Raw genomic sequence first — 57,443 nt, 5'->3', positions numbered from 1 at the left:
TTCACCTATTACCATTGAATCAATGTCTTTTCTAATACTTTTCAACCACTCTGCTACTTGTTCTATATCGTATTCTTTATCACGAGTGCTAATTTTATAAAACGGTAATCCTTCTTTTTCCATAACACTCAATGTATTTTTATCTAAATTAAAATGTTCCATAATTTGTTTCTGTGTTACTCTTATTTTCATTTTCAACAATCCTCAACCCGCTTTATTATTTATTTGATTTATTACCGTATCTTAACACATAATTCATCAAAGATATTCCTACTCAAAACCTATAAGGAATAAACATTCCGAATCTTCCTTATAAATAAAGAGCTGGCACTATCTTTTGCTCTTTTATTTTGATTAAATAGATAGCCCCTTTCCCCTTATATTGCACATAAAAAACACCTTAAAAGTCTAACAAAGATTATTTCTATATTATTAACCTAGCAAGAAAAAACAGGGCTTAGAAACCCTGATATATTAAGTTTTCTAAGCCTATATTATGGAATTATCGGGAGAGAAACGAACAGTTTTTATCTTTTTCATTTGGTATAATACCAAAAATACAAAAAGAAAACCCTGCTGATTAATTATTAGCAGGGTTTTCTACGTATAAAGATAATAAATGACTTTCGATGTATTCCATGTAAATTTCAATTATAAGTGGTACGTATTTCACAGAGTATTAAACTAGAGATTAAAATGTACTTAGATTGATTATCATAAATTTCTTTTCATTCATGGCAATCTATTTAAAACATCTTTTAAAGAAATCACATAAATATCAGTACTTCTTACACCAATTATACCTAGCCTATGTGTAGATGCATGATACAATCTCCTACTTTCTATAACGGGTGCCAAAGTGTACGAATTACTTGAAATTTGTGACGATACATTAGTGTCCCATACAATTAATAAATCAATTTGATTAGGGTCTTTGTTCGTCTGCCCCTTTAACTCATAAAGTAAACCACCAACATTTAATTTAAACTCAGCACATATTTGAGGAAATACAGTATTATAGGCGTAGTGTATGGTATGATCATATTCCTTAAATCCTTGCGATTTCAAATCATCAGCAGAGATACTCCCAAAACCTAATGGATCATCAGGCTCAACGCTATTATTTAAATCTAAATTATAAGAAAAAGCTGCATCATATACCTTTTCTGAGCCTGCTTGATAAAATGTATTATAACCTTTAATTATCCCGGCTGATAATAAAGAGTAAAATAATGCGACTACCTCTTGTTCTGAATGTGGTATTGCTAATAAAGGGGAATATCTCTTAATTTTTGAAACTGTTATAGGATCATCTCGTAAATCTTTTTCTATATTCTTTTCTGCAGTTTTAATATCACGCTGAAAATCTGATAAGCCAAAACCTACCCCTGGAGGCTTTATTTTTCCAATATCTAAATCTCTAGTAGCATAATGTCCAAATGTATCACTTCCTCCTTTACGTAAGTTGTTAATTAACTCCACTACTTCATCATCAATTAATCCTGCATAGTGATCAGTAATGCCTTTTCTTCCAGAATCAAGGGTATTACTTATATCTAGTTTACAATCAACAACTACATAATACCTCTTGTATTCTCCACCTTTCTTCCCCCATGCATCTAATCTAATTCCAGTTGGCATACCATCAATAGACAAAAATATACCACATGTAATTTTTGCATTTGACTGTTTTAATTTATCTAGCCCTAACTCTCTTTCCACATTTCCTAAACGAGTAGAGCTAATTGCAGCAAGGTGTATATCACATTTTATTGGTTGTTTCTTTCCCACTATATGGGATGATTTTGTATGTGATAACCCTCTAAACCCTCTAATAAAATCCGCTGAATTCATTTGAGTTACATAATTTGCAAACTCATATGAATTCACAGAAATTTCCTTATGATTTATTGGATGATAATAAGAATACTCAATTTCTTTTTCTACTTCTTGTTCGTTTGGAAATTTCACAACTAATTTAATATCAATTGGAACAATAGGTGGTTTAGAAAATAAAGATTTTGTATTTCCTATTGCTGTTTTTGTTCTTAAAATATACTCAAATCTCTTTAGATCATCTTCAGTTTTTAGTATTTTCTTAGAGAAGTCTAATGCTGCAACCGCATCAAATTTTTGGTAATAGTCATCTTCTAACCTTACTGTTATTTTAGTATTCCATTCTTGCAAATCTTGATCATCTGAACTTGAGGGTGCTTCAGGAAAACCTGGGAATGGATTAGAATCAGAGTATACCCAATCAAAGATATTATTTATTTCGTATTCAAAGCAATTTAAATCAGTAAAATATCTACTTTTAGCAGAAAACTTTCTACTCACAAATGCAACAAATGTTAGTCCGTAACCTTTAAAACCATAATCCTTCCTCATTTTTTTCCCTGAAGACTTCGGAAGCAAAAAATTCATTAAGTTTTCTTTTTCTATGCCTACACCATTGTCAAGAACCGTTATAGTGTTATCTGTTGTATCTACTCGGATTTCAATTTTCCCTCTATAATTTCCATCATTAAAATTAGGATTATTAGTATTGAAATCCTTATACATGTAATAATTTGTATCATTTAACAATCTATATCTTCTGTTAATTGCATCAACAGAGTTTTGTAACAGCTCAGCATACACATCCCAAAAATTGCGATAATCCCTTAAAATCCCTCTCACTTCTTCTTTCAATGAGGTATCCGGGTCAATTTTGGTAAGTTGAGTATACATCTCTAAGAAACTATTTGTAGATGTACTAAGATTCATAATCCCATTCCTCCCGTATTTAATTCCAGTTATTTTCAAACAATTAAATAATTTCTGTTCCTCATCATAAATCCCCTTCTTCAATCAATTCTAATATTAAATAATTTTCTTCAACATAGACTAATTTCCTGATTATTTATATAATAAGGATAGTTCTATCATTTCCGAAAACAGAGGTGCATTTATGCTAGGAATCACAATAAGATGTAACAAATGTCATCGTATTATAGCAGAAGTAGAAGATATAAAAGAACTTGAAAACGTAGAATCAGAAACTTGTAAAAAACTAAACAAAGACTTAAATAAAGCGACAGCTGGCGTTTTTGGTGGTTATACTCAAGTATCAACACTTGAACATTTCGCATTAATTTCAAGAATACCCATTTGTTGTAGTTTGAGTTGCGAGGATGAAACATTACTTGCTAATCTCAAAGAGAAATTGCACGAAGTAACATCAAAGTGGAAGAAAAAGTGATATTTTTATATTCTTTCAATTACATAAAAAAGTGGGCTCCTATTATTGGGAGCTCACTTTTAATTTGCCTTCACATATGTCGGACTTGCTGTAATATTGTATTTTTATCCAAGTGAAATTATGCTCTTTGTATTGTGACGAACAGTGTACATATACTTCCTCATCAATTGTGAACTCCAAGCCTATAATACCCGTAGTATATTTAGCCTCTCAATATGGTAAATCATAGAAAATTTGTATTGTACGGATACTTTGTGTTTGAATACTGAGTTTAAATTTAATGAATTTGTCGATGTGAAATAATGCAATATTTACAGTTGTTACATAAAATTGGTATGATTTACTTATTACTTCCCTAGAAAACTCCAAAGAGAAGAGATTTAATACTATGAGTTATAAATTTCGTATAGGTTTCGAAGTAGCATCAGGCGTTAGGGTAAATGTAGATCCTAAGGCAAACATATTAACTCTAAACAAAGTAAAAGATGCCCTAGAAATACTTCCTGAATATCGCATATCTACAATTTACCCAGCACCTACAAGACCAGGTGGAACAGAAGTTGGTGTCGGCACTTACAAAATTGATTTCGAAAAGATGTCTAAAACTTATGATGCTATTAATGTTTCAAGAGAGGTAGCACGTGCAGATATTCGTCATACTGAAAGATATTCACCATTTGCCGGCTGGGGAATATCTTCAACTTTGTGGTTTAATACAGATCATTTAGAGTTAGAAAGCGAATTATCTACAAAAGAACTAAAAGAATTACTTATGAATGCTTGATATAAACGGGAGGCATCTCTATGAAGGTTGTACGCTCTATATTTAAAAGTTTTCGTTTAATAGGTTTAATTGTAAAACCAATACTTAAAGCATTATCTAAAAGTAAATTCTAAATATCTAAACAATAAAAAAGCCGAATCCTCAATTGGACTCGGCTTTTTTATTTTATGGTACCTCTACATATATTAAATTAGCTGTAATATAGAAGATACTGCTTTTTGAGTTTTTCACTTTATATTGCGGTGAACCATTCACCGATACCTTATCAATAATTGTAAACCCTAATCCTTCATCAACGGTACCTACAACATCTTTATCCTGCCAAGATGGAGATTCATAGAAACGTAAATTGTTTACTTTAGAAATAACCCGTTTACCAGCTACGTCAGAAGCTTCCGTCCCATCGTAACGAATGTATGAGGAATCGTAATAAATCCATTGGTTACCACCAAGATTTAACCAGCTTCCTAATTTACCCCATACTTTATAAGCCTCTCCTTTTTGTAGTTTACGAATAACACTATTATCTGTTGATGGTCCAGAACGAAGATTTACATTGTACCCCTCAATATACGCAACACCATTCACCTGTACTGTGCCAGGTATTTCATTTGGTTTCTGTGGTTTTGCATCCACTGTAACAGAGTTCCCGTTATAAGCCTTTAACACGTCTGCTCGAAATTTAGCCTCCGATACACCATGACTACGAAGATAATCAAGTGGGTCTTCATGGTCTGTACCACCTAATTTATAAGTAATATCCTTATGTGTCCACAACCCTTTTGAAGGATGAATATTTCGTTCACGCAAGATTTCTCCTATTAACTCTACATATCGTTCGTAAGAACGTTTGAATTTCATCGGATCACTTGTTTCACACAATTCAACGTGAACAAATCTAGCATTAGCTGCTGGGCCTGCACCCCATGCACGATATTTAGTAGATGCAATTTGAATCTTTTCATCCCAATCAACTGCGTAGTGAACAAAAGCTGAGCGCCATGTACGAGACTCATATTTTTGAATATTAATAGCTGGAGCTTCTGGAGTAGCTGTAGAATGCGCTACAACACCTTCATAAGCACCAACACCATTACGGTATGGTTGTTTAGGCAAATCAGGAATAATTAAAACCCTATCAGCAAATACGTTTGTTCCAATTGATAATACTAAAATCATAGCAACAACTATAGATGAAATATGTCTCCACTTCTTTTTCATTTTACATCGGCATCCTTTTTTATAATTTTTGTGTGGTCAAATAATCCACTTGCTGACAGTCCAATAATGATTCCTTGAAATATATTTGTTTTGATATCTTGAGACAAAAATAAAACGCCTAGCATTATGCCAAGCGTTAAATTTAGTAACGGAACATATTTTGTTTGCATCCCAACTGTTTTTGCAATTTGTGATAATCCTACAACAACACCAATCATTACCGTAATTTCAAACATTACATACCACCTCCTTTCAAAAAGAAGGTCAGAGCCGCTCCAATAAGCCCACCAACAATAAGGCGTAAGATCCAAGTTGTATTAGCGCTAATCTTATCTAATTGCTTATTGATATTGATAATGTCTTTCTCGTTACCTGTTGTCCGCATTTCTAAACTTTTAATCTCTAAGCGAATGTCCTTAATATCTTGCTTTATTTCTTGAACATCACTTCTTACTTCTTGTAACCCTTCCACTTTGATCACCCCTTTTTAGGCAATAAAAAAAGACCAGCTTATGGCTGCTCTGGTTTCTTATCAATTAATTGTTGAAGTAATAATTCTTCTAGACGTGCAATTCTGTCCTCTTGACTGGCTACTTGTGATTTTAGATATTCAATTTCATTATCCTGACTAGCAACTTTCGATTTAAGATTACTTAGTTCTTTCTCATGAACATCTTGTATAAACTTAATCTTTTGAGTAGCATCTAAATGGAGGGTTACAAGAGTGTACAGGTTGATTCCATCCCCCAAATCAGCATGGAAAGTTTCATCTGTATCCTCTAGGATAAGACCATACTGTAGAGGAATATCTCTTGTAGTGTGTAGCTTTCCTGTTCCCTCAGCTTCCTGTCTCATTTTGTAGAGTTTCTCTACATCACTTTTGAAATTATATTGCTTTACTTTCAAGCTCATAATTTTTTCTAAGGCATTAATCTCTAAATCACGAATATTGGACTTAATCTTACGAGATGAACGGTTTGTAAGACTTGTGTAACTTATATTCCCTGCTTGTAATCCTGCTGTTGGTGTATTTTCACCTACTGGGATAAGCTGTAATGCGCTCTGGTATCCTGAAACGTGCGAGCCTCTGATACGTATATATGCTAGGCGTAGATCAGCATTGTTGTTGTCATCTTGTAAAAGCATATTGTTACCTGAAGTTTTGTTCTTATTTTCAAAGTAGAAGTTACCATTCCCATTTCTAAAAGTATGATTTGTCCTTACAGTTGATAGGTGGTATCCGTTACCTTGCAGGTAAATGTTATTACCTGCTATAACTTCAAAATCTAGCGACGGCTGAATTTTAATAGAAGTATTTTGAGCTACCGTATCAGTCTTGATTACTATATCACCTTGACGAGAAGCTGAGATAGTTACAGTGTCCTTACCATATAAATGGACTTTCCCTCCCCAAGTCTGTTCTAATCCTGAACCATATAGTAATAAATTGGAATTACTATTATAGGATTCTACTACTCCTAGAGTTGAATAAGATTCTCGAAAGTTATCGTTTCCATTCCCATCAATGGGAGTTCTATGGTAGAGCGCTGTTGCCCCTTCAATACCACCTGATTTAGAACGCCCCATCACAAGAGCAGGCGTTATAGCTGTTCCATCTTGACTGTTAAAGAATTTCAATTCAGCTCTAGAAATATTTTTATCATAAAGCTCTAAGAACTGTTTATTGAGTTTAACGAAACGCTGTTCACTGTTAGGGGCAGTTTTAATAGTAACTCCAACTAGTTCTTGAGCTTTCAAGTGCTTCGCTTCAATGTATCCGTCAAGCATAATCTTACTAGCTTGAATCAATACGGATTGAGCTGTTTGGTTAATTGTTGATGCAAGATCACCTTTTTTGACTCGCAAGTTAATCTCATTACTCATTACAGATAACTGAGAAGTATGCGAATCTACAATAGTTTTACTTCCAAAGCGTCCATCGGAATCTGTTTTTGAGTAAACCTCTTTTTTTTCTGCCTTTAAGTCAATTCGGCTGGATTGCTGATTTATGCTTGTCTCAAGGGTTGATACCTTAGAGTTAAAGTCTGTGGTAGCTACTTTCTTAGCAATTTCTCCTACAAGTTGATCATAGTTAGCATAGTCTTTCGGGTTTTCCATAAATGCCGAAGGTGTAGCACCTTGTTGGAATTGTGGTTGAGATACCCAGATAAGTCCGTTTCTACGTATCCATATATAAGCCTCTACATGAGTAACAGCTTTTGAAGGAACCTCAGCAGTAACAGAAACAAGTGTCCATGCACCGTTATTCAACTTATCTTTTAGGTCTACACTACTAGTTGTAACTGTAGTTGAACCATTTAGGAACTTAATCTCCAAAGCTCCACCTTGATCTAAACCGTCCTTGTTATATGTAAAAAACCATGCAGATAATACTAGTTTTCCTGAGCTAGATGTAACAGGGAATAATTGACTAATACCTGTCCAAGCATTTACAGTTAGCCCCGTTGCTTGAATCTGAGCCGAATTATATCCATCATGTTGCCTTGCTGTTGTAGGCGTAACGGCTGATCCTGCTACAGTAGCTACTACTTTCCATTTGCTAAGACTCGGGGTTCTGGAAGTAACAATACCAGAGCTAGGGTTGATTGTCCTATCTTCAAAAGCGGAATTTATATATAAGTTTGTACTTCCCAGCCCCCCTACATAATCTTGCATTTGGGTATCAGAGACTTTAGAGCTGATCTGATTGTTCAATTGCGTAATCTCACTCGTATTCTTTTGAATTTGTGTAGTATGCTTTCCTTGCGTTGTACTAAGAGAAGCAATTGTAGCTTGATTGCTATCCACAGTTTGTTTAATCGCGTTAGTTTTCACTGTCAGATCATTAAGTCCATGCTGAGTAGAGAAGTCACTGGTAGATAAGTTCCACCCTGTAACACGGTCTCCTAATTCCACCTGAGGCATTCTATAGTATATGTCCCCATTATGGAATAAAGCTAAACGGAATCCACCTGAGACGATACCTGCTATCTTCGGCTTGATAGTTCTGATTATACGAGTCCACTTACCGGTTGTGATGTCTGCTAACTCTGCATTTGTAAGCTGTACATCTTGGAATTGTACTCGCACACCTGCCTCGTTGAAAAACTCTATGATGTAAGCATATTTAAACTTAAAAGTAGCTACATTAGGAACTTTCATATAGGCACTGAACGTATACTCTTGGTTTAATGTTACAGAAAATTTTGTTGAGAACCCACTTATGATGCTATTAGGGGCTGTTTCCACTAGGTTAGTACGATTGAAGCGAATTACTCCTGCTCGCTTATCGTCATCCCATGGCATTTGAAAGCCCGTCACATCAGGATGAGGAAATTCCCAACCTACAGGTAATCCTGTATCTCTTTGTAGAAAGCTTGAGTTGTAAACTAAATTTGTCCCTACTATGCCCTTACCCTCGATAGCTGTAATAGTACTTTTCACACCATCCACACTTTTTTCAATCTCGTTTGTTTTCGATTGAAAGGCTCCTTGTGTTACTCCATCTTCAGGAGCAAGATTCCAAGATTCAAGTAAGTCTCCTAAGGTAACCATTATCCCTGTAAATGTTGCATCTACAGTAGTTGTATTACCAGTAGCGATATTTACACGTACTTCTTTTAAATTACCTGTGTAATTCGTTGTATCGAAAGGAATAGAAATTCGATTCCAACCATTTGTTACTACTTTTTGCTGAATAATAGCATAATAATGATGATCTTTCCCGTTCTGATCATACGTGAATCTCATATATAGGCGCGGATATTCTGTTGTTGATGTTACAGCCTTTACATCAACATAACAGGATGCTATCCCCTTTTTCTTTATAAACTGATCTGGGCTTAAGTTTTGGTAGATATAAGCTGCATTGCTTGTTATTTGTAATCCTTTCTTAATACCTGATGCATCTGATATATTAACGTCAATAAATTTAAAAGTTGTTGAATTAGTAATACCATTCCATAAATTTTTTTCATTAGAAAAATCTGAGTTAATTACATAGTTTCGAACACTTACTTCTCGTTTTTCTATATTAGAGAGTTTTTCGGTAATCTTACCTGCTTCCTCTCTAATTTCAGTTGTCGTTTTTTTGAGTGACTTTGTATCAGATTGTATATCCGAAATCGTCTTTTTCGTGCCCTCCAGAGTTGATTCAACCGTATTTAATTTATTACTAATTTCACTATCTTTTTTTGTTAACGATTCAATGGATTGTTTAAACCTATCTGCAGTTTGTTCTGATTTAGTAACTCGTTCTGTAAGCTTTCCTTGTTCGTTTTGTACATTTGATACAGAAGTATTTATTCCTTTAATAGTATTCTCAATTTCTACTGTTTTTTTAGTGAAATCAGTTGTGGATACTTGATCTTCTGGTGCTGGTGTCCATGCAGTTGATATTGTGCCAATTTCTAATTTAAGCTTTTCAATTAACACGTCCCCCGTGAAGTCACGTGCTAAAGCGTAAACTGAAATCTCTTTAATAGGTTTATCCATTACTACAGCACTCGCTGTGAATCTTTCCTGGTTATACTGTTTACCTAGTGTTAGGCGGTTTTCTACGCGACAACTCGGATAATGAAATGTATTGTCTGTGAAAGTAATCTTCACTTCGAAACCAGCCCATTTATTCGTTGTTCCCCATGCAGTAACTTTACCTGTAAACAGGAAACTCATAGCAAGATTCTTACCCTGCATTAAAGTAGCTGCATCCTTTGCTAAATCAAAGTAGGTATGCTGCTTATTTTCCCCAGTCTTCACTGAATGTGATTTAGTAGCTGTTTCTAGTAATAGATTTCGCCCACCAACTTGAATATTATCAACTTGAGTTTTCAGATTAGAAATTGTCTGCTTCGTTCCATCTGCCGTTGATATAATCTCGTTCGTTTTACTTTCAAGCTGGGACAAACCATCATTAATTTTCGTTAACTCCGACTTCTCTGCTTTTTGTTTAAGAGCTTCATTTGTTTGACTAATAGATGTATTAATATCTTGGAACTTCTTAACGTTACCATTCTTATCAGTTTCATAGATTTGTTTTCCTATAAAACCATCTTTAATTTCATCTTTCGTATAAACGCCGGATTTATCAGCCTTATCTCTTAATTGATTATTAATCCACGTTTGATCAACTTTGTCATTAACCTGCTTTTGAACCCCGACTATTTGTCCAGCTATTTCTTGAGCTTTACCTTCCACACTTAGAACCTTTTGATTTAATTCCGTTTTAGCTGTTTCAATATCTTTCTTAACATCCTTAATACTTTGTTGTAATGGAGCCGTATCTGGAACAACTGATTCCCATGCTGTACCTGTCCATATTTTTAAAATACCAGGCTTACCATTACTAATATCACGCCAGAGTGTTTTATTTGCTTTGAGATCAGTAGTAGGTGGTTTAACACTTTCTATAATATCTACAAGATTTTTCTCCATGTAATCTTGAGTTGCTTCTGCTAAGTCTTTAGCCGTTTTACTTTCCTGTTGAGCTTGTTTTGACTTGTTGATAGCATCTTGAATGTCTAGACCTTGATCTTTTACTTTGTCCTTTAAAGCATCAAACCACCCTTGAGGTACTTTATCTTGTAATGATGCTAAAATTTTTTGGTACATTCTGCGTAACTCTTCATTCGAATCAATAATTTCACGATAATCACCAAACACATATTTATCTTGTGTAGGGTCTTTAAAAGATTCATCACCAGCGATAGCACGTGCTTCAAGGTACAACTTAGGTGTGAACCCTCTATCTATAATTCTGATTGTATCGCCTTCATTAATTAATTCATGTGCTAATCCAAATACTTGCCCTATACTTTGTGCTTGAACTTCGTAAGAAACAGAAGTATTTACACGTTTTTCTATTTCTGTTTTCATAAGAGTTTTAAGTCGTTCCGGAGTCATATCTTGATTCTCTGTCTCTGGGCTATAGAAGCCGAATTTATGTTGTCCTTTTTCATTCCAGCGCTGAAATGCACCGTCATCCACAAGGTAAGGTATGCCGTTATTTATTTCTGCAATAGTAATAAATTCTCCGCCTTCTTTTTTAACGAAGCCCAATAAGGCTGTACAAATATTTTGAGAGTTCTCAATACGCTTAATTCCCATTAAATCTTTACCAAGAGTTACTTCTTTTTTTGTATCTCGCCCTCGCTTCTTAACCATATCCACATATCGGCCAACGATTTGAGATCCTACAACTTCAGCACGATATTGAATTTCTAATTCAAATGAAGAAGCAATCTGTTTAAGAAATGTCAGTGGATCAGTAAATTCATCAATCGTCATAGAGTGTGATCCATTATGCTCCGTTTTACCTATTTTCCACTTCGTACCTGCGAGAGCTATTCTCATGCATTCATTCAACGTTTTACCTTCAATTTTTTGCGGATTAATAATCCCTGCTTTAGCAAGCTGAATCCATTCACCAGATGCATAAGCAACCACTGATCTATCTTTAGAGTCTTTTTCCGCTTCAGTAATTACATATGGAACAATTCGACCATCACGCACTTCTTTTAACACTAAATTTTGTTGTAAAAGCGTTGTTGCATGTTCTGTATTATCAAACACCCTAAACTCTAATGTATCTATATTATTCTTGATTTCCCAATGGCGTTTATCATCCCAATAATCTTTTGGTTGTATAGCTGAAACGATTTGATTAGTTTTAAAATCAACAATATGTAAGATTCCACTTGGTGTTCTCATCTAAATCGCTCCCTATAACTTAATTTTGCTATTCCTATATTGGCTGGACGTACTATAATTTCATTCAGTCCTCTTTTTACAATAGGAAACGAACTGAATATGTCTTTCAATCCAATCACATTTTTTCCGTTAATTGTTACTAATGATCTTTCTGTATCTATTTGTATTTTGTCTCCTATATCAAAAATATAAGGAGTCTCATCTATAGTTAAGGTATTTATCTTCCAAAACTTAACATCTTCAATAAATGCAATATCAACTGGTGGATGAGAACCATAAACAATACACCCTACAGCTATCTTTGCTACTGGCCTAGCTGTCATAGGATTACTGTCAGACTCATCTCTCCATGTACGGACAAAACTAGCATCATCTATCTCCGTATTCTTTCGATATTTAGCAAAATAGAAACTCCATTCTTTGCCCCTGCGAGCTACTGCAACATGTCCTCTGAAGTCGTTAAATGTATCAGAGTACATTCCCATTTCGTCAGAAATCCACTTTCTAGACCCTCCTGAATCAATAATTGCTTGTGCTGTTGTCATTTCATGGCTCATATAATCATCAGCCAACGCTAGTTCCACTACTATGTTATCATTAGCATCTAAGAGCATAACTACAGTTTTCCCCATTCTGTTCCAGTGTTCAGACTGAAAACTCATTTGCACATCAAGTCTAAAATCTTGGATAACACCGCCTGTATTAGGAATAGTTCTCTTCATAAAAGGACCATGCCACTCGGTATCTGTTCCCGTTCCGTATGAGTCAGGTGTAAAGGCGTACCCTTGCCAAACCTTCATGGCCCCTGAACTTTTATAAATTCCTATTTGACCAGTTACAGCATTCCAAGTAGTTAAACTCTTCATTTCATCCCATATGAGACGCTCATTTTGTTTTACAACACGAGTTTTAACACCTGTGGGATAACCTAACCTAAAGTATTCGTCACCATTCCATACATCAAGGAAAGGGCTCTGTGCTCCCACAGTTATATCAATAATGGGATTAGACTCTACAGAACCATTGTTACGTAATGAAGCTTTTAAGTCCCCCTTCTCAATAGCCAGTATTTTCTCTTGTATCGCTCCCAACTTATAAGGCATTGGACAAATAAATTTAATTGTTCCTGTACCAAGGGCTACAAATTCATCTGGATCAAAGCTATCATCTACAATTGCAAAATATGTTCTATTTGGTTCTATATCAAAAATAAGTTCTGCCGGTTGATCTGTTATTAACCACCCTGCAATTTCTTCTTTCAGCGTTTCTAAATCAGATCCATCAGGAACTATAATTCCCACAGGAATAGAAAGAACCCGTATTTCAGTTTGTGTGTTTAATAGTCTTGCACCAGGATACCCTGGAATACTTAATAAATTTCTTTTCAATGGTGCCCAAGTAGGTCTTTTGAAGCCTTTTGCAATTTGGACAAATTCTTTACGTTCGTTGTTAAATGTAAAAGAGCTCATTTCGACACCCCATTTCTCTATAAAATAAAAGAAACTCAAACCTAAAAGGCTGAGTTTCTTTGCTCTTCTCTTTCTTGGTATTCTTTTGTATATCGATAAGTACCGCGTGCTAAGTCTCTACCATCTAAAATAACTGGTACTTCAATTACTAAATCGCCACTTTGTGCTGAAACTACTTCATTACCACCAGTTTGCCCTGATGAATAATTGAATATTTGATTCGCGATATTACCAGCCATGGCTTGTCTACTATTTGACATACTTCCATATACACCATTCATAACAGACTTTAATCCTGCTAATTGACTCATAGAACTAGCCATCATCCGACTCATATCACCCATTAATTGATTCATAGTCCCAGTAATACCGAGTGATTTTTCTTTCGATGATAAAGGTGTAACTGTAATTGAATTACCCTTCTTCGTAAATAACTCTGGTCCGGCTTCTCCTGTGATAAATGAACCATCACCTACAGGCTTTCCACCTTTAGCAAGCATCGGTACATGCGGAATAGTTGGTGCACTAACTCCTGGAATTTCATTTAACAATTCTGCTGGTGTATTAAAACCATCTATGAACTTATTAATAATACGTATGATTCCGTTGATAGCTGTACGAATACCACTCTTAATTCCATCCCACACACCTAATACTGCTGATTTCATTCCATTAAATGCCCCACTAACAGCACTTGTTACCCAACGAACAGGAATCATAATGGCATCTTTCAAACCATTCCACACTGAAGATGCTGTAGATTTAATACCATTCCAGATACTTGAAAGTGTAGACTTAATACCATTCCATACGCTACTACTTGCACTACTAATCATATTCCAAACAGTTGAAATAGCTGATTTAATGCTATTAAAAATTGAGCTTGCTGTGGAAACAATTGAATTCCATAAGCTAGAAAGATAGCTTTTAATCGCGTTCCATACAGCACTCGTAGTGGAACTAATAGTATTCCAGACATTCACAATCCAGTTTTTTATTGCATCAAAAATTGGTGTTACAATAGATACTAATCCATTCCAGCATGCTTGCAAGAAATTCTTAACCGCATTCCAGACAGCCATCGTGGCTAAACTGATTGTATCCCACACACTAATAATCCAAGATTTGATTTTTTCAAAGATTGGCGTTACAAATGACACAAGTCCATTCCAACAAGAAACCAAGAAATTCTTAATTGTTTCCCATACTAGGCTTGTAGTAGAACTAATTTTATTCCAACATTCAGAAATGAAATTCTTGATACTTTCAAATAGTGGAGTAGCAAAGTATAAAATAGCCGTCCAAATTGCTTGTAAGTATTGAGTAATAAAATTCCATACAGTTTGGATCACTGTAGAAATACCATTCCAAATCATAGAGAAGAAATCAGCAATCCCTTGTAAAACAGGAGTTATAAAAGCGACTAATCCATTCCAAGTCCCTTGAAAGAAAGTAGAAATAGAGGTCCATATTTCTGTAAAGAACGTCGCTATTCCCTGCAAAACTGAAGTTAAATATTCAACTATTCCATTCCAAATTTCCATACAGAAATTAAAAATGGATGTCCAAATACCAACGTACGTTTCTAGAATAGCGGTTCCCCAGGTTACAACAAACTCTACAATGCCATTCCATATTCCTATTAAAAATTCCTTAATTGAGTTCCAAATTGCTGATGTAGATTCACTAATGCTATTCCACGCTTCACTTGCCCATTGCACAATCCCATCCCATATTCCTACTAAGAACTCTCCAATTGTATTCCAAGCATCAATGGTCCATTGTTTTATAGAATCCCAATTTTGATAAATTAGTACGCCTAAGGCAACTACAGCGGCTACAACCACAGCGATTAACGCTACCCACCCCATCATTGCAGCCCCTATACCTGATATGACGACAACTATTGGTGCTAAAGCCATAAATGCTCCTGCAATTACACCAATAGCTACTGCTATAGTTGCCAAAGTAGCTGCTAGTTTTGGATTATTAGAAATCCAATCGGCTATTTTAGCAACAACATCAGCTATTACTCCAAGTACCGGTTGGAGAGCCATTTGTAAATCTTGCATTGCTTTTTGAAATTTAACTGCTGGATTTGCATCCATTTTTTTAATAGAACCATTCAATTGTTCTTGATTCTTTTGGAAATCAACCGTTTTTTCTTTCGCACCCAGCAAAGTATTAATAATGTTTTGCCCTTGATCTTCATACATTGTTCCGAAAAATTTAACACCTAATTCATTACGCTTTGTTTCATCATCAACTTGCGATAGAGCTTGTGCAATCTCGGTCATTGCTGCTGAACCTTCTTTACCACCATTTGCTACAGCTTGACCCCATTTTTGAACTTGTTCCGCTGAAATATTAGTGCCTTCAAGAGCTTCTTTCATCGCTTTATCGACACCTTGACCAAATTCAGCCGCTTTAATACGTCCTTCTTTCAGACCATCTAAGAGATTATCAATATTCCAAGTACCTGTTTCAACACCAGCCTCCATAATCGCCTGCACTTCTTCAGCACTATATCCAGCTCTTGTTAACTGTCCTCCATACTCAGCAATAATGTCTAATTGTTCAGGTGGAAACCCCATTTTTAGCAACGCATTTGTTAAACCAAGCGCACCATCTTGCGAAATCCCTAATTCGTTTCCAATTTCATTCGTTTCTTGAATTAATTCAGTAAAATCTATTCCTTCATAAGATTGTGCGATTGCCGCTGCTCCTTTAACAACAGCTGCATTCGCTTCATCACTTACATTCTTATTTAAAGCCCACTGCCTACGTACACCTTCTAATGACGCCTCTGCATCCACACCATAAGCGGTTACCCCTCTTACAGCCGCCTCTACTGATTGCTTCGAGGATTCTGGAACATCAAAAGTTATATCAATTTTCGTTTGCAACTTTGACATATCCATTGCTTTTTCAACTGCACTAGCAATACCGCCACCTGCTGCCATACCACCTATAACGTTTTCAAGCCCTATCTTTAGCCCTTCAAACTTCTTCTCCGTTCTTCCGGCTTCTTGCTGTAAATCTCTTAATTCATTTCGCACTTGTTGTATTGAGTTTCCAGCATCCACCGATCGAAGAGCTCGTTGTAATTTCTCTATATCTGTTTCTGCTCCTAATGCTTCCCGGCCGATAATTCCAATTGCTTGTTCCAATTGCCGACTTGTAGCCGTACCACTTTTAATTGCATTCACAAGACGATTTCCTAATGCTCCCGCAAAATCATCAACACTTTTCCCAGTAGCACTAAACAATGTTTCTAATTGTCTTGTTGAACTTGCTACACTATCTTGCTCAGCCTTCATATTTCCAAGCTTATTTTTTAGGCCATTAAGCGATCCTTCTGTAAATTCAATTTCACGCCTGAATGCGCGGTATTGTTCTTCGGAAATTTTTCCGTTTTGAAATTGTGCTTGGACTTGTTGCTCAGCTGCCTTTAATTTATCTAACTTTTGTGTGGTGTTTTCAATTTGCTGAGTCAGTAACTGTTGCTTTTGGGCTAAAGCTTCAATATTACCTGGATCAAATTTTAATAATCGCTCAACATCTTTAAGCTCTTTGGTTAAATCATTACTACGCTTATTAACATCTTTTAATGCATTTTGAAGTCCCGTGGTTTCACCATCAATTGAAATACTAATTCCTTTAATTCTTCCTCCTGCCATCATCTCACCCCTTTCTTAGAATGAATCGAAGTCTTTTTGATTTGCTTTACGGGTTTTCTCTTTGTCTGGGTTCTCCATTTCTGCAAATTCAGCAATATAATCAAAGCAATCACCGATTGTCATTACTTCTAAATCCCAACTCGTTAATTTCGCTTTATAACAAAGAGCAAGGAACAAATCAGTGGTGAATTCTCCGTCACTGAAAGTCCCTTGCTCTCCATTACTTTTCTTTAGTTTTTTTTTGCTCCCATTGTACTTTGAATCATATCGTTAATCTCTGGAATGATTTCATAAATAGGAAATTCTTCAAATCCGTCTAACCATGTAATTGGATCCGAAAGATTTGGATCAGCGGTTTTAGCATATAACCAAACTAAATCATAAATAACTTCAAAATCTATTTTCTTTAAATCTACATTTGAGAGGTCAATAGAAGGCTGAGAACCATCTTGTGGTGTAAATGTACCAATGGCTCCTAAAGCCATCATATCAGCAAACAAATCACGTCTAAATTGCGCTTTGTAACGCTTAACCGTTGCTGCTGTACTTTTTAGTCGAACTTGCTTACCATCTATTACAATTGTTTTTTCCATCTAATTACGCTCCTTTTGGTGCTGTTGGTGTTTTCACATAGACCTTTTTGTACCAATTATCATGGATTGCCGGTGTAGTTTTAGAAGTTGTCTTTGTTTTCACCATCGGTCTACCACCAGTTGCTAGAATAATTGGGCTTGCGACGAATTTAAGCTCGTTTGTATTCGGTTCAGCTGAATTTGTTTTTGATTTTGATGAAATATTAGGGCGACTCGCTGAACAGTTATACATAACATGACGGGTTGCTTTCACATCACCATCAAACTCAAATAACAGTGCGAATGGTTTTCCTTTTGCATCAGCTAACTCATTTAATACACCATCTGTCTCATCTAATTGTTCACCTAATGCATCAATTGCAAATTGCTCCGGAAGGAGTGCAATATTTAACGTTCCTTCATAACCTTGGTTATTATCGGCTGAGTAATAAAGCATGTCATCGGCATAGAATTCAATTAAATCACCGCGTGGTTCATTTGTTAGTTCAACCGCACCAGGTAATGGAATCGGTGTTCCGAATGTAACTACCCCATCTTTTGTTTCATATGTTGCATAATGGACATTTTTCAATCCAAAACTTACTTTGTTCTCACTCATTTATATCAACCTCGTTTCATAATTTTTTTGAAATAGGTTTTCAGTTTCAATAAAAACCTCATAGGATTCATAAGGAATCTCATAATTATCTAAGATTTTTTCAAGAGTTGCTTCAGCAACTAAATCTTTTTTATTTGTATAAAGCTCGATACTTAAGTTATTTATCTTGTGATATACCTTGTTATCAGCCATTAAATTCGATGATCCGTCCACAAGAAAACAAATATAAGGTGGCGCTGAAACTGGATTAGTTGGCGTTGCTGTGAAATGTGAATAAGCCACAGGATAACCTGTAGCATCAAGGATTTTCTTTAATTCACCTAATGTCATTGTTGAATCGCCCTTTCGACACGTTCAATTAGTTCATTTATTGCTTTTTCTTCTGCCGGAGCAATGTGAACCTTAGCTGCTACACGGCCACCATTTGCTTTAGCATGTCCCTTTTCCAATAAATGTGTAAGTTGTGGTTTCAATGCATTATAAACAATGATTGCACTGCCATCCTTCTTTTTCCGCCAGCCTTTACCATACTTCCCTGTTTTCTTAGGACTTTTTTGTTTCAATTCATTCACAAGATTGGTCGCAACCTTTTCTTTAGCATCTTCTATATCTTCTTCTACTAGGTTAGCGTATCTTTGCAATTCCCTAGCAATATCACTTGCAAGAGTATCAATATTAGACACCGGCTTTCACCTCACAATAAAGTTCGATCTTTTCATCGTCTCTTTCATACGTGCGGTAAATGCTATATTCTTTATCTCGATACTTCACTTTTCGTTCATCTTGGTAATCCCAGACATGAACAATTAATATATGACTAGCCTTGATATTACTTTGTCCAGCTTGAAAGAATTCTGATTGAGGAACTGATTTTCTCTTGCAAAATACCTGTCTACTAAATACTTCATCTTCCTCAACTTGTCCTAGTTCATCTTTAGTAATTGTTATTACTGGGAATAGTAAAATATCATTCATTTATAGTCACCCGCTAAAGTTAGATGATTCTTAAGCATGTTATACGATGCTAAAAAACGTTCTGCCTCTTTTGCGTCTGAAATAAAATTAGCTTTTACATACGTAATAATTGCTCTTTTAATTAGAGGATCAGTGTTATCATTCGCCTTGAGATGAGAAACACCAGACAACTTCAAATCATATCGAGAGGCTTCAATTAAATCTTCAAGTTCATCATCAAGAGCACTATGTGAGATCCGTACCGCTTTCTTCACAACATCAAGCATCATATTCATTCACCAACTTGCTCTAGCTGTTTTAAAGCTTCCAGAGCGGCATCTTTACCCTTAATCTTTTCACCATTTGGAAGTTCGTAATACCCTCCTCCAACATGAACCGGTACTTTTAAGTCTTCTTGTTTATCTATAGTTCGTTCTTTATTCAAGAAACCTTTATCTTGTAAATACATTACACGCTCTGTGTCATTTGATTCATATGAATCTGCAACACTATAATGAACGAAAGTGAATTTATCTCGAAAAGCTCTTTTTACAACATATTTATTCAACGGTTTCCCACTCACTGTTAAACCTCCTTATACCATAAAGAAAAGCGACTATTATACAGTAGCCGCTTTCTTCACTCGTAAGAATCCATTTTTAGAAATTACGTTACCACCTGCAAAAACAGAACCTCTATGAGCAATCATACCTTGCTTGAATTTAAAGTCTGTAGATCGTTGAACGTCCATATCTGAGAAAATAGTAAGTTGATAGTTTGATAAAGGACCATATGCCATGCTATATTGTCCAGCTGTTGTTTTAGCATCAGAAACAGCCTTACAAGCACTATTAATAATGAATGGTACCCCATCAATTGTTCCAGAGTTACCTTGTGATACTACGTTATATACCTTTTTACCATCAGAAGTACGAAGCTTAGCAAATGCTTTTAAATCTAGTTTATTTAAAATCAATACCGCCGCATCTTCTACGTCTTCATCTCCACCATAGCTATAGATAATCTCATCCAATGTAGATGCATCAATTGCTGAAATTTCTAAATCTGTTTCTGAATCAATTGCCGTAGCTGCTGCTGAGAAAATACCAACAAGTCGATTCGTAGCACCTGTACCAATTAAAATTTCGCGAGTTAACTTTTTACGAGTAGCTACCGTGATCCCCTTCATTACTTCAGCATCATAATCAGCCGCCGGTAATTTTTGAAGCTCTTCTGTGTCCTCTGAATAAGCTGTAACTTTTGCTTTTGTGATATCTGCATATCCAAACGTTGTTTCTGATGTATTGTAGTCATTTCCTTCAGCTGTGTAATCACCTTCTCCATAACTTTTAATATATGGCTGTTGGTAACTCTCTCCACCTTTTAAAGTTTTAGAAGAAACTCGATCAATCAGTGTAGATACTTCATTGAAAGTTGGACGAATATCCGTTGCACTATGCTTAGGTAAAACTACATTACCACTTCCAACTGTAACAGCACGGTTTTCCATTAGAGCCTGTCCACGTTTTTCAGAAGTCTCTAATTCTACGTCTTGTTTTTGAGATTCATTGTTAAATGTTTCAACTGTACGCATTTCAGGCATTTGATTATTATTAATCTCCTCTGCTTCTTTTAATAATCTTTGTCGTGTTTCGATTTGTTTTTGTGTTTCTTCAAGGTCTCGTAATTCTGTTTCTAATGCTGCTAAGTCTACTTCCTTATCGCTTTGTAACATTGAGCGAATTTCTGATTTTCTAGTTAAAATTTCTTGTAATGTTTTCAAATGAATCTCTCCCTTATAAATATGTTTTTAAAATTAGTTTTTTACGTAATTCTTTTTGATTGCGTTCCTTCACAAATTGTTTATATGGGTCATGACTTCTAGCTGAAACTTGTGAATCAGGATAAGCTGGGAAAGCTACTGGACTAATCTCTAGTAACTTAGCTTTCGTTACACTACGAACTACATTGTCCGGATCTGATTCATCCCATTCTTCTTTGACCATTTGGAAACCAAAAGAAACACCGTCTACATCACCGCGTTTAATCGTCTCATATGTGTCATTTCCGAGTGTTGTATTGGCTAAGTCTAGTTCAAACCTTAGTCCAATCTCATCTTCAAATAAACGAAGAGTACCATTTTTAGTTCTTCCTAACACTTGTGATGTGTCGTGGCTCCATAAAGCTAATTGATCATCTTGAGTCAAGGACTCTGTGAAAGCTCCTTTTTTAAACTGCTCTTTAAATCGTTGCCAATAGCCCATTGTTACAGATTTCATTTCCCATTTAACTGCATAACCAGAAATTGTCCGAAGACCATTTTCTAATTCCCTAATTTCAAGAGCACTACTCAGTAGTTCCCTCTTTTCCGTCTTGTTCATTGTCATCACCTCCTTCATCAGTGACATTTCCTTCTTTAACTAAAGCTGTATCTAATCTTCTAATCGGCTTAGATCCACCTTCAATTGGTCCAAGTGAAAGAATTGAACGCCATTCATTTGGTGTCATAGCTCCTCTATCAACCATTTGAACTAAGTCCATCTTTGTACTTAAAGAAGCGTATTGAAGTGAAGAGGATTCAAAGATAATCTTGTTACCAAATCCCCTTTCTCGACGTGAAAAAAGCTTCCTGGTATATTCCCCAGCAAGCTGCATTGCAAATGGCTCAATTTCTGATTCATAATAAGCTGTCCATTCATCCTCGTTGTATTTACTTTGGATAATCTTTTCGTTTGTATTAAAGAAATTATAAATACGTTGTACTGTTTCTTGCATCTGCTTTGAATCTGGTACAAACGCTTCAGGTTTCACTTGTTCTAAATCATACCTCGGATCAGAAGAAGCTGCTCCACCATCATTCGAGATATTCAAATAGTTGTTCACAAAGTTTTTCACCTGACTATCAATATCTTCTTGTTTTAATACTGACTTAAACTTAAGAATCCACTTTACTACTGCACTATTTTTAATAGCTTTAACAATACCTTGATCAGTAGTTGTAACAATCTCCATTAACTGAGCTAATGCATTACCAGGATGTTCTCCGAAAAAGTCATTATCATTAAAGTCTTTACGCAAATGAATGATATCTGTATACGGAATCGTCATCTGCTTACCATTTTTAAAATAAAACTTTAAAAAGATGTCTCCCTGTGCACCTTCTACAACTTCAACTGTTGTACATGGAATAGGATAAACCTCAGTTGGATAACCAAAATCATCACGCTTAATATAAGCGAATGCATTATGATTCAACTCTAATTGAACAGCCATTTTCTCTTGAAACATTTGTCCTGTCATCAATGGATTAGGCTCTTCCAGTAAAAATCTCATATAAGAATCTGGATTTACCTTAAATTCAGTAGAGTTATCTCGTATATGTTTGGCTATCAGCTTACCGACTGCTTTTGCTTTAGGACGTATACAAGCTCGTATAATGTCACTTTGATAGATGTCCCCATTCCACGCAAAAAAACCTCCACCATTATCGTTTATCATTTCAAAACGAGTTGTAGTAGGAGCCTGTTTCTTTCCAAATATCTTATCAAATAACCCCAAATTCTCACCTCCTTCTTAAATCATGTTGAGGTAGTCATTTCGTTTTTCTTGAAGAACTACATATGCATTTAAAAGTGCTGCTGTGCCATCAATACGACGTCGTTGGTTCTTTGTTTTATTTGGTTGTATATTTAAATTTTTATCAACATCTATGGCTGTGTTGGAAAGACACCACTTGTCAATCGTGTGGTTATTATAGTTTATTAGCTTAGATTCTAAGTCAGCCCCTAAAAGTTTCATCGGGCTAGAAAGGGTCTGTTTACCTTGTGCGATAGGAATCATCGCTTCCTTCCCGAAATACCCTTGCATGTCCTCAACCCAGTAATTCGCTGACCATTTATCATAGCCAATCCAAGGGAGATAAATGCCATATTCATCTCGTATTTCTAAAAACCATTTCGTAACAAATTTATAATGAACGGAATTTCCCGGTGTTGTTCTTAATATTCCTTGCTCGTGCCATAAATTATATGGAATTTTATCTTCTTTACTTCGCTGCTCCAATAAATCTTCTGGAAGCCAATACATCTGCTTCACATAAATATGTGGGTCCTCTGGAACCATAAAAATAACCTTCGCTGCTGTTAAATCGGTAGTTGAAGATAAATCGCAACCACCAATTCCATAGGAAGGCTTTAGCTTTTCTATATCAAAAGTTTCAGGATTATTTAGTTGTTCAAAAGTCAGCCATGCTTCTGTTGAAGTTTCTCTTATATTAAAATCTTTCGTTAGTAAGTTTTTTACCAACAAAGAATTTGCTTTTGCCTTGTTTACTTTTGTTTCAAGTTGGTCTATCTTTTTTATCGATCCAAGCCCAGGATTTGCTTTCTTCCACTTTGATGGGTCAGTCCATTCCTCTCGTTTATCCAACTCATAGATTATAGGTAAAAAACGATCATCCTTATATCCATCCGGATCATCGAGTCCATTTAACAACATTTCTGCTTCTTCATATTTCATATCATACACTGACTCTCGGACAGTTCCGGCTGTTGTAATCATAAATATCATTGGCTGTTCTCGTGAAGAAGTACCATCTACAATAACGTCATATAAGTTTTTATCTTTCCAAGCATGGATTTCATCCATCATAGCACCATGTACGTTAAGTCCATCTAAAGTTTCACTATCAGAGCCAAGTGGTTTAAAGGTACTGTCGTTCCATTCAGAGACCATTTCAGATACTAAAGGTTTAATACGCTTTAATAGTGCTGGTGACTTCTTTACCATTCGCTTTGATTCTAGCCAAACTAATTTCGCCTGGTCTTTCTTAGTTGCTACCGCATAAACTTCTGAACCTGGTTCCCCATCTGCTATTTGCAAATACAATCCAATACCTGAACCAACAGTAGATTTTCCGTTTTTACGAGCAACTACAAGTAATACTTCTCTGTATTTTCTTGTGCCATCTATTCCATGTACAAACCCAAATGCTGCTGCAATAAATGCCTTTTGCCATACTTCTAAAACAATTGGTTTTCCGCCCCATTTTCCCTTTGAGTGCTTACAAAAGTTTTCGATGAACTCAATGGCATGGTTCGCTTTCTTTGAGTCGTATTCATATATACTTTCTTTATCATCAATATCACTTACTAATTTCTTATATATTCTACGAACTTTTTCACTAACAATTTCTTTTCCCGATTCAATAAGGCTATAATATTCAATGATTGGGTTATAAGACAAAGGATATTGTATCCTCATTTATTCATCACAAAGTCATCAAACCCATCATCCTTCTCCTTACTTTCAACTGGTTTTTTAGGTATGTAATCACCCAACTGCTTCATTATCGTTTGATAACTTTTATTCATAGCTATATATCTTCTTGCCGCTGGTCTTTCTCTTTCATAAGGCTCTTGATTCTCTGATTGCGAGAACATTTCATCGTAACCATTTTCATCAAGATCTTTACGTACATCTTCTAGTCGAACACGTAAATCTGCCGCTTCAACAATTAGCCCCTCTACTACCAAGAGGGTATCTTTTGGCATTTCTTTATATATACGTTTAAGTCTGTTTATTTCTTTGTTAACCCGTTCTTCTTTTGTTAATTCTTTCTTTATCGCCATAAATAACACCTCATCTCTTCTGCATTTTGGGTAGGGGGGTCACGCGAAATGACCTGTGTATTACTTGAAGGTACCTCATCGGTCCTTCGAGAGCTTGAAAAATGATTTTGAAATGGGGGGGCTTTTATTTCTTTGGAAATATCAGCGTTTATTTTTTATTTTGATTTTTATTCTTTTTTATTAAATCCCCATTCTCATCAAACATTACTCCTTCAACAACTGGACTATTCTTCTCATGATGTTCACGGTTGTGACAATCCTGACATAAAAGTTCTAAGTTATTAAAGCTCAATGTAATCTCTGGGTTATTTATATTCTCTGGTGTTATATAATCCTTATGATGAACAATCTTTCCTGTCCCTTTACACCTCTCACATAATCCATATCTAAATTTAAAATATGAATCCCTACACTTCTTCCATGCTGTGGATTTATAAAACCTCTTTGCATATTCCTTTGCCATGCATCCACCTCAAAACAAATAACCGCTCAATGTTGAACGGTTATCCTTTATATAAAGTTATACGAAACCCAATACGGTAAATGAAGTTTTATATAACATAATTGTTATTAATCCCTATCTACTATTAGGTGGCTTTTGTACGACAAAAATAAAGCTTTTATCTCTCATTGGACAGACTGATATTGAATGCAAATACTCTCAATAACTTCCCTTTCAACATTATATATCCTTATATTATTTTATAAAAAAATATAGATTAATTAATCGAATTACCTTTACACGTATTATAATACGTGTTATAATAAGAGTATAGAAAGGAGGGAATAAGGGAGATGGACATTCTAGATATGTTAGACAAAGTAAGCGGGATTTCTTCTTTCATCTTAGCGATTTACATACTTCTCAAAGAAAGCAAAGAAGAAAAAAATAAGCGTCCTCAACGCAAAGGTTCAAGCCGACCAAGCACAAAACCTAAGCGAAGAAAACGCAAGTAACCCATTGGGAAACTCAACCAACTGGTTGGGTTTCTCAAAAAAATATTATCATCTCCCATATCAATATGTCAAAAACTTCATTGATTTTAAATACTATTTGTTTGTTTTTAACAATTCGTTTCTTTATTGTTACCGACTTTTCTAATTTACAAATGTTAGACATTATCTACTTAATAGTGATTATTTTATGGATTCTGGTCTTCACCATTTCACTCATCAAGAAATTTAAGAAGTAAATCCATTACACTATATTTAGCAGGAGGAAAACAAATGAGCACTTATCAAGACCGCTATATCTACCCATCTATTTTTGATTTTTCTAATGAGCAGGTTACTGTTACATTTCCTGATTTAACAGATTGTCATGCTAATGGTGATAACTATGAGGATGCTTTTGAAATGGCTAAAAAGACATTAGCAACTCATCTATACGAAATAGAAGAGCAAAAAGGAAGTATTCCATCAGCTTCTAATCCAGCTTCTATTCAAACTAAAGAGAATCAAGTTATTGGTTTAATGGAAGTATGGATGCCACCGTTCCGTAGTGAAATTGAAAATAAAGCAGTAAAGAAAACATTAACTATTCCTCATTGGCTTGATAAAATGGGAAAAGCTAATAATGTAAACTACTCACAAGTGTTACAAGATGCATTAAAAAAGCATTTAGGTGTTATTGAAAACAAGAACGTATAAAAGAGATGAATTATCTTCATCTCTTTTTTCTTTACTATAAAAAAGAAATAACCGTCTAACATGAACGGCTATTTCTCTTCATAGGAACTATTTTTACTATTCTATACTATTTTTTCTTATGAATAATTTTCCTTAAAAATGCATTTACATTTCTAGATACTACTTAAATCTTTTAGGGCACGTTCCATATTTATCGTGTATTCAGACCTACGCAACAATAAAAATACTTTCAAAAAATATGGGAATTCCTCATATTCTTTTGCTGTAACTTCTATTCTTTTCAAAACAATAGGTCTCATCTTTTCTCTATCAAAACTATTAATTTCACAAGTAATTTTCGGTACATCATTATATATATACTCAACAGAGAAGTGTGTTAATTCATTAAATTCATCTGATTCTATATAGAATTCAGCACCTACACAGGAACTTCGATAAATTATTATAGAATCTAGAACTGATACAAAAGCAACAGTTAAATCAAAGTATGTCTCAATTTCTGTTATCTTTGGTATCTCATAACTGTGTTCTAACTTATTTCTTATGCCATTAAGTCTAGTAAGTGAACGAGAGTTAAAAACACCTGACTTGCTAAAGAACTCCATTTTTTTATCGAAGCCTAAATTACTTTTTTTCACAATCTTAGATAACCCTAAAACCTGCAAACACATATCCATTTGGCACTCTATAGCTCTTTTTAAATGAGAAATACAATTAATTAAATGAATCTTATTCATATCATCTTTTTCATTACTTATTTGCTCTAATTCATATTCGGCAAACTTAATAAAATCATGAGAGTCTAAATCATAATCTGGAATATTAGGTTCATTAAAACTAAGTGATGAATTCTCCATAACTGGAAAGTAATTCATCAGGATTCCCCTTAGTTCTTCTGATTTTTTTAATGTATTAACTACCACTCAACTTTCCCCCTCCCTCAAACCAAAACTTATTTAATCATTCATCATAAGGACGATACTTACTTCTTAATCCTTCTAATTCTTTCTTCTTCTCTTCAATGTCTTCACGTAGAAACAAACTCACTCGTTCCATTTTCTTAAATGGCACAAGTTTACCATCTTTAATCATTTTACTAATTCTCGCTTTACTAATCCCTAAAACATCCATTACCTCTGGTGTCGTTAGCACCTCATCATGTAAAAAAGAAAGCAGTTGCTCTTTATCCTCAAACTTGTACATTCTATTCACCTCTTTTTTCTTTAAAAATGTCATAGAGTCGAAATAACGTATTTATAATATAAAGAACTAAAAGAATAATTAGCAAGATATCCAAAACGGTTTTTAAAATACCTGTCTCAACTGAATCTCGAGAATAAGAAAAATAAAACAGTGTAACAAAAATAATTAAGAAGTTGGATGAATCACTTGTTTTTTTCATATTGTTTACAAATTGGCAAGTTGTTATAATGTGTATAGAAGAGAGAAGGTGCGCTTCTCTCTTCCGCTCAAAATCATTTTCGTTTACGTCTGGCTGGGCGTTTTCGTTTGGTTTTGAGCTTTTTTACTTTTTCGTGGATGACTAGGACTTTTTCGATGATTGTTAGTGCTGTAAGTATCATTCCTAGTATCAGTGCTAACTTTGCCAATTTGTTTCCCCCCTTTCGTTCTTTCTATATTTATTATATCATATCTATTTACCTAAGTAAATAGAATTAGGCATTATTTTCTATTTTTTTTAAATCTTTTTTCTTACTAGAAGCAAAATTTTTATCAGGTATCTTTTATGATTTCTTCCAAATGAAAAAGCACCTTTTATAGATGCTCTTTCTACTTATATATTATTTATCGTTTTTCTTTTCTAAGTTTATTTTCTTCGCATGATTCATTTCATAATTCCTATACCCTGTATTCTTTTCAAAATAAACGTAGTTAGGACGAATAAAGTATAAAAAAACAGTAGTAATATACCAAAATATGCTATTATCAAATTTATAAAGGGAATTAATAAGGGGGAAGTAGTGTTGCATAAAGAATTGAACTCATTTATTGATGATAGTAAAAAACATTTAGAAGAGTTAAAAGCAGAAAGAAAACTTAATTTATTATTATCCCACATAATCGAAGAATTAGAAGCAATTTTATCTAAAGCACCCAATACTTCTAATGTTATAGTTCAAGGACGAATAAAAGGTTCAAGTAGTTTACACGAAAAGATATTAAGAAAACGATACTTCCAGCGCTATAGCGGAGATGCAAAAACATTCGTTGAAGATTTACCCGATTTGATTGGGTTAAGAATAATTTGCTTACTTAATAAAGATGAGGAGCAGATTTATAAATATTTAAGATCTCAGTTTAGCACTGCCTTTTCCGACGAATTTTCCATACATAAAGATAAAGACACCGATGCTTTTCCATTTTTCTTATTTAGTAATAGTCCACAGCCTGAGACTCAACAAAATGGGAATGATATTTTTAGAATAAACATGGAATATATTGAAAAAGACCAACCTCCTATTAAAATTGAATTACAAATTAAATCCTTAGCTCATATGTTTTGGGGAGAAATGGAGCACATGTTATTTTATAAGAACTACACATACCATTTAAATAGTAGTTTTTATACAAAAATCATGAAATCTATAGATGATGTTCTTAAAAGCGTTGATTCACAATTAACAACAATGCATTCTCAACTTTCTAACGAAAATTATCTACTTCGCCAAACAGATGAGATTAAAGAACTAATTGCAAAGACATTATATGATAAAGTTCAACCACAGGTAAAAAGTAGAATCGGAGTAGATATTGATTTGCGAGAGGTCTACAATATCATCGTTCAACTACTCTTTGTTGAATCTAAAAATGTAGATGAGATATTAGTTCAATCTGCAGGTCATTTCCAAAAAATATCAGCCCTAGCTTTAAAAGAAGAAGATTTTTCATATCAAGTGAATGAACTTCAATGGCAATGTGATGATAAACTCCTTCCACTAGTTAAAAAGATTGATAGCCTAGCTAATTCAGGCGATGTTTTCTGGAATTATCTTATAGCTATATACAAAAAAATTACAACTAATACTTATCAATCGACAATTCAGGATATCGTAATGAAGTTAATGAGACCATTAACTGTACGTTATCAAGAGAGTTTTGAAATTTCTACCGATTTGTCAATCCTATTCAATAATGGTATTATCCAAGGAATAATTGAAGCCTTTAGTACATATGAAAAAGTGGACTTTTTCTTAGAAAATTCTCATCAAAAACGTATACTTAATATTATTGAAGACACCATAGTATTCCACCAATTTTCTTGCGAAGATATTCTTGCAGAAAATTTGAAGGAGCCAGAAAAATTATTCTTCACTAATACAATCTCATGTTTAATAAAACTTCAATTACATTATTATTTAAATGGAAAAATCAATGATACCTATATTACAGAACTCCTTACATTAATTAAAGAAGATACTGTATGGACTCCAGCAATTAACCTTGAAGTCCTTACTAATCTGGCAGAGAAGAAAACAAATATAAAAACATTACAAGAGTTGTCTGAGATATTATGTTTCACTAATAAAAGTACAGAAGGGAAGAAAGAGCATGAAAAAACAATTTCTTAAAATAAATCAATTTGGGATAAACCTTTACATCATTTCATTAAACATTGATGAACTAATAGATTTGTATACGATAGCTTTATATGACCCTTCAACAGAAGAAGGCTATCAGAGACCCCCTATTCCAACACACTATCGAAATATAGGAAAGTATCTTCAAACATCAGATCCTATTCTACCTTCAGCTATATTAGCTGCTGTAGATAAAACACAAATAAATTTTTCATCTGATAATATTGAAATAGAAGGAAAAATACGCATAGTAGATGGTCAACATAGAATTGAAGGCTTTAAATATTTAAAGAAAATGAATCCTGCTAGGTATGAAGAATTAAAAAACACTCTATTTCCAGTTATCATAATGGAAAGCAATCTAAAAGATGAAACATATGAAGTTGAAGCCTTTATCAACTTAAATAGTAAAGGAAAAAAAGTCAGTACCGACCTTGCTATTAGATTAAGAGACAAAATAAGAAAACAAAAAAATAATTATTATGAAGATGAATCTTCTTTAATAGAAACCCTAGCTACAGCTATTACATTAGATGTAAATGATAATTTTGTGTTCCCATATTGGCATGAAGCTATAAAAACTAGTCCGAACGATAAGAATACGATAATAAGTATAAATGCGTTCAATAATTCTTTGAAACCGCTAATATCAACATTCCTTAAATACCAAGAAGTAAAAAATGATATCCAAGCAAATAAATTTAAAAAATTACTCTTAAACCTTCTTATCGATGCTTGGGGAGAAGTTCATAAAACTTGGCGTGCATGTTTTAATAACAATGACTTAACTTTCGATAAAAACTATAATATCCAAAAGGGTATTGGTGTGAATGCATTGCACATCATTTTAGCAGATTGCATTGAAAAGTGCTCAGGTGACCTTAAAGAAGCATTCTTCATGTTTACCGATATAATCAATCGTTCGAATATTAGTAGTACGGCTTGGACTTCAGGAGGAACTTTTAGTGGTAATAATTCAGCCGCCGGTTTCAAAAAATTAGCAAACTATATTACTACGAGTGGACAGGAAGCTCTTTTTTAAAAAATTGAAGTATGTTCAATAAAATTTTATCTTTTCTAAAAATCCTCTACTGCTATACAGTAGAGGATTTTTACTTTCTTCATATTCCATTTTTATAAGCTTATCTATTTCTAATTAGGTAATTCCTTTAATAATTTATCACTTAATTGTTCCAGAATTTGCAAAGGTCCTATTTTTTTATTTTTGTAATATTCTACGGCCTCTAGTCTCCAGGTAGTATCTCCCATTTCACTGTACCTTTGTCTTAGAACTCGAATTGCCCCTATAGCTTGATGTGCCCAATCTACAAACTCACCTTTATTCCAATATAAAACATTTTGAGCAAAAACTGCAGCATCCTTTTCAATATAATTAGCCGTTGTAATCATAATTGGATAAATTTGAGCATTTGTATTTAAATCATTTGTTTTTTCTTTAAGCCAAACTGGGTGCCCAATTGCCTGTTTTACATCCCGTGTAGGAATTCTCTTTTCTTCTGATTCATAAATCTTATCCTCAGCTACAATACATATACTATTATCTACACTCCACCAAGGATCTGGAGCTGAACTTATTTCAGAATTACTTGATTTATATCCTAAAAATTCCCCTAACTGTTCATGACCTATTTCAAATTTCTTTCCATCCATAGACGTTATATTATCTATAATTTCAGTAACCTTTTGTTCAAATTTACGATCACTTGAAAGTCCTAACTTATCTAGATTGACCTCAAGATTCTCTATTAAAATTGGAATAAAAGGATCCTGTTGCTCAATTTGTTGTTCTTTTCCTGTTAAACTAGCTAATTTATTTAACCAAGGAATTACTCTCGTACAGGCAGCCGCTTGATTATAATATTCATACACTTTTGATGCATAAGTATTAATACCATATTTAGATGCTATCCATGCTGTACTACCTGCAATATAATACCAAAAACTTCTATACCCTTTAACATCATCCCCTGATACGCATCCTAACGTTTTATGGATATTTTCCATTGCATAGTCAAAATTTTGATTCCATAATGCATATATAAATTGGACCTCAAACTGAGCTGCCTCCAATAATTTTTCTGCTGCCGGCAGATTTACTTGCTCTTTTTCATCTCTTTCTTCTAAAATATCTTCATCAGCCGCATTCCAGTCATCTTTGTGCTCTAGGAAAATCCCCAGATTCTCTAATAATTCATCTGGACTTTCTATAGTCCTTGATTGATCATACCCAAATATAATTTCTGCCTGAAGTTCTGGATGGAATAATTCAAGCTTTTTTTGTGGCACCAATTCATCTATTAGTTCTTGTCCCAGTATACAAATTGCAGCATAATCTACAGGATGACGTGTACATCTTCCCAACGCTTGTACTAATCGTGTTCTAATTCGATCATTAAAAAGTATCGCTGCAGACATTCTTGACATTAAAAATTTCTCTTGAAGATGAGTTGCTTTAGGTATACCTTTCAAAATTAATAGTCTACAATCATCATCAGCTAAATCTATACCTTCAAATCGATTAGCCAATATTGAAACAACACCATTTTCTTTTGTAAATATATCCTTGGATTTCTCCATTTCCTTTGCATTTATTATCTGATATCCTGTTTCTTTATTTATACTTTCTTCTAGACCTGTTCCATTTTTCTCATCTGGGACTAATACTAAGCTTCTATCCACCTGTGTAATCATTTTCATTGTAAGCCTAGTTGCTTGTTCCTCATTCATAGTCGCTTCAGGAAAAATAAATAATCTTCTTCCTAACCCTTGCTTATCCCATCCGTCTGGAGCTGGTAACCTATGTATTTTAGGTACGCCAATCATTCTTTCAAGGTCACCATTTAACCCTAAGGTAGCAGACATATATATTCTTTGTTTAGCATTATTAAACGCCTCATGGGATAAAGTAGGTGGAATAAGCGGTCTAATTAATAATTCATTCCAACTCATATATAAGTGACAAGCATGCAAATTATTTCTTATCATTCCCCATGGATAACTTAAGCTTGTTCCCTTTACACTAGCGTCAATTAACGGGATGAGTTTGTTCAAATATTCATAAAAATATGTAGTTGGTAATTTTTCTACCATCGCCTTCTCTTGAGAGAAGGGATCTTGTGCCTTCATAGTCTCATAGTTACTATGTGTTAACGCTGGTCGTAATAGCTCAATAACTTGATGATAGAGACCCGCATTGTTAAACCTATTAATTGTTAAAGACCACAATGACGCAATATAATTTTCCGCTGCATGGGCATCATCGAATATAATAATGTCTGCATCATTAAAAAATGTATTTGTATTAAATAAGCCACTATACGTTGTAACAGCTATAGTTTCTCCCCTTCTATATTGCGATTTCATCTCAGGGCTATATTCAGCTTGTTTACCAATAAAAGCACTAGTTTTAATACCATACTTTCTTTCAGAATCTTCCACAACTTGATTTACTAATTGTTTTGTTGGACATAAATAAACGACTTTTTCTTTTTTTACTCTTCTACGATATTCAGCAATCAATAGTCCAACTAATGTTTTCCCACTACCTGTTGGTAACTCTACGGCTACATCCTTTAAATTAAAAACATTTTCTGCCATATACTTTTCTATCATTTCTGTTTGATGATCAAGTAGACCCATTATTTTTCTGTTTTTCAGATCTCTAAATAAACTGATTGGACTTGCAACCGCACTATTAGTTTTGGTTCGTTTTTTAAAAGCCATTTTCTCCCTCCTTAATAACTAATCAAATACATTATAACGCGTTATATACAAAAAAATAAATATAAAAACCTCATCCGCAATTGCAGAAGAGGCTTTCTTTTACCTGTCTTGATATTTTCTTTTCAGCTCGTTCTATCATGGACTGTACCGTACTACATGTAATGCTTAGGTATTTAGCTATTTCCCTATATGTTAAACAATATCCCCTAGACATTAAGTACACTTCCTTCTCTCGCTCCGTTAACAACGATAGTGCATCTTCTAACCTAACCTTATCCCATTCACCAATTGCGTGTTCTTGCTGATGATTATCCCACTCATATAAATTATCATCCATGCTACGAAAATACCTTTGCATCAGTAACGGATCACACGCTCTTTCTCTCTGATATGCAGCCAACCTTTCAACCCCTCTACGATTTCCCGGTCTTCTAGCCTTTTCCATCCATTCTAAGGAATAAATAATGTCACTAATCATATCAGTTAGAACCTTTATATCTTCCTCTTTAGCATCCTTTTGAGCCTCTCTCAATTGCTTTAAAGTCGTGTTATATTGCTTAATCAAATCCTGCATAACCTATCCCTCCTTATAAACAAAAAAGAACACCGTATATAGACTGTACTTCTCTACATAACAGTGTTCTTTTATTACTTTCATATTTAATTTCTACGCTTCTCTCACTACACAAGTGAATTCCACTTATACAGTCAGAGAAACGGAAAACCGTTCCTCATAGACACAAATCGGTAAGTGTAGCTGATGCTTCTAATTAGTTTGGTAAAGTTCAAGAGAGAAATAAAGTGTTGAGGTGCCCCACGCCTCTTTGAACCGAGGAAAGTATGATTAGCAATTGGACATTCGGAAGGAACATCCTCGGCTCAAAGAGAGGTGTAACCCTCTCCCTCGTTGGTCGGACCCTTACTTACGTTTATTCGTGAGTAAACTATAATTAATTGCCCTAGCCCGAGAAATTTAGATAAATCAAGAAACAACATACAGTACCATTTCCGTGGCAGTTCTTATTACACTTTTAATAATATAAGAATTCATAAAATATTTTTTATCAATATTTTATCTAAATAAAAACCATCTATTTGTATAGATGGTCTAATTAATACTACGTTATACTAATTTTTTGGATTTAAGAATTGAATCTGTGTATATTTCCTTCAATTCAATATATATTTTCTTCAGATATAAATACTGTGCTTGTAGTTCATTTAAACTACTTTTTTCACCATTAAACTTAAGAATGCTTCTAAAATAATCCGTTCTAAGTTGTTGATATTTATATATATCCAATCCTTCGAAAGTAGAATTGAATTCCTTTGAAATTCTGTCTATCTTAGAACGCAGTATCTGTATGTTTTCTGTGAAATATTCGCGATTTTCATAATTCCTCTTTTGTTTTATATACTCAAAATTATCCTCTTTAGCTAACTCCCTTTGTACCTCAATACTACCATCAGGATAAATACGTTCATTTAAATCATTATAGTCCCCAAGATAAGCAAGTTCATTCGAATCATTATAAGTTCTAATATACTCATCAGGTTCTAGAGACTTATTGTAGCTTTTAATAAATTCAGCAGGTGTAATATAATTATTCAAATATATATCTTCATTTTGGAGATTGTTTTCCCTTAGATCCTCCATCTCCTTTATTACATCTGTATTTACTTGCTCTTGTAAAAATTCTTTAATATAGCTCATAAAGCTATCCGTTTTATACATATAAAAATCAACATTAGCTTCTTTTTTAAATTCATTCAACAATTCAATTCTCGGGCCTATTGTTCTTCCTTTCTGAATTTCCCACCAATCTTCTTTTACGTCATCCGTAACGAAAACTATTGTTTTCTGGTCTTCTTTTGCTTTATCTATAATTTGCTTCCAAACAACTAAATCACCAAATTTATCTTTATAAATAACATCATCATACTCTTTAGTACGATCCTTTTTAGTCTTCTCATCTTCATATCCAGGTGGAAATTTCTTTTGATAACGCTTTTCTCCCTCTTCATAAATGCTTTCTAATACTGTTTTCGAATAAGGCTCACTTACTTTTCCTTCATACATATGATTCAACTTCGCTAAAATAGTATCATTATTTAGTAAATTCGGATGCTCTTCTTCATTTTTTTTCAGATCATTAATAAGTGAATCCAACGAATTTCTTATCTGCTGTGTTATACTATCCATCTGGATTTTTGGGTGTCTATTATTAAATCCTTTTTTTAAATTTGCAATAAAATCATTAGCTTGTGAATCAATTTTTTTACAAATATTTTCATAAGCCATTTTTTGTTCTAAAATTACAGATACTCGATTAAAATGGAATTCTAACCCTACCTGGTACGGCATCCATAACTGGTCTTTAATTTTCTCTAGCAAACCTAATAATTCATTTCTAGTAGATTCTGAATACCTATATAAATTAAGCAAAACGTTTGTATCAATTATAAAATAACAATCATTGAACATCTCTTTGTATTCTTCTGTATTACATTTATAAAATTCCGGAAAAATCTGTTTCATAATATATCCTCCTACCACTTAGCTAACCAAACATATCCAACTATATCATATTTTTCTATTTTTTTATATTAATCATCAACTTCAATAAACTTCCTCGGAATAGCCCCTTAACTGTTCTATAGCTATCTTTTGTGCATGTTCTTCACTATCTATCAAAGAAAACCCTTGATTGATAGAACTCCAAAACTCATATCCGCAATCTTCCATCCACCTATAAACTTCTGTTGTATACAAACCATCTTTTCGTTTTATTATTTCAACTTTATATTGCTTACTTGGAGAATATAGTTCTCTCACCACTTGTCCCATGATTTCATTCTCTCCTTAAAAATATTTCTACAGTTATTCAAAAAGAAGCCACCTATTTTCACAGATGGCTCACCCTGACTGATTATAAGATTAGAATTTCTCACGTAATCCTTCTAATTCTTTTTTCTTCACTTCAGTATCCACACATAAAAATAAAATAAACTTGTCCAATTTCTTTACGGATTCAATTTTCTCTCTTTAATTAATCCATTCTCGCACGTTTTACACCTAATATTTCAGATGCTTCGTTTGCAGTAACCACCTCATTACATATGAAATCGTTTTTTCTTGCAATAATATAATCCCAAATCCTTTTAATCTGCAAGTCTTGAGAGATCTATGTCACTTAAAGTAATGTCTATTATTTTTCTGGTGTTACAACTTCAATAATTCCTGTAAAAATATCAATCAAAATAATAGGCAATAAGAACATCTGTATCAAAGTAATTTCTTTAGGCCATTCAAATGATACCTCTTTCACACTCGCATCATATTGGAATAATAATGTAAATGCAAATAACAAAATACTTATACACACTTTTAAAAGTGTTAACCCTTTTTTTACTGCATTGGGGCTCATATTAGATCGAAGCATTATGATACACCCTACGAAATAAGCAGCGGCTATAATAAAAAATGACTTCAGTATAGGCTCAGCTTGTTCCATAGACAATTTAAAAATCTCAATGTTCATTAGATAACCCCTCCTCTCTCTAATAAATATCAATATAACAATTACGATATATAATGTTATACCGTTTTAAAACTTTATTCAAACTGTATTATTCATATCAGAAAGTTATTAACCCTCCACCTCAATCTTTAATATATAAGCAATTTTCGTTTACTTGAAAAAAGAAATTTCCTTATTAAGGAAATTTCTTTTTAACTTCAAACATTTATCGTATAATTATTTAGAATTTATATTTTTTTATGGAAGGAGATACACAATTTGGATTTTGATTTTGATGAATTAAGTGATGGCGCATTAGAAATTATCAGTAAAGATATAGGGACAAACAATGAAATAATTTATATTATAAGCATTAGAAAATATGATCTTTCCTGGCGTTTTCTTCCTGATGGTCAACCTACTTCAGATATTAATCATTTATCATATAATGATGGTGAACCTTGCCCGGTTTGTTGTAGTTCTAGCGCCCCTGCAATCTGCCCAGCAAATGACCTTATTAGAACGGCTTTTTATAAAAGTGTACGATTACGAGGACTTTTTATTTAATATGAAAAATAACCCTCCTTTTTTACAGAGGGTTACTCTTCATGTCCTTAAAATATTTTTTCGTATCATTTACTATCCTTTCCCTCTACCTCTATTCCCAGCTTATAAGCCAACTCACACAAAGCCCTATTCCTCTTCCTATAATAATCTGGCTGAGACATATTCAATATCCTACACATTTTTACCCAACTAGGCTTCTCTTTCCCTAAATAAGCTAATTCAATGAGCTGCTTTTCGCACGCATTCAGCTTCCCTACACCTTTTCTTATTTCTTGAATATAGTTGATTCGCTCTAAAACTGTTTTACTCATGCCGATCACCTTACCATTTTGTACACGTTCAATATCTCTTTCATCTATACTTAATAAAAATAAGTGATACTTTTTCAAAGCTTGAAGCACATTCTTCTTTGTCTGCTCTTTGTTAAGAACAGGTAGGGCAATATCCAACATATTCTCACTCCTTCACCATTTTCAAAAATGTATCCAACGGCATAACTACCAACCACGGTTTTCTATCAGCTTTTATTGCCAATGCATCTGGCTGTTCGCGTTCATCCTCCAACCAGTTGTATAACGTCTTGAATCCTTCTTTCCTCGCCTTCACTTCCCATTCAAGACCTAAACCCTTCACATCATTTGAATAGCCATCCATCGCACCAGAGAGCGGTACACGAGCACCGCCTATCAAACTAGCAAATTCTCTTTCACGTCTCATTCCTTTATCTCTTTGACTTTTCCCATCTATAAATCTCCATTTCTTTAATAGGATTATTTTATTAAGTTTCTATAAAATGGTAATTAATATATAATTAAATTATTAAAATATTAGGTGGTGATACAAATGACTGATACAATCCGAATTATTCTGTTCACTCTTGTAGGAATAAGTGCCGTATTTTCTGTAATTAAAGAGTTTCAAAAACCAGAAAAAAATAAATTTTGGATTACATTTGAATCTTTAATTCTGATTGGGGCAGCCTGGATGTTAATAGGGCTTATCATGTAACCTACATAATTAGTAAATCCACCCTGAATAAAACTCAATATTCCGCCAATACTATAGATACACCAGTCTCCAATTCCCCTGGAGATGAGCAGTTAGCTTTTGCTAGCTGCTTTTATTTGTAACCACGTTAGGCTTCTGTTACTTTCCACTTCCGAAGAACTCGTCTACCCACTTTTCAACTTTTACAACTTCTTTCCTTAATTGTTCTGCTAACTCCGCAATTTCAGCTTGAGCACCTTTCCCTTTTCGACGCTTATTGTAGAAATCTAAAAGCCCCCGTAAATTGACTGTTAATACTAGATTAGTTGTGGCCGCGTTTGGAAGTACGCTACGAGCATCCTCAGCAGGAATTCCTAATGTTCTAAGTAGATCATAATCACTTTGTAGTTTGTACATCATTTCGTTGTAAGCTTTAACTACTCGTTCTCCTTTAGCTTTAACCGTTTCAGGCACTACATAATCAAACCCGCCTATCTTATCGTCACTTCCCATACGTACATATCTTTGAGATTGGACTGAGTAACTGAATCCTACACGGTGGCGTGTTAACTGTGTAAGTAATGCTCTGCTAACTCCTTCTACTGCGAAGGTATATGTTAGATGCTCCAGTGTTGAGGTATGCCCGGAACCTATAATATGTCTAATGAGTCGATCTACTTCTTTTCCGCCTTTTCCATCAGTTGCTTTGCCCTTGAAGTACTTCTCTCCCTCTAAAGCTACAATCATACTAGGTTTATTCGGCGAGTAACACGTACGGATTGCTGATAAGGCTATCACTTGCCCAGGAGTAGGATCAAACCCTTCCTCTCCAAGGCCAGATACATGAGACAAGTAATTAATAAACTCCTCAGATAATTGCGTGTGTGCTAGTAGCTTTACATCCATATTTAAATTCTCCATTTCTTAATAAAATTCAAATTTGATTAATATCCGTTATCCTGTCTCTCAAAGTTTTCCGCATTCTTTTCCTTATACGAATCAATAACATCCTCATACGTAAATCCGTACAAATAGCAAATACGAAAGAAGATTCCAAATGCTCGTCTTAAATGTCCCATTGTTGTGGTTAAATCTCTGTACTGGCACCATGCCCTTTTTGCAGTCAACACATCTTGCATATACCATTCGAACAGCATATTTACATTGCTTGTATCTTTTCTCATAATGGATTGCATGCTGAACGATGGAATAAGTTCATGTCTCCATGTACATTTATCTAATTCAATTACAATGTTCATAAGAAAATGGAGACCATCAATTAACTCTTCTAATAGTCCATTCTTAGGAACTCCAAATCCGGTGCTCCACATCTTAAACGCTCGAGTTTCATTCCATGCTTCACTGATCTCCACCAGTAATGCACGAAACAACATATCCATTTTGTCATTTCCTTTATATCCAATTCGTTTATCCAGTTCTATTTGCATTTCAAATAGTTCCGTAATATCAAAGTTTTGTTTCTTCTCTTCAGATGTAATTGTGTGTAACTGAATCATTATAAGTTCACTCCAAGTTTGTATTTTAGTAAGAATATAGTCACACTGATTAAAAGCCAGCTGACTAAAATAATCGCTATTCCCTTTTTAAAGCTCACTCTTCTCCCTCCAACATTTCCACTAACTCCTCAAACGAGCATTCGAACAAATCTCGAAGCCCGTCCTTGGATTTATAAATACCTCTATCAATCAGTTGATCTATGATGTGTTGATGCAAAACTACCCCACCATGTCCTCGACACAAAATTGTAATTCCATACTTTTCACTGGAAAGTATTTTACTGGAGTATCTTTTTCATTAATTGCTACACAACCTAAAACACCCTCAAATTTGTTATCCTCAGTCTGAACAACTACTTTATATAGGACATCTTCACGTTCACAAATGTCACCTAATTTAAACTCGTCCATTTTACGATCCTTCTTATAGAACACCATGAAACGCTCAAATTCTTCTAACTCTTCATCTGTTGCCTTTCGGAATGTACGTCCCTGATATCTTTTGAAAGAACATCCATTTTCATAGAAACGATATTCTCCTACTTTTAACCCCATGATTAAGTAATACTTAGTTTGAGTCTCTTCTTTTAAAATTCCGTACCATTTCCCATTTGAGCTTTCCATTACAAACATTTCGCCATACTCTAAATTCAATGGCTTTTCATAATCTACAAACTCGTTTTCAAAAAAGAAATTCATACCGATTGTAGACGGTACAATACGCTGGCTACTAATTCCCAAAACCTCATGTTTACCCTTTTTTAATGTGTGTGCAAAATAATCATTCTTTTCTTTAATCCAATTTGTTTTCATTCTTTCAATTGCTTCAAATCCTGTATATGTTTTCATTCTTTCCCCTTCGCTTTCTTTAACATTTCTTCAATCCGTTTTCCCGTAGTATTTTTATAGTCTTCACATGACCATTCAGCGTTGTTTTTCGGAGATGGTGTAAATACCATTCCCCAACTACTAACGCTTGAAATATGGACATTAGGACGAATTACAGTAATGGTCATATTAGTTCATCTCCCTTTTAAAAAGGTAACTTTCTCTTCCGCTTATCTCTTGTAGACTTAAACTCAATATGCCTGTATGTGTTGAACATACGAGATGTAATGCGCTCATCGTAAGCTTTCATAACAGCTTCACCTGTTAGGTTTGTTGTAACGATTGTTTTCTTCCCTTGTCTTCCATCAAATACTTTGAACAGTACACGATTCACGAATGCCGTCGCCTTCGGATCAGCAGCATCCATGTCACCTAGTTCCGCACCTAAGTCATCAATAACTAATAAATCTGCACTAATTAGTAAATTAACAATGCTATGCTCAGATTCCTCAGATTGCCCATTGAACGTAGAACGTATGTAGTCAAATAGTTCTGATACAGAAACATAAAGAACAGTTCCTGCGCTATTCTCATTCATTTCATGAGCAATTGAATAGGCAAGATGACTTTTACCTGCACCTACTTTTCCAACTAGAATTAAATTAAACCTCACATCATTCAAGTAATCCTCAAGTGCTCGTTTTGCTAAGGTGTAATTCTTTTCATCCTCTTCACAATCAGATTTAAAAGTTGAGAATCTAGCAAGTTTAATTGTTTCATCTTTAATCAAGCTCTTATCGTAAAACATACTTTTCCGTTTTCTCTGTTCCTTCTCATCTCGAAATACATTCATTTCAGCTTCTAGCTTTTGATTATCTTCTGCCAACTTACATACCGGGCAAACTACTTCATCATTTATCTTCATGAATCTAACAGTACGTTTACGTTCTTTATTACAAACCTCACATGTATCAGAAAGGAAGATCATCTTCTTCGAAAGGGTCTTTGCTATATCTGTTACCTTTACTAGAGCCATGTTTTCCTTCCACCTTTCCTTGTTGTAAATAGCCTTCAAACTTTGTACCAAATAATGTTTCTGGTCTTAGATACTTTGCTTGCTCCGTTCTTAGCCATTCTCTAGCTTTTGTATCAATCACAGTTTTGAAGTCATCCACGGTGAATCCTTCTATTAATCTAGTTTTAATTAATGACTGTGTTTTCTTAGATGTTGAACGATAACTACTACCACACACGTCGTTGAGATAGTTTACTATCTCGACTATATATTCTTTTGCTGTAGTCTCTGTTGTTACTCTCTGTGTATTCTCTGGTATTGGTCGGTTCAAATTGACCTCTTCCATCGGGTCAACTTGACCTGTTCGTGGGGTCAAATTGACCTCATCGTCGGTCGATTCTAACTGACGGAGAAATGTATAATCTATTGAGTACCATTTCGTTTTATCAAACTTTTTCTTGTTATAGTTCCCGATAACCAATACATTGATATTTTCAAGATTTTTAATGGTTCTTTTAATGGTTGATTCTCCCCAAAAAGGAAACTGTTCTTGCCATTTTGGAATGCTGTTATAAATCCACGGTCTTCCATCATAAAAATGTTTGGAACGTTTTAACCAATAGTGTATCTGTTGTAAAAATATAGCTTCATTCAATCCAATTTTCGTTGCCAGTCCTGGAAGAACAAGTAATGGTTCTTCATGAATTAATAAATTACTCATCTCTTCACCTTCCTCATAACAACTTCATAATAGAATCCACGGTCACGATCCATCACAAGGCAACCTTTAAACAGATGAGGATTTTCATCATTTCTATGTTTAACTGTTTCTAACACCTTTCGAATAGGAAATAAGTAATCAAACCCTTCATTCTCTAAACGACGACAGCGCTTAAGTAATTCAGATAACCTTTTATCACGTAAATACCGAGTACCTAAACTCCTATTCAAAGCTATTGGCATTGAACCATCTCTTACTATCGTTTTCATTTCGGTCACCCACCTATTGTGCTTGCTGTTGCTTTTCTTTCGCTTCGTTTAACCACGATGTTATTGTTTTTTGTAACTGAGATGCTTGTTGCACTGTCATTCCTTTGAAAGTTTGAATTCCTAATGACTGTTTTACAGTATTTTTTGTTTCTTCAAATGGCATGTTATACACTTCTGATAACTCTCTAATTTGCACATGAATTGCTTTTATTCTTTGTTCATTTGCAATTTCTGTCTGTCTAGCTTGCTCCTGTTGTGGAACGTTATCTAGTTGCTTAGCTGCTTGTTTTGGTTCATCATCTTGTGGGATATCTTCACCCGAATAGATGTATAAACCTAATCCGTGTAGTGCAATGGCTTTTGCTAGACACCTTTGAATCGAGGTGTTTATTTGAAATGACGTAGGTTTTGCGATTGGCTTATTATAGTTATCCAATACAGGATGAATTTGCGAACGTGTGATGTTATTTACCGTTACTTCAACTTCTACAAAGTACCCAACTTCTGTTTTCATATAAGGTAATCCATCAAATCTAACAACTTGCCATGTAGCATCAGGATGTTTTTTCAATAGTTGGTCTACAGCCCATGACCAACTCAGATAACTAAAACGGCCCTTCTTCTCTACATGCTTACTAACGTCAATAGATGCTAATTCTGCAAAATAATTTTTAATCTCATTCATCGGATTCTCACACTCTCACCTTGTTTTAATGAAATACCATCCCACTTCATGCCATTCTTAATCGCTAGTAATAATGCTTTTTTATCTACCTTTGGATTCTGCGGAATCATATATTCTGGTGGAATAATTGCATCCTCTGCAATATCTAAACTTGCTGGATTCTTTTGAATACCTACTGTTATCAATGCACCTTTAATACGTTTTTTATCCACAGCAACCATCTGATGATATAAATAATCCTTAATATTTTTACAGCTGTTCTCAAAAGACTTACGGCGTTCAGCCAAGCGATTTTCTTCTCCTTTAATCACTTCAACTTGCGCTTCAATATTGCGAATCAATAACGCTGCACCTTGTACTTTATCTTCAATTGCTTCACTAATTGATTGGAGCGTATCGTTAATTATTTCTGGATCTATCCCATCTTCAATCATTTGCTGTAATTGATTGAAGCTAGTGGTTAATTCGTACAATTTCATAGTTTTATATCCTCCTAGAACGGCATACTGCCATATGGTTTATTAGTTAATACGGTAATCACATAATCTATATCTAACTTTCTACAGGTATCTGCTTCTTTTGCGGATATAAGTTTCAAACTACTTACAGCCGTTTCAACCTGCTTTTTTAATAATTGATTTTCTGTTAACTCTTCCATGTAATCACCCCACGTGATATACTAATTTCGATTTTGTTTTTTAATGGAACCCACTGCAATGGGTTTCTTTTTATTTATATAAAACCTTTTGAATAACATCATCTTTGATTCCAATCTCTCGCATACGCTCTACAACAAGCTGAACTCTATCATTTTCTTTCTTTTTAAATATCAATTCCTTTAATTGCTTATCACACTCTTTGGCCTTTTCTCCACATGCCTCATACTCTTTACAAGTCTCATAGAATTCTTTTGTTTTACCCTCTACATTTTTCTTACTTGCAATACGAGTTAACAAAAATTGATTCTTTATGTAGTTCTCCTTTTTATTACGTAAGGATTTCGCTAACTCCGCATCCTCGGGTAACACTAAATTTTCAATTCCCACTAGATTCACCAGCCTTTTTAAAAAGAGCATTTAGACATACAAACCTATTCTCTATTAATCGACGCTGCTTTTTATTTGGTAATTTATAATGTGCTAGTAGTCTAAGATAATCAGATACTTTTACATTGTTGTAATCAATTGTAAACATCATCAATCCATCCTTTCTTCTGCCCATTCAACTAAAAATGCTTGTACTTGTTTTGCTGGGAAATACCATTTCTTACCCACTTTGAATTTTGGGAAGCGTGGGTCAAAGAAAAACTGATCCTGAATTGTATTCCACGACATACATACACGTTTTTTAAGCTCCTTAGTATCCCAAAACGCTAACTCCGCGTCGTACTCTTTAACCTTTTTTTGAATTTCTTCCACACATAATTCCTTCACAACATTTTCGTCTATTTGAACATTGAACATGATTATTCCCTCCTTATTTTTAAACCACTGATCTCCAGCTGTTATCTGTAAATATTCTCTACAAAGAAATCCTGAGAACGCAATTTTGCGTTTTCTAAAACCTTTTAAATCATCGGTCTCCAACCATTTACAAAATTCAACGCTTCGTCGAAATCCTTCTTCAAAATATCGCGGTAACTATTCACATTAAATGCATCTTTCAAGTTACGTCCTAATAATCCGAATAGCTTACGAGTAGAATCATGTACTTCTTTATCTACATGACCGTTCTCCCATAAAAAATAGATCCGTTTTGCCTTCGTTTTTTCAATTACTCTTTGTTGTCCGTAATCTACAGTTAATTGCTTTTCAACTACCTGCTCTAATGAGGAAACTCTTTTATTTAAGTTACTAGTTCCTGTAGCTAATAGTTCGATTTGACTAAATGTATCAGTAGGGAGAATTGACTGATTCTCAATGAATGCTCTCATTCTTTTAAATTCTTCAATAAACCTCACTTTAATTTTCATCGTTTCAATCGTATTATAAGAAAACATCAATATTGTGAAGGCATCTTCTGTCATGTCGATTTTTTGTAAAGTTCGTCCTGTAACGTCTTTATAAAAGCTAAGCCCAAAGTTGGACTCAGTAAATTTTCCTTCTCCTGCACTTTCCAACTTTTCCATCTGAACCTTAATGTCTCTTAAGACATGTTTGTGTTGTTTTTTTAACACTTCAGCTACAGTTAAGCTATCTGTAACGACTTTATTATCTTTAATAAAAACCAGACTTTCTTGATCACCTTTTACAAACGATTCTTCTTTTTCATCTACTACCATTATTTGTTCTGTCACTTTAAATCCTCCTCACACATGTCTAGTCCTAATAATTCAACAATCGCTTTCTTTTGTTTTTTCCCTTTTCTAGACCCTTTTAAAATGTCAGATAAATATGAAACTGATATTTTTAGCTCAGAAGCTAATACAGTTAGTGTTAAATCTCTTTCTAACAATACTTTTCTAACCTCAATTCCAAAACTCGAATACTTCATCTAGATGTTCACACCTTTCAAAATGCGAATATTTTCGCTGATTTATTGACCGAAATTAGTCTGTGTGCTAAATTATAATTATAAAAAGGTATACAAATACAAAACTAAACAGTTTCCTCAGTATTAGTTTCTAAAACTCAAATCAATTTTTATACTCTTTTTAGCTAACAAATTAGCTTACAACCTAATAATAATAGTCTACAAACTAATTGTCAATCGTTATTTTTAGTCTACAGTCTATTTTGTTTCGTCTGTAAGTACGGAAGGTGATTAGAATGAGCTTAGTGAACACAATTAAAAATCTGTGTAAAAACCATGATACATCCATATCTGCATTAGAAAAGGACTTAGAATTCGGCAATGGGACCATAAGAAAATGGGATAAAGCATATCCCTCAGCCGATAGACTCCAAAAAGTAGCTGATCACTTTAATGTAACTACTGATTTCTTACTTGGAAGAACAAATCAAATGCATTTAACCACTAAAGATGAAAAAGATATCGAAAAAAGAATGGAAGAAATAAAAAAGGATCTTCAAGGCGAAGACGGATTAATGTTCTCTGGTGAGCCTATGAGTGAAGAAGCCGTGGAATCTTTATTAGATGCAATGGAGTACATCGTGAAACAAACTAAAGTAATCAATAAAAAATACGTTCCTAAGAAATATCGTACTACCGACGATAACTGATGCGAGCTTAGGAGGGAAAACATTGAAATTCGTCATAAGAGATCTAGTCCAACAACTTTGCACAAAATACAACACGACAAACCCCTATGAGCTTGCAGATTGCTTAAAAATAAATGTACTAACTTGGGATTTACACGAAGAAATAAACGGATTTTATAAATACGAAAAAAGAAATCGTTTCATTGTTATTAATAATCATTTGTCTCCATCTATGCAAAGAACTGTTTGTGCACATGAATTAGGACATGCAATCCTACATACTCATGCAAACACACCTTTTCTGCGTAAGAATACATTCTTTTCAGTTGATAAATTAGAGATAGAAGCAAATACGTTTGCTTCGCTTTTGTTAATTGATAAAAAGACCATTCAACCTGGTGATACAAAAGCATGTATAGCATACAAAAATGACATTCCAGTTGAACTGTTAGAATTTTATAAGCCTTACTAAAGGAGGTAAGATATTTTGATTATTGATTTAAATGCTGAACGAGAAAAACGAAAGAAATCCACCATCAAACAAGTAGAATTTAAAAAGGTCCCTATCGTTGAGAAAATCCATATTGTTGATGGTGAAATAAAATATGAAGTTTCAGGTTATAAAGAGACACCGGTGAAGTGGTTGGATGAGTAATCTAGCCACTTTACAATTATAAGGAAAGAGGGAATGTTATAATGGCTAGCTTCAGAAAATTCGGAGATGTTTGGGAATTCCGAGTAAGATTTAAAGACCCTTATACTCAAAAATACAAAGAGAAATCAAAACGTGGATTCAAGACGAAAAAAGAAGCACAACTTGCGGCGGCTGAAGAAGAAAAGAAATTATTAAACGGTTTAGAAGTTGAGATTACTCCTACTTCTTTAAAACATTACCTTAGAGACTGGTTAAAATTATTTAAGCAAGACAATGTAAGGAAAAACACTTTTATCTTGCATGAACGTAACATCGAAAAACATCTTATCCCCTACTTTCAAAACATGAACCTAAAAGAACTCAAACCAATGATGTACCAAAAATTTATTAATTCCTTAACTGATCAGGGTTACAGTAAGCGAACTGTTCAAATTATCCATGGCACAATGAACAATGCTATGAAAAAGGCTGTTAGCCTAAAAAAAATCGAGAACAATCCTTGTGAAGAAGTAGTTATTTCAAATAAAAACAATAAAGAAAGAGAAGGGCTAAAATATATGCGAAGTGAAGACATTCCCCTTTTCTTAAAGACTTCTTATCAATACAACTATATTTATTACATCTTTTTCAAAGCGCTTCTGAATACAGGTATGCGTAAAGGTGAAGCTGCTGCTTTACAATGGAAAGACATAAATTTAAAAGAACATACTATTACTATTTCTAAAACATTGGATTTTACAGCTAAAACAAAAGAAGAATTATTCGGGGATACAAAAACATTTACTTCTAAACGTACTATCATGATTCCTAAATCATTAGTCGATGAACTGCTGGCACATAAAAAGTGGCAAAATGCTAATAAGCTTGTTTTACAAGATGCGTATGAGCATGAATTAGATTTAGTCTTTTCAAGAGTCGATGGAAAGTTCTTACCGAAGTCAACATTATTCAATGCATTCTCACGCATACTTAAGAAAGCAAATTTACCTAGATTAGAAATACATTCATTACGACACACCCACGCGGTTCTTTTATTAGAGTCTGGTGCCAGTATGAAATACATTCAAGATAGGCTAGGTCATAAGAGTATAGAAATTACTTCTAACGTTTACTCTCATATTAGCGACAAAATTAATAAAGATTCTATTTCGGGGTTTGAAGCTTATATGAATAATGTATTGGGGTAACTTTAATTTTTTTGTGGGTGTTTTGTGGGTGAATTACTCTTCTTTCAAATAAAAGTGTTTTACCCACAAAATAAAAAAACCCTCAACACGTTGTGTGTCAAGGGTTTGAGCCTCTTAATAAAGAGACATATATTGATCGCGTTCCCATTGGTGAACTTGCGTACGGAATATATCCCACTCAATTTCTTTCGCTTCGATGAAGTGCTCAAGTAAGTGATCTCCTAATGCGTTACTAATTACTTCGTTAGATTGTAATGTAACTAAAGCTTGCGCTAATGTTGCTGGTAAGTCAACGATACCTGCTTCTTCGCGCTCTTCTTTTGTCATTACGTAGATGTTACGATCTACTGCAGCTGGTGGAGTTAATTTGTTTTTAATTCCATCAAGACCTGCTGCTAATAATGTAGCCATTACTAAATATGGGTTTGCAGCTGGGTCAACACTACGTACTTCTACGCGTGTACTAATACCACGAGATGCAGGGATACGTACTAATGGACTACGGTTTTGTGCAGACCATGCTACGTAACAAGGAGCTTCGTATCCAGGTACTAAACGCTTGTAAGAGTTTACAGTTGGGTTTGCCACCGCTGTAAATGCTGGTGCGTGTTTTAAAATACCTGCGATGAAGTGACGAGCATCATCACTTAATTGTAAGTCACCGTTTTGATCATAGAATACGTTCTCACCATTTTTGAATAGTGATAAGTTACAGTGCATACCTGAACCGTTCACACCGTATAATGGTTTTGGCATAAATGTTGCGTGTAAACCGTGTTTACGAGCAATTGTTTTTACAACAAGTTTGAATGTTTGAATGTCATCACATGAACGAATTGCATTTGCATATTTGAAGTCAATTTCGTGCTGCCCTGGAGCAACCTCATGGTGAGACGCTTCAATTTCAAAGCCCATTTCTTCAAGTTCAAGAACGATATCACGACGACAGTTTTCCCCTAGATCCATCGGCGCAAGGTCGAAGTATCCACCGTTATCGTTTAATTCTAATGTTGGATTTCCTTTTTCATCTACTTTGAATAGGAAGAATTCTGGCTCTGGTCCAAGATTGAAATCTGAGAATCCTAAAGCTTCCATTTCTTTTAATACACGTTTTAAATTGTTACGTGGATCCCCTTCAAATGGAGTGCCATCTGCATTGTAAATATCACAGATCAATCGAGCTACTTTACCTTTTTCAGCTGTCCAAGGGAAAATCACCCAAGTATCTAAGTCTGGATATAAGTACATATCAGATTCTTCAATACGTACGAAACCTTCAATAGAAGATCCATCAAACATCATTTTGTTATCAAGAGCTTTTGTTAATTGGCTCACTGGAATTTCTACGTTTTTAATTACCCCTAAAAGGTCCGTAAATTGTAAACGTATATACTTTACATTCTCTTCTTTCGCCAAACGGAAAATATCTTCTTTTGTGTACCTAGCCATTATAAATTCCTCCTTAGTCCCTCTAAACACCTTCAGAATCAGTTCTCTTTAGTGAAAAAACCTTGAAATATCACCTTGTCGCAATGAAGTTCGATTAAATCTACCTGTATGTTGTAGTTCGTCTCGAAGTATTTTGCGAAGCTCAGTTTTTGAAATTTCTTTCGTTTCTTCTTTTACTTTCACTGCTTCTGTTTGATTTTCTTTCATTAGTAACACTTGTTTAATACCAGCCATATTCAAGCCTTGATCTAATAAATCTTTAATCTCTAACAACTTATCTACATCGTTAAATGAAAATAATCTACGATTCCCCTTTGTACGGGTTGGAGAAACAAGATTATGCTCTTCATAGTAGCGAATTTGACGTGCAGATAATTGTGTTAAATCCATAACAATACCAATAGGAAACAGCGGGGCAGAACGTCTATCTTCTTTCATCGTTTCAGTTCCTCCTTCGCCTTAACTGCTTCTCATTTTATACCATGTTATGTTTGATGTCAATAGATGTTAGCTTTTCTTACATGATTTTTTTAAAAAGTTTTTTCATTCTTTTTTCTAATGAAATAAATCATTACTTTCACGCGAAAAAAGCTGTCGAAATCGACAGCTTCCCTTTAAGAAATTGTTAATAATTCTTTTTCAATTAATGCATCAATTGCAGAACAAATCGCAATCTTCACATGCGAATAAGTTAGCCCACCTTGTACGTAAGCAACATAAGGCGGACGAATTGGACCATCAGCCGACAATTCAATACTTGCACCTTGAATAAACGTTCCCGCAGCCATAATTACATCATCTTCATACCCCGGCATATAGTTGGCATATGGAGTGAAGTGAGAGTTAATCGGAGATGCATATTGAATTGCTTGGCAGAATGCAATCATGCGATCTTTATCATCAAATTGAACAGATTGAATTAAATCTGTTCTTGGTGCATTCCACGCTGGTGATGTATTCATTCCTAACTTTTCTAAAAATGCAGCTGTAAAAATCGCACCTTTTAGCGCTTGTCCTGCTACATGCGGCGCTAAGAAGAAACCTTGATACATTTCTTGCAGACTGTATAAAGATGCCCCTGCTTCCGCACCGATTCCTGGAGATGTTAAACGATAGGCGCACGCTTCAACATACTGTTCTTTACCAACAATGTAACCACCAGTTTTAACAATTCCCCCGCCCGGGTTTTTAATAAGCGAACCTGCCATTAAATCTGCACCAACATGACATGGCTCTTGTTCTTCAATAAACTCGCCATAACAGTTATCTACAAACACGACAACATCCGGTTTAATTTCTTTAACAAACGCTATCATTTCTTTAATTTGAGAAATAGTAAAAGACGGACGAGTAGCATAACCTTTTGAGCGCTGAATACCGATCATTTTCGTATTACTATGAATGGCAGCCGCAACAGCTCCTAAATCAACAAGCCCCTCTTCAGTAAGCGGAACTGCATTATAACCAATATTATATTCTTTAAATGATCCTACACCTTTTCCGCGTACACCAACGATTTCTTCTAACGTATCATACGGCTTACCAGTGATGTACAATAACTCATCTCCTGGACGTAAAATACCGAATAGCGCTGTAGAAATAGCGTGAGTACCTGAAATAATTTGCGGACGAACAAGACCAGCTTCCGCTCCAAATACATCCGCATACACTTTCTCTAACGTATCACGACCAATATCGTCATAACCGTAACCTGTCGTTGGAATAAAATGTGAATCGCTAATTTTATGTTTACGAAAACTTTCTAACACACGAAACTGATTACTTTCAATTACTTCATCCGCACGTTTATGTACTTCTGTAATTTGACTCTCTACTTCTTTTACGATTGGAGCAATTTTTTCTCCATTTTTCAAACGATCAAACATTTTTATTTTCTCCTTCTTCCACTAAAAATCTCTTTAATTGTACATTAAGCGATGAATGAGCAAAAATATACCCCGCGCAATCATATACAAATTTATCTTCCAAAAACTCCATTTTTGTTAATAGCGTCTCCGTCTTTAATAGAGTTAATAACTTACCTTCACTCGGAGGAATCTCCACTTGATAACGATTCATTTCTTCCTTCATTTTCGTTTCTATCGCTTCTTTTATATGTAATAGATCCTTTTCTTCAAAAGCACTAGTCATTAAGAAGTCATTTTTCGGAAACGGAATAAAGTTTTGATGTAATTCATCTTTTTTATTATATAACGTAATAATAGGAATATGATTTATTTCGAGTTCTGACAATAATTGTTTTACTGTTTTCTCATGCCCTACATAATTAGGATCTGCAGAATCCACAACATGTAAAATAACATCCGCTTCACCAGCTTCTTCTAACGTCGAACGGAATGCAGCAATTAATGACGTAGGTAAATCTTGTATAAAACCAACTGTATCAGTTAGTAATACTGTATAACCAGAAGGTAGCGGCATCTTCCTTGTTGTCGGGTCTAGTGTTGCAAACAACAAGTTTTCTTCAAACGTATCAGCTTCCGTTAATCTATTAAACAGTGTAGATTTTCCCGCATTCGTATATCCTATTAACGAAACTTGAAATACTTTATTATCTTTTCTTCTCTCACGATATCTTTTTCGATGTTCCACAACAACTGCAAGTTGCTTCTTTATTTCATCAACGCGCGCTCGAATATGACGACGATCAGTCTCAAGTTTCGTTTCACCTGGCCCTCTCGTTCCAATACCACCACCAAGACGTGATAAAGACAATCCTTGCCCCATAAGACGCGGCATTGTATATTGCAACTGAGCTAATTCTACTTGAAGCTTCCCTTCTCTCGACTTCGCACGTTGCGCAAAAATATCTAATATGAGTTGCGTTCGATCAATTACCCTCGCATCTAATACTGCGGATAAATTCCGAATTTGACTCGGTGTTAATTCGTTATTAAATACGATAACATCCGGTTCTAGTTCTTCAGTTAACATTGTAAGCTCTTCTAATTTACCTTTACCTATATAAGTCGCCGGATGAAACTTCGGTCGTTTTTGCGTTGTAGACACTAACAATTCTGCTCGTGCAGTTTTCGCTAATGATGCAAGTTCTTTCATGGAATGCATAAATTTTTCATCATCATCTTGCGGCAATTGACAGCCCACTAATATGACTTTCTCTTTTTCTTCCATCAAATATGTTCACTCATCCTTTTCGAAATTTAAACCTTCTAATATAATAGCAGAGGAAGCACATTTCATCTAGTTAGCGGGGGAGAAAATTCATGGCATGGGAGATTTTTAGCATCATAGGCACAATTGCTTTCGCATTAAGCGGGGCTATTGTTGCAATGGAAGAGGATTATGATATTTTCGGGGTGTATATTTTAGGAATGGCAACCGCATTTGGGGGAGGTGCCCTTCGTAATTTATTAATTGGTTATCCGATTGTCGCATTTTGGCAACAAGACATGTTATTCCAAATCGCACTTTTATCAATGACGATTATTTTTCTTTTTCCAAATAAATTAATTAGACACTGGAAAAAGTGGGAAAACATCACTGATGCTATCGGCTTATCAGCATTTGCCGTACAAGGGGCATTATACGCTCAAAAATTAAATTTACCAATTAGCGCTACAATCGTAGCAGCCGTTTTAACTGGCATTGGAGGCGGTATTATCCGCGATCTTTTAGCCCGTAGAAAACCTCTCGTTCTTCGAGCTGATGTATATGCTTTTTGGACGATTCTGGCAGGTTTCTTAATCGGCGCTCAAATTATTGTTAGCGATTGGGCTCTATACACCTTATTCATTTTAATTGTTTGCTTCCGCATGGTTTCTATTCATTACAAATGGCATTTACCGCATAGACGCATCGACACAAACGAACGTTCAATGCATAAATAGCAATCCAACCTCTTTACAGATCGTAAAGAGGTTTTTCTTTTCTAACGAGTTTTTCCTTACATAATGTTTATACTAATTCTCAAAGCGAGGTGAACACAAATGACAAACCATGTGAATAAAGGGGCTCAAAAAAGCTCAGTAGGTCAAATTGGACATGATCCTAATTCTGCACACGAAAAAAGCGCTAAAATGGAACGTTTCCATAAATCTTATCAAGAAAAAGCAAAAAAATAGTAGAGCACTTATATAAAAAAACAGACGCACAGTTTACGTACTGTGCGTCTCCTCTTCAAGCATCAAATCACTACTTGATATTCCAATCAAATCATATTTATCATACGCATCCTCTTGTAACAACCGCATAGCTTGTGTACGAATTGATTTTTCAACAATATTCCGAACATATCGTCCATTACTAAAGGATGTAATTTGCGATGAGTACTTTACAGCATGTAAATGATCTCTAAATTTCCATTCAGCCTCTTTCGATAACTGATATTCACGTTCTTCATACATCCTCTTCCCTATTTCTAACAGCTGATTTACTGAGTAATCCGCAAACTCAATTATAAACGGAAAACGAGATTGCAGTCCTGGATTCAATGAAAGAAAGTGATTCATCTCTCTGGAATATCCAGCTAAAATCAATACAAAACCGTGTTGTTTATCTTCCATATGTTTTACGAGCGTATCAATTGCTTCTTTTCCAAAATCTTTTTCTCCCCCTCGTGCTAATGAATAAGCCTCATCAATAAACAAAATTCCCCCCATTGCTTTTTTTATTAAATCTCTTGTTTTTTGAGCCGTATGACCGATGTACTCTCCTACAAGATCTGCACGTTCAGCTTCAACTAAGTGCCCTTTTGATAGAATATTCATCTCAAATAACAATTTTCCTATCATTCTAGCAACAGTTGTCTTCCCTGTACCCGGATTGCCTTTAAACAACATATGGAGTACTTGCTTCTCAGACTTCAATCCTATTTCTTGTCTTTTTTTATTCACATAAATCCAAGCATATATTTCTTTTATTATCTTTTTTATATCATCCATCCCAACGAGTTTTCCCATCTCTTCTTCAATTCTTTGCAGCATCTCATGTTTCGTAGTAGTTTCATTTGAAATTACTGTTTTATTTTCTGCAGCCGGTAAAGAAATTTTCTTTCGATGATTTAACACAATGTTAATTTGATTATTATTTTTCTTTCGCATCGATTGTTCCATACAATCACCTCATTTTATCCACTCACCAAATATTATTATTCTTGTCTCCTTTGCAAATGACTATTTTCAGAAAAGTTTGCTATAATAAAAGAAATAATGAAGGTGGTGGGACTATGGAGACAACGGAATTCCATGATACAATACAAGCCTTTTCTATTTTTTTATTGAATAAAGGCCGAAAACCTTCAACCATTAAACGTTATGTTTATGACATTGAAGATTTCGGACATTGGTTAGAAAAAAACAAAAAGCTCCCTTCCAGTAATATATGGGCTACACTTTGTACAAAAGACTACGAAGATTACTTTTCCGACTTAAAAAAGAATCGACATTACTCAGAGAAAACGATGCACCGTGTATTCATTGTATTAAATCGAATGCATCACTTTCTAAATATTCCCAACCCATTAAAGAACATGGAAATTTCTATTCAACCAGACCGCACACTCCGCAATGAAGATTTCATTTCATCTGATGAAGAAAAAAGATTAAAACATATAGTCACTTCATTAGAAGGACTTTCAGAAAAACAACGTCCTGTACGCCCTTTATTGATGGATCGTAATATCGCTATTTTAAATTTATTAATTGACTATGGATTATCCTTACAGGAACTTACAGCATTAACTATGCATCACGTCCACTTTGAAACTAACACATTATCTATACCTGCAACCGCAGGAGTAGAAAGAACAATTACTTTAACTAGCGAAGACAAAAAACAACTATATACTTATTACAAAAGCATCCCCGAACCCGTTCGTCCAAAATATCATAGTAATGACCCATTATTTGTCGCATTCGATTTTAATCGCGGAACATATAGATGGGTATACGAAAATGATGCACCGAAGGGATTAACAGAAATCGCTATCCAAAAAATGATTCGCCTTGAAGTATCCAGAGCTAATTTACGCAAAGGAATCTCAGGACAACACTTTCGTAACACCTATATTTTAAACTTAATAAAAAAAGAAACTCCGGAGTCAGAAATTATAAAGCTAGCTGGCTTCAAATCAAAGATTTCACTAAAACGATATTATCAATACGCAGAAAATAGAAAAAACGCCTTATTATAAGGCGTTTTTTCTATTTTTTCTTCAAACAAACGATTTTACTATGACCATTTAACTAATTTTTGCATCTACTATGATGAGTTTCGTTCATATCCTCATTAGAAAGGAGAGATTTAATGTCTCATTATAACGACAGTCAGAACAAATTCTCCAAACCATGCTTTCCAAGTAGCGCTGGACGAATTCCAAATACTCCATCAATCCCAGTTACTAAGGCACAACTTAGAACATTCCGCGCAATCATTATCGATTTAACAAAAATAATCCCAAAACTTTTCGCAAATCCATCTCCCCAAAATATTGAAGATCTAATTGATACATTGAACCTACTAAGTAAATTTATTTGTTCACTAGATGCTACTTCCTCCCTGAAAGCACAAGGGTTAGCTATTATTAAAAACTTAATAACTATATTAAAAAATCCAACTTTCGTAGCAAGCGCTGTATTTATCGAGCTTCAAAATCTAATTAATTATTTACTATCCATTACAAAACTATTCCGAATTGACCCTTGCACACTTCAAGAGCTTCTTAAATTAATCGCAGCATTACAAACCGCTCTAGTTAATTCTGCTTCATTCATTCAAGGACCTACTGGACCTACTGGGCCAGCAGGGGCTACCGGTGCTACTGGCGCTACCGGACCTCGGGGTAATACGGGGGCTACTGGTGCTACTGGACCTCAAGGTAATACGGGGGCTACTGGTGCTACTGGACCTCGAGGTAACACGGGCGCTACTGGCGCCACTGGACCTCAAGGTAACACGGGCGCTACTGGCGCCACTGGACCTCAAGGTAACACAGGCGCTACTGGTGCTACCGGACCTCGAGGTAACACGGG

69 protein-coding genes (1 of these 69 running past the window's edge) are annotated in these 57,443 nt (G+C 34.6%); 16 read left to right on the top strand and 53 right to left on the bottom strand.

Going from position 1 to position 57,443, the window contains the following annotated elements; translation table 11 throughout:
• Together BAQ46_RS22265 and BAQ46_RS22260 are read right to left on the bottom strand one after the other, a co-directional pair.
• Positions 1-192 carry the start of an HNH endonuclease gene (locus BAQ46_RS22265; RefSeq protein WP_084638367.1) on the bottom strand. 789 nt of this gene lie to the left of the window's left edge, so only the first 192 of its 981 coding nucleotides appear in the window; its start codon is at positions 190-192; its stop codon lies beyond the left edge, outside the window.
• A gap of 540 nt (positions 193-732) precedes the next feature.
• Complete coding sequence (locus BAQ46_RS22260) at positions 733-2,766, bottom strand: ATP-binding protein (RefSeq protein ID WP_071742808.1); 2,034 nt, start codon at positions 2,764-2,766, stop codon at positions 733-735.
• Between the two features lie 184 nt (positions 2,767-2,950).
• Here BAQ46_RS22260 and BAQ46_RS22255 point away from each other — a divergent pair, with 184 nt between their 5' ends.
• Complete coding sequence (locus tag BAQ46_RS22255; protein ID WP_071742806.1) at positions 2,951-3,241, top strand: hypothetical protein; 291 nt, start codon at positions 2,951-2,953, stop codon at positions 3,239-3,241.
• A 388-nt stretch (positions 3,242-3,629) separates the two neighbouring features.
• Positions 3,630-4,025: a hypothetical protein gene (locus BAQ46_RS22250; protein ID WP_071742804.1), complete on the top strand. Its 396-nt coding sequence runs from the start codon at positions 3,630-3,632 to the stop codon at positions 4,023-4,025.
• 165 nt (positions 4,026-4,190) lie between these two features.
• Here the strand turns inward: BAQ46_RS22250 and BAQ46_RS22245 are convergent, their stop codons facing one another.
• The 20 genes from BAQ46_RS22245 to BAQ46_RS22145 all read right to left on the bottom strand — a co-directional run bounded on the left by BAQ46_RS22245 (position 4,191) and on the right by BAQ46_RS22145 (position 25,341).
• On the bottom strand, positions 4,191-5,246 hold the full coding sequence (locus tag BAQ46_RS22245) for an N-acetylmuramoyl-L-alanine amidase (RefSeq protein WP_071742802.1): 1,056 nt from the start codon (positions 5,244-5,246) through the stop codon (positions 4,191-4,193).
• Positions 5,243-5,482, bottom strand: coding sequence for a hypothetical protein (locus BAQ46_RS22240; protein ID WP_063221339.1), 240 nt, complete (start codon positions 5,480-5,482; stop codon positions 5,243-5,245). The genes BAQ46_RS22245 and BAQ46_RS22240 overlap by 4 nt, the downstream gene beginning before the upstream one ends.
• Positions 5,482-5,718 (bottom strand): hemolysin XhlA family protein, encoded by a 237-nt coding sequence (locus tag BAQ46_RS22235; protein WP_000398741.1) that lies wholly within the window; start codon positions 5,716-5,718, stop codon positions 5,482-5,484. The genes BAQ46_RS22240 and BAQ46_RS22235 overlap by 1 nt, the downstream gene beginning before the upstream one ends.
• A 38-nt stretch (positions 5,719-5,756) precedes the next feature.
• The gene (locus BAQ46_RS31575) at positions 5,757-11,954 is read right to left on the bottom strand and encodes a phage tail spike protein (protein ID WP_249024562.1); all 6,198 of its coding nucleotides are present in this window, start codon (positions 11,952-11,954) and stop codon (positions 5,757-5,759) included.
• Positions 11,951-13,423: a distal tail protein Dit gene (locus BAQ46_RS22220; protein WP_071742800.1), complete on the bottom strand. Its 1,473-nt coding sequence runs from the start codon at positions 13,421-13,423 to the stop codon at positions 11,951-11,953. The genes BAQ46_RS31575 and BAQ46_RS22220 overlap by 4 nt, the downstream gene beginning before the upstream one ends.
• Positions 13,424-13,464: 41 nt before the next feature.
• The gene (locus BAQ46_RS22215; RefSeq protein WP_084638366.1) at positions 13,465-17,106 is read right to left on the bottom strand and encodes a DUF2207 domain-containing protein; all 3,642 of its coding nucleotides are present in this window, start codon (positions 17,104-17,106) and stop codon (positions 13,465-13,467) included.
• Between the two features lie 12 nt (positions 17,107-17,118).
• On the bottom strand, positions 17,119-17,280 hold the full coding sequence (locus tag BAQ46_RS30785; protein ID WP_000477711.1) for a hypothetical protein: 162 nt from the start codon (positions 17,278-17,280) through the stop codon (positions 17,119-17,121).
• Positions 17,281-17,333: 53 nt separating this feature from the next.
• Positions 17,334-17,696 (bottom strand): hypothetical protein, encoded by a 363-nt coding sequence (locus BAQ46_RS22205; protein WP_071742797.1) that lies wholly within the window; start codon positions 17,694-17,696, stop codon positions 17,334-17,336.
• A 4-nt stretch (positions 17,697-17,700) separates the two neighbouring features.
• Positions 17,701-18,294, bottom strand: a complete 594-nt coding sequence (locus BAQ46_RS22200; protein ID WP_001293690.1) for a major tail protein — start codon at positions 18,292-18,294, stop codon at positions 17,701-17,703.
• Positions 18,295-18,624, bottom strand: a complete 330-nt coding sequence (locus BAQ46_RS22195; RefSeq protein WP_071742795.1) for a hypothetical protein — start codon at positions 18,622-18,624, stop codon at positions 18,295-18,297.
• Positions 18,621-18,977: an HK97 gp10 family phage protein gene (locus BAQ46_RS22190; protein ID WP_000065124.1), complete on the bottom strand. Its 357-nt coding sequence runs from the start codon at positions 18,975-18,977 to the stop codon at positions 18,621-18,623. The genes BAQ46_RS22195 and BAQ46_RS22190 overlap by 4 nt, the downstream gene beginning before the upstream one ends.
• On the bottom strand, positions 18,970-19,269 hold the full coding sequence (locus BAQ46_RS22185) for a phage head closure protein (RefSeq protein WP_000997895.1): 300 nt from the start codon (positions 19,267-19,269) through the stop codon (positions 18,970-18,972). Before BAQ46_RS22185 ends, BAQ46_RS22190 begins: the two co-directional genes overlap by 8 nt.
• Positions 19,266-19,538, bottom strand: a complete 273-nt coding sequence (locus BAQ46_RS22180; protein ID WP_071742794.1) for a head-tail connector protein — start codon at positions 19,536-19,538, stop codon at positions 19,266-19,268. Before BAQ46_RS22180 ends, BAQ46_RS22185 begins: the two co-directional genes overlap by 4 nt.
• A 2-nt stretch (positions 19,539-19,540) precedes the next feature.
• Positions 19,541-19,831, bottom strand: coding sequence for a hypothetical protein (locus BAQ46_RS22175; protein ID WP_071742792.1), 291 nt, complete (start codon positions 19,829-19,831; stop codon positions 19,541-19,543).
• A 36-nt stretch (positions 19,832-19,867) separates the two neighbouring features.
• The gene (locus tag BAQ46_RS22170; RefSeq protein WP_071742790.1) at positions 19,868-21,031 is read right to left on the bottom strand and encodes a phage major capsid protein; all 1,164 of its coding nucleotides are present in this window, start codon (positions 21,029-21,031) and stop codon (positions 19,868-19,870) included.
• A 13-nt stretch (positions 21,032-21,044) separates the two neighbouring features.
• On the bottom strand, positions 21,045-21,629 hold the full coding sequence (locus BAQ46_RS22165; RefSeq protein ID WP_001043897.1) for an HK97 family phage prohead protease: 585 nt from the start codon (positions 21,627-21,629) through the stop codon (positions 21,045-21,047).
• A complete protein-coding gene (locus BAQ46_RS22160; protein WP_000522230.1) occupies positions 21,595-22,806 on the bottom strand; it encodes a phage portal protein in 1,212 nt (403 codons plus the stop codon). The genes BAQ46_RS22165 and BAQ46_RS22160 overlap by 35 nt, the downstream gene beginning before the upstream one ends.
• A gap of 15 nt (positions 22,807-22,821) precedes the next feature.
• On the bottom strand, positions 22,822-24,510 hold the full coding sequence (locus BAQ46_RS22155; protein WP_071742784.1) for a terminase large subunit: 1,689 nt from the start codon (positions 24,508-24,510) through the stop codon (positions 22,822-22,824).
• Positions 24,507-24,878 carry a hypothetical protein gene (locus tag BAQ46_RS22150; protein WP_016091266.1) on the bottom strand — a complete coding sequence of 124 codons (372 nt, stop codon included), beginning with the start codon at positions 24,876-24,878 and terminating at the stop codon, positions 24,507-24,509. The genes BAQ46_RS22155 and BAQ46_RS22150 overlap by 4 nt, the downstream gene beginning before the upstream one ends.
• 148 nt (positions 24,879-25,026) lie before the next feature.
• A complete protein-coding gene (locus tag BAQ46_RS22145; RefSeq protein ID WP_071742772.1) occupies positions 25,027-25,341 on the bottom strand; it encodes an HNH endonuclease signature motif containing protein in 315 nt (104 codons plus the stop codon).
• A 332-nt stretch (positions 25,342-25,673) separates the two neighbouring features.
• On the opposite strand from BAQ46_RS22145, the gene BAQ46_RS30780 reads away from it, so the two are divergent.
• Positions 25,674-25,835: a hypothetical protein gene (locus tag BAQ46_RS30780; RefSeq protein WP_049106707.1), complete on the top strand. Its 162-nt coding sequence runs from the start codon at positions 25,674-25,676 to the stop codon at positions 25,833-25,835.
• A 270-nt stretch (positions 25,836-26,105) separates the two neighbouring features.
• Complete coding sequence (locus tag BAQ46_RS22135; RefSeq protein ID WP_071742770.1) at positions 26,106-26,528, top strand: type II toxin-antitoxin system HicB family antitoxin; 423 nt, start codon at positions 26,106-26,108, stop codon at positions 26,526-26,528.
• 152 nt (positions 26,529-26,680) lie between these two features.
• Here BAQ46_RS22135 and BAQ46_RS22130 read toward each other — a convergent pair whose 3' ends face one another.
• From BAQ46_RS22130 to BAQ46_RS31440, 3 genes are all read right to left on the bottom strand, one after another.
• Positions 26,681-27,451 carry a hypothetical protein gene (locus BAQ46_RS22130; protein WP_071742768.1) on the bottom strand — a complete coding sequence of 257 codons (771 nt, stop codon included), beginning with the start codon at positions 27,449-27,451 and terminating at the stop codon, positions 26,681-26,683.
• A gap of 37 nt (positions 27,452-27,488) precedes the next feature.
• Entirely contained in the window at positions 27,489-27,764 is a 276-nt protein-coding gene (locus BAQ46_RS22125; RefSeq protein ID WP_084638364.1) for a helix-turn-helix transcriptional regulator, read from the bottom strand.
• 239 nt (positions 27,765-28,003) lie between these two features.
• Positions 28,004-28,138, bottom strand: coding sequence for a hypothetical protein (locus BAQ46_RS31440; RefSeq protein WP_001086026.1), 135 nt, complete (start codon positions 28,136-28,138; stop codon positions 28,004-28,006).
• Positions 28,139-28,513: 375 nt separating this feature from the next.
• Here BAQ46_RS31440 and BAQ46_RS22115 point away from each other — a divergent pair, with 375 nt between their 5' ends.
• The gene (locus BAQ46_RS22115) at positions 28,514-30,118 is read left to right on the top strand and encodes a RelA/SpoT domain-containing protein (protein WP_071742764.1); all 1,605 of its coding nucleotides are present in this window, start codon (positions 28,514-28,516) and stop codon (positions 30,116-30,118) included.
• Positions 30,099-31,169, top strand: coding sequence for a DGQHR domain-containing protein (locus BAQ46_RS22110; RefSeq protein WP_071742763.1), 1,071 nt, complete (start codon positions 30,099-30,101; stop codon positions 31,167-31,169). Before BAQ46_RS22115 ends, BAQ46_RS22110 begins: the two co-directional genes overlap by 20 nt.
• Positions 31,170-31,279: 110 nt before the next feature.
• On the opposite strand, the gene BAQ46_RS22105 is transcribed toward BAQ46_RS22110, so the two are convergent.
• From BAQ46_RS22105 to BAQ46_RS22080, 6 genes are all read right to left on the bottom strand, one after another.
• Positions 31,280-33,871, bottom strand: coding sequence for a DEAD/DEAH box helicase (locus tag BAQ46_RS22105; protein ID WP_071742761.1), 2,592 nt, complete (start codon positions 33,869-33,871; stop codon positions 31,280-31,282).
• Between the two features lie 70 nt (positions 33,872-33,941).
• Positions 33,942-34,445, bottom strand: a complete 504-nt coding sequence (locus BAQ46_RS22100) for a sigma-70 family RNA polymerase sigma factor (RefSeq protein ID WP_071742759.1) — start codon at positions 34,443-34,445, stop codon at positions 33,942-33,944.
• A 549-nt stretch (positions 34,446-34,994) separates the two neighbouring features.
• On the bottom strand, positions 34,995-36,410 hold the full coding sequence (locus tag BAQ46_RS22095; protein ID WP_071742757.1) for a PIN-like domain-containing protein: 1,416 nt from the start codon (positions 36,408-36,410) through the stop codon (positions 34,995-34,997).
• A gap of 81 nt (positions 36,411-36,491) precedes the next feature.
• Positions 36,492-36,719: a hypothetical protein gene (locus BAQ46_RS22090; protein WP_071742755.1), complete on the bottom strand. Its 228-nt coding sequence runs from the start codon at positions 36,717-36,719 to the stop codon at positions 36,492-36,494.
• A gap of 202 nt (positions 36,720-36,921) precedes the next feature.
• Positions 36,922-37,044, bottom strand: coding sequence for a hypothetical protein (locus BAQ46_RS31435; RefSeq protein WP_282957223.1), 123 nt, complete (start codon positions 37,042-37,044; stop codon positions 36,922-36,924).
• Positions 37,045-37,080: 36 nt separating this feature from the next.
• Positions 37,081-37,413 (bottom strand): hypothetical protein, encoded by a 333-nt coding sequence (locus BAQ46_RS22080; protein ID WP_071742753.1) that lies wholly within the window; start codon positions 37,411-37,413, stop codon positions 37,081-37,083.
• Positions 37,414-37,671: 258 nt separating this feature from the next.
• Here BAQ46_RS22080 and BAQ46_RS22075 point away from each other — a divergent pair, with 258 nt between their 5' ends.
• A complete protein-coding gene (locus BAQ46_RS22075) occupies positions 37,672-37,959 on the top strand; it encodes a hypothetical protein (RefSeq protein ID WP_071742751.1) in 288 nt (95 codons plus the stop codon).
• 65 nt (positions 37,960-38,024) lie between these two features.
• Here the strand turns inward: BAQ46_RS22075 and BAQ46_RS22070 are convergent, their stop codons facing one another.
• The gene (locus BAQ46_RS22070; RefSeq protein WP_071742750.1) at positions 38,025-38,411 is read right to left on the bottom strand and encodes an ArpU family phage packaging/lysis transcriptional regulator; all 387 of its coding nucleotides are present in this window, start codon (positions 38,409-38,411) and stop codon (positions 38,025-38,027) included.
• A 4-nt stretch (positions 38,412-38,415) separates the two neighbouring features.
• On the bottom strand, positions 38,416-38,676 hold the full coding sequence (locus BAQ46_RS22065; protein WP_071742747.1) for a hypothetical protein: 261 nt from the start codon (positions 38,674-38,676) through the stop codon (positions 38,416-38,418).
• A 126-nt stretch (positions 38,677-38,802) separates the two neighbouring features.
• Between BAQ46_RS22065 and BAQ46_RS30775 the strand changes: the two genes are divergently transcribed.
• Positions 38,803-38,967: a hypothetical protein gene (locus tag BAQ46_RS30775; protein WP_000132659.1), complete on the top strand. Its 165-nt coding sequence runs from the start codon at positions 38,803-38,805 to the stop codon at positions 38,965-38,967.
• Positions 38,968-39,105: 138 nt separating this feature from the next.
• On the opposite strand, the gene thyX is transcribed toward BAQ46_RS30775, so the two are convergent.
• The 15 genes from thyX to BAQ46_RS21985 form a co-directional block, all read right to left on the bottom strand.
• Positions 39,106-39,852, bottom strand: a complete 747-nt coding sequence (gene thyX / locus BAQ46_RS22055; protein ID WP_116777257.1) for an FAD-dependent thymidylate synthase — start codon at positions 39,850-39,852, stop codon at positions 39,106-39,108.
• A gap of 38 nt (positions 39,853-39,890) precedes the next feature.
• Entirely contained in the window at positions 39,891-40,463 is a 573-nt protein-coding gene (locus tag BAQ46_RS22050; protein ID WP_042510931.1) for a dUTP diphosphatase, read from the bottom strand.
• A 94-nt stretch (positions 40,464-40,557) separates the two neighbouring features.
• The gene (gene fbpA, locus BAQ46_RS22045) at positions 40,558-40,680 is read right to left on the bottom strand and encodes a Fur-regulated basic protein FbpA (protein WP_000553935.1); all 123 of its coding nucleotides are present in this window, start codon (positions 40,678-40,680) and stop codon (positions 40,558-40,560) included.
• Positions 40,681-40,682: 2 nt separating this feature from the next.
• Positions 40,683-41,312, bottom strand: a complete 630-nt coding sequence (locus BAQ46_RS22040; protein ID WP_071742746.1) for a hypothetical protein — start codon at positions 41,310-41,312, stop codon at positions 40,683-40,685.
• Positions 41,309-41,479, bottom strand: a complete 171-nt coding sequence (locus BAQ46_RS30770) for a hypothetical protein (protein WP_071742744.1) — start codon at positions 41,477-41,479, stop codon at positions 41,309-41,311. Before BAQ46_RS30770 ends, BAQ46_RS22040 begins: the two co-directional genes overlap by 4 nt.
• Before the next feature lie 17 nt (positions 41,480-41,496).
• Positions 41,497-42,327: an ATP-binding protein gene (locus BAQ46_RS22030; protein ID WP_071742742.1), complete on the bottom strand. Its 831-nt coding sequence runs from the start codon at positions 42,325-42,327 to the stop codon at positions 41,497-41,499.
• A complete protein-coding gene (locus BAQ46_RS22025; protein ID WP_071742741.1) occupies positions 42,263-43,027 on the bottom strand; it encodes a conserved phage C-terminal domain-containing protein in 765 nt (254 codons plus the stop codon). Before BAQ46_RS22025 ends, BAQ46_RS22030 begins: the two co-directional genes overlap by 65 nt.
• The gene (locus BAQ46_RS22020; protein WP_071742739.1) at positions 43,024-43,296 is read right to left on the bottom strand and encodes a hypothetical protein; all 273 of its coding nucleotides are present in this window, start codon (positions 43,294-43,296) and stop codon (positions 43,024-43,026) included. The genes BAQ46_RS22025 and BAQ46_RS22020 overlap by 4 nt, the downstream gene beginning before the upstream one ends.
• A gap of 13 nt (positions 43,297-43,309) precedes the next feature.
• Complete coding sequence (locus BAQ46_RS22015) at positions 43,310-43,981, bottom strand: DUF1071 domain-containing protein (RefSeq protein WP_001002737.1); 672 nt, start codon at positions 43,979-43,981, stop codon at positions 43,310-43,312.
• The gene (locus tag BAQ46_RS22010; RefSeq protein WP_071742737.1) at positions 43,978-44,460 is read right to left on the bottom strand and encodes a siphovirus Gp157 family protein; all 483 of its coding nucleotides are present in this window, start codon (positions 44,458-44,460) and stop codon (positions 43,978-43,980) included. Before BAQ46_RS22010 ends, BAQ46_RS22015 begins: the two co-directional genes overlap by 4 nt.
• 14 nt (positions 44,461-44,474) lie before the next feature.
• Positions 44,475-44,639, bottom strand: coding sequence for a hypothetical protein (locus tag BAQ46_RS30765; RefSeq protein WP_169823870.1), 165 nt, complete (start codon positions 44,637-44,639; stop codon positions 44,475-44,477).
• A gap of 70 nt (positions 44,640-44,709) precedes the next feature.
• Entirely contained in the window at positions 44,710-45,027 is a 318-nt protein-coding gene (locus BAQ46_RS22005) for a hypothetical protein (RefSeq protein ID WP_046957631.1), read from the bottom strand.
• A gap of 150 nt (positions 45,028-45,177) precedes the next feature.
• Positions 45,178-45,444, bottom strand: coding sequence for a hypothetical protein (locus tag BAQ46_RS21995; RefSeq protein ID WP_000483547.1), 267 nt, complete (start codon positions 45,442-45,444; stop codon positions 45,178-45,180).
• A 104-nt stretch (positions 45,445-45,548) separates the two neighbouring features.
• A complete protein-coding gene (locus BAQ46_RS21990) occupies positions 45,549-46,277 on the bottom strand; it encodes a Rha family transcriptional regulator (protein ID WP_071742735.1) in 729 nt (242 codons plus the stop codon).
• Positions 46,274-46,474 carry a helix-turn-helix domain-containing protein gene (locus tag BAQ46_RS21985; RefSeq protein WP_000877760.1) on the bottom strand — a complete coding sequence of 67 codons (201 nt, stop codon included), beginning with the start codon at positions 46,472-46,474 and terminating at the stop codon, positions 46,274-46,276. The genes BAQ46_RS21990 and BAQ46_RS21985 overlap by 4 nt, the downstream gene beginning before the upstream one ends.
• Before the next feature lie 275 nt (positions 46,475-46,749).
• Here BAQ46_RS21985 and BAQ46_RS21980 point away from each other — a divergent pair, with 275 nt between their 5' ends.
• Genes BAQ46_RS21980 through BAQ46_RS21965 form a run of 4 tightly spaced genes read left to right on the top strand, consistent with a single transcriptional unit; the run spans position 46,750 to position 48,984 of the window.
• Entirely contained in the window at positions 46,750-47,163 is a 414-nt protein-coding gene (locus BAQ46_RS21980) for a helix-turn-helix domain-containing protein (RefSeq protein WP_071742733.1), read from the top strand.
• A 22-nt stretch (positions 47,164-47,185) separates the two neighbouring features.
• Positions 47,186-47,614, top strand: a complete 429-nt coding sequence (locus BAQ46_RS21975; RefSeq protein WP_071742731.1) for an ImmA/IrrE family metallo-endopeptidase — start codon at positions 47,186-47,188, stop codon at positions 47,612-47,614.
• A gap of 15 nt (positions 47,615-47,629) precedes the next feature.
• Complete coding sequence (locus tag BAQ46_RS30760; RefSeq protein ID WP_071742730.1) at positions 47,630-47,797, top strand: hypothetical protein; 168 nt, start codon at positions 47,630-47,632, stop codon at positions 47,795-47,797.
• A 41-nt stretch (positions 47,798-47,838) separates the two neighbouring features.
• A complete protein-coding gene (locus BAQ46_RS21965; RefSeq protein WP_071742728.1) occupies positions 47,839-48,984 on the top strand; it encodes a site-specific integrase in 1,146 nt (381 codons plus the stop codon).
• Positions 48,985-49,098: 114 nt separating this feature from the next.
• Here BAQ46_RS21965 and glnA read toward each other — a convergent pair whose 3' ends face one another.
• The 4 genes from glnA to hflX form a co-directional block, all read right to left on the bottom strand.
• Complete coding sequence (glnA, locus tag BAQ46_RS21960; RefSeq protein ID WP_000135330.1) at positions 49,099-50,433, bottom strand: type I glutamate--ammonia ligase; 1,335 nt, start codon at positions 50,431-50,433, stop codon at positions 49,099-49,101.
• 48 nt (positions 50,434-50,481) lie between these two features.
• Complete coding sequence (glnR, locus tag BAQ46_RS21955; RefSeq protein WP_000656783.1) at positions 50,482-50,871, bottom strand: transcriptional repressor GlnR; 390 nt, start codon at positions 50,869-50,871, stop codon at positions 50,482-50,484.
• Between the two features lie 176 nt (positions 50,872-51,047).
• Positions 51,048-52,319 carry a methionine gamma-lyase family protein gene (locus BAQ46_RS21950; RefSeq protein ID WP_000460300.1) on the bottom strand — a complete coding sequence of 424 codons (1,272 nt, stop codon included), beginning with the start codon at positions 52,317-52,319 and terminating at the stop codon, positions 51,048-51,050.
• Positions 52,312-53,586, bottom strand: a complete 1,275-nt coding sequence (gene hflX / locus BAQ46_RS21945; protein WP_000391389.1) for a GTPase HflX — start codon at positions 53,584-53,586, stop codon at positions 52,312-52,314. The genes BAQ46_RS21950 and hflX overlap by 8 nt, the downstream gene beginning before the upstream one ends.
• 92 nt (positions 53,587-53,678) lie before the next feature.
• On the opposite strand from hflX, the gene BAQ46_RS21940 reads away from it, so the two are divergent.
• Entirely contained in the window at positions 53,679-54,302 is a 624-nt protein-coding gene (locus BAQ46_RS21940; protein WP_000312265.1) for a trimeric intracellular cation channel family protein, read from the top strand.
• Positions 54,303-54,401: 99 nt separating this feature from the next.
• The gene (locus tag BAQ46_RS31430; protein ID WP_000181496.1) at positions 54,402-54,536 is read left to right on the top strand and encodes a hypothetical protein; all 135 of its coding nucleotides are present in this window, start codon (positions 54,402-54,404) and stop codon (positions 54,534-54,536) included.
• 33 nt (positions 54,537-54,569) lie between these two features.
• Here BAQ46_RS31430 and spoVK read toward each other — a convergent pair whose 3' ends face one another.
• Positions 54,570-55,526, bottom strand: a complete 957-nt coding sequence (spoVK, locus tag BAQ46_RS21935) for a stage V sporulation protein K (RefSeq protein ID WP_000438181.1) — start codon at positions 55,524-55,526, stop codon at positions 54,570-54,572.
• A 113-nt stretch (positions 55,527-55,639) separates the two neighbouring features.
• Between spoVK and BAQ46_RS21930 the strand changes: the two genes are divergently transcribed.
• On the top strand, positions 55,640-56,605 hold the full coding sequence (locus BAQ46_RS21930; protein ID WP_000450313.1) for a tyrosine-type recombinase/integrase: 966 nt from the start codon (positions 55,640-55,642) through the stop codon (positions 56,603-56,605).
• A gap of 113 nt (positions 56,606-56,718) precedes the next feature.
• Positions 56,719-57,443, top strand: a 725-nt coding sequence (locus tag BAQ46_RS21925) for a collagen-like protein (protein ID WP_131801186.1), incomplete at its 3' end; no start/stop codon positions are given.

The organism is Bacillus paranthracis, from assembly GCF_001883995.1.
GTDB lineage: Bacteria > Bacillota > Bacilli > Bacillales > Bacillaceae_G > Bacillus_A > Bacillus_A paranthracis.
The sequence above is the reverse complement of the archived record's forward strand: the minus strand, read 5'-3'. Positions and strand labels throughout refer to the sequence as shown.

What these genes read in the sequence shown, in the direction of transcription:
- BAQ46_RS22070 (WP_071742750.1), bottom strand. Translation starts at nt 38,411, where the DNA reads ATGTTGGATATTGCCCTACCTGTTCTTAACAAAGAGCAGACAAAGAAG.
- BAQ46_RS22080 (WP_071742753.1), bottom strand. Translation starts at nt 37,413, where the DNA reads ATGAACATTGAGATTTTTAAATTGTCTATGGAACAAGCTGAGCCTATA.
- BAQ46_RS22255 (WP_071742806.1), top strand. Translation starts at nt 2,951, where the DNA reads ATGCTAGGAATCACAATAAGATGTAACAAATGTCATCGTATTATAGCA.
- BAQ46_RS22090 (WP_071742755.1), bottom strand. Translation starts at nt 36,719, where the DNA reads ATGGGACAAGTGGTGAGAGAACTATATTCTCCAAGTAAGCAATATAAA.
- BAQ46_RS22020 (WP_071742739.1), bottom strand. Translation starts at nt 43,296, where the DNA reads ATGAAAACGATAGTAAGAGATGGTTCAATGCCAATAGCTTTGAATAGG.
- BAQ46_RS31575 (WP_249024562.1), bottom strand. Translation starts at nt 11,954, where the DNA reads ATGAGAACACCAAGTGGAATCTTACATATTGTTGATTTTAAAACTAAT.
- BAQ46_RS21985 (WP_000877760.1), bottom strand. Translation starts at nt 46,474, where the DNA reads ATGAAGTATTCGAGTTTTGGAATTGAGGTTAGAAAAGTATTGTTAGAA.
- BAQ46_RS30775 (WP_000132659.1), top strand. Translation starts at nt 38,803, where the DNA reads ATGACTGATACAATCCGAATTATTCTGTTCACTCTTGTAGGAATAAGT.
- BAQ46_RS22260 (WP_071742808.1), bottom strand. Translation starts at nt 2,766, where the DNA reads ATGAATCTTAGTACATCTACAAATAGTTTCTTAGAGATGTATACTCAA.
- glnR (WP_000656783.1), bottom strand. Translation starts at nt 50,871, where the DNA reads ATGAAAGAAGATAGACGTTCTGCCCCGCTGTTTCCTATTGGTATTGTT.
- BAQ46_RS22220 (WP_071742800.1), bottom strand. Translation starts at nt 13,423, where the DNA reads ATGAGCTCTTTTACATTTAACAACGAACGTAAAGAATTTGTCCAAATT.
- BAQ46_RS22215 (WP_084638366.1), bottom strand. Translation starts at nt 17,106, where the DNA reads ATGATGGCAGGAGGAAGAATTAAAGGAATTAGTATTTCAATTGATGGT.
- BAQ46_RS22245 (WP_071742802.1), bottom strand. Translation starts at nt 5,246, where the DNA reads ATGAAAAAGAAGTGGAGACATATTTCATCTATAGTTGTTGCTATGATT.
- BAQ46_RS22015 (WP_001002737.1), bottom strand. Translation starts at nt 43,981, where the DNA reads ATGAATGAGATTAAAAATTATTTTGCAGAATTAGCATCTATTGACGTT.
- BAQ46_RS21995 (WP_000483547.1), bottom strand. Translation starts at nt 45,444, where the DNA reads ATGTTCAATGTTCAAATAGACGAAAATGTTGTGAAGGAATTATGTGTG.
- BAQ46_RS22040 (WP_071742746.1), bottom strand. Translation starts at nt 41,312, where the DNA reads ATGAAAACATATACAGGATTTGAAGCAATTGAAAGAATGAAAACAAAT.
- BAQ46_RS22155 (WP_071742784.1), bottom strand. Translation starts at nt 24,510, where the DNA reads ATGAGGATACAATATCCTTTGTCTTATAACCCAATCATTGAATATTAT.
- BAQ46_RS22030 (WP_071742742.1), bottom strand. Translation starts at nt 42,327, where the DNA reads ATGGCTCTAGTAAAGGTAACAGATATAGCAAAGACCCTTTCGAAGAAG.
- BAQ46_RS30780 (WP_049106707.1), top strand. Translation starts at nt 25,674, where the DNA reads ATGGACATTCTAGATATGTTAGACAAAGTAAGCGGGATTTCTTCTTTC.
- BAQ46_RS22205 (WP_071742797.1), bottom strand. Translation starts at nt 17,696, where the DNA reads ATGGAAAAAACAATTGTAATAGATGGTAAGCAAGTTCGACTAAAAAGT.
- BAQ46_RS22150 (WP_016091266.1), bottom strand. Translation starts at nt 24,878, where the DNA reads ATGGCGATAAAGAAAGAATTAACAAAAGAAGAACGGGTTAACAAAGAA.
- BAQ46_RS22050 (WP_042510931.1), bottom strand. Translation starts at nt 40,463, where the DNA reads ATGATTCAGTTACACACAATTACATCTGAAGAGAAGAAACAAAACTTT.
- BAQ46_RS22105 (WP_071742761.1), bottom strand. Translation starts at nt 33,871, where the DNA reads ATGGCTTTTAAAAAACGAACCAAAACTAATAGTGCGGTTGCAAGTCCA.
- BAQ46_RS22200 (WP_001293690.1), bottom strand. Translation starts at nt 18,294, where the DNA reads ATGAGTGAGAACAAAGTAAGTTTTGGATTGAAAAATGTCCATTATGCA.
- BAQ46_RS22025 (WP_071742741.1), bottom strand. Translation starts at nt 43,027, where the DNA reads ATGAGTAATTTATTAATTCATGAAGAACCATTACTTGTTCTTCCAGGA.
- BAQ46_RS22240 (WP_063221339.1), bottom strand. Translation starts at nt 5,482, where the DNA reads ATGTTTGAAATTACGGTAATGATTGGTGTTGTTGTAGGATTATCACAA.
- BAQ46_RS21965 (WP_071742728.1), top strand. Translation starts at nt 47,839, where the DNA reads ATGGCTAGCTTCAGAAAATTCGGAGATGTTTGGGAATTCCGAGTAAGA.
- BAQ46_RS22135 (WP_071742770.1), top strand. Translation starts at nt 26,106, where the DNA reads ATGAGCACTTATCAAGACCGCTATATCTACCCATCTATTTTTGATTTT.
- spoVK (WP_000438181.1), bottom strand. Translation starts at nt 55,526, where the DNA reads ATGGAACAATCGATGCGAAAGAAAAATAATAATCAAATTAACATTGTG.
- BAQ46_RS21980 (WP_071742733.1), top strand. Translation starts at nt 46,750, where the DNA reads ATGAGCTTAGTGAACACAATTAAAAATCTGTGTAAAAACCATGATACA.
- BAQ46_RS21940 (WP_000312265.1), top strand. Translation starts at nt 53,679, where the DNA reads ATGGCATGGGAGATTTTTAGCATCATAGGCACAATTGCTTTCGCATTA.
- BAQ46_RS30765 (WP_169823870.1), bottom strand. Translation starts at nt 44,639, where the DNA reads ATGGAAGAGTTAACAGAAAATCAATTATTAAAAAAGCAGGTTGAAACG.
- BAQ46_RS22195 (WP_071742795.1), bottom strand. Translation starts at nt 18,624, where the DNA reads ATGACATTAGGTGAATTAAAGAAAATCCTTGATGCTACAGGTTATCCT.
- BAQ46_RS22145 (WP_071742772.1), bottom strand. Translation starts at nt 25,341, where the DNA reads ATGGCAAAGGAATATGCAAAGAGGTTTTATAAATCCACAGCATGGAAG.
- BAQ46_RS22250 (WP_071742804.1), top strand. Translation starts at nt 3,630, where the DNA reads ATGAGTTATAAATTTCGTATAGGTTTCGAAGTAGCATCAGGCGTTAGG.
- BAQ46_RS22065 (WP_071742747.1), bottom strand. Translation starts at nt 38,676, where the DNA reads ATGAGACGTGAAAGAGAATTTGCTAGTTTGATAGGCGGTGCTCGTGTA.
- BAQ46_RS22110 (WP_071742763.1), top strand. Translation starts at nt 30,099, where the DNA reads ATGAAAAAACAATTTCTTAAAATAAATCAATTTGGGATAAACCTTTAC.
- BAQ46_RS22180 (WP_071742794.1), bottom strand. Translation starts at nt 19,538, where the DNA reads ATGATGCTTGATGTTGTGAAGAAAGCGGTACGGATCTCACATAGTGCT.
- glnA (WP_000135330.1), bottom strand. Translation starts at nt 50,433, where the DNA reads ATGGCTAGGTACACAAAAGAAGATATTTTCCGTTTGGCGAAAGAAGAG.
- BAQ46_RS22165 (WP_001043897.1), bottom strand. Translation starts at nt 21,629, where the DNA reads ATGAACAAGACGGAAAAGAGGGAACTACTGAGTAGTGCTCTTGAAATT.
- BAQ46_RS22125 (WP_084638364.1), bottom strand. Translation starts at nt 27,764, where the DNA reads ATGACATTTTTAAAGAAAAAAGAGGTGAATAGAATGTACAAGTTTGAG.
- BAQ46_RS22010 (WP_071742737.1), bottom strand. Translation starts at nt 44,460, where the DNA reads ATGAAATTGTACGAATTAACCACTAGCTTCAATCAATTACAGCAAATG.
- thyX (WP_116777257.1), bottom strand. Translation starts at nt 39,852, where the DNA reads ATGGATGTAAAGCTACTAGCACACACGCAATTATCTGAGGAGTTTATT.
- BAQ46_RS22185 (WP_000997895.1), bottom strand. Translation starts at nt 19,269, where the DNA reads ATGAATGATATTTTACTATTCCCAGTAATAACAATTACTAAAGATGAA.
- hflX (WP_000391389.1), bottom strand. Translation starts at nt 53,586, where the DNA reads ATGGAAGAAAAAGAGAAAGTCATATTAGTGGGCTGTCAATTGCCGCAA.
- BAQ46_RS21950 (WP_000460300.1), bottom strand. Translation starts at nt 52,319, where the DNA reads ATGTTTGATCGTTTGAAAAATGGAGAAAAAATTGCTCCAATCGTAAAA.
- BAQ46_RS21930 (WP_000450313.1), top strand. Translation starts at nt 55,640, where the DNA reads ATGGAGACAACGGAATTCCATGATACAATACAAGCCTTTTCTATTTTT.
- BAQ46_RS22100 (WP_071742759.1), bottom strand. Translation starts at nt 34,445, where the DNA reads ATGCAGGATTTGATTAAGCAATATAACACGACTTTAAAGCAATTGAGA.
- BAQ46_RS31430 (WP_000181496.1), top strand. Translation starts at nt 54,402, where the DNA reads ATGACAAACCATGTGAATAAAGGGGCTCAAAAAAGCTCAGTAGGTCAA.
- BAQ46_RS22095 (WP_071742757.1), bottom strand. Translation starts at nt 36,410, where the DNA reads ATGAAACAGATTTTTCCGGAATTTTATAAATGTAATACAGAAGAATAC.
- BAQ46_RS30770 (WP_071742744.1), bottom strand. Translation starts at nt 41,479, where the DNA reads ATGACCATTACTGTAATTCGTCCTAATGTCCATATTTCAAGCGTTAGT.